Below are 57,671 nucleotides of genomic sequence, written 5' to 3' on the forward strand. Positions count from 1 at the left end.
TGCCGGCGTGCCAACCCACGATCTTTCATTGCCAGAACAGTTCACAATAAATATTCCTTTGCTGAATGCCATGTTAGCTCCGCGTGATGCGAAGGCAGTTTTTCCATTCATCTGTTCAAAAGTATAACGGGCATCTACCAATGCATATCCGGTAGTATAGGAAAGCGAAGAGTTCACTATGTCTACACCTGCACTGTCTGCAAATTCGATAGCGCTTACCCAGTAATCTTCCTCCACCGGATATTCAGTGTCGTCTTCTTCTGTTCTCAGCAACCAGTAACTGGCTTCCGGCGCTGTTCCTACGTAGATGCCTGGTTTATTTACCGCCATGCAGGATGTTACCCATACGCCATGCTGGCCAATCGCATACGGATCGTCATTCTCATAGATAAATGACTTTGCTCCTTTGATATGTACATTTTTAAATAGGGGATTCGATTTCAGATTCAGAAATCCTGCATCGATCACAGCTATATCGATGCCTGCTCCTTTGAATCCTCTGGCGTGCAGTTGCTGCCCTTTATGTACACTGATGTTTTCGAGAGCAGCGCCATAATCAACCGGCAATGTTGTTGTATTTGAACCCATCTGCGGATGATCTGCATATCCGCGAACAGGCGCCACACCTCGTTTTCCTTCCCAAACCATTATTACATTTTCCACAAATGGCAGCTCTTTGAATTTGTCTGAAAGAAACTGATCGGAACAATGTACAGTAACGGTTTTCAGCCATTTGCTCTGCGCAACTACAATGCCTCCGAGTTGCTGAATGGCTTTGATGTATTCAGTGGATATGGGAAGATCACTTTCATCTACAGGGATATTTCTTTTCCTTCTTCTTTCAATTGCTTTCGCAGAGAGAAAGGACTGAGGGGAGCCAATAGAAAAAACAGTTGGGCCTTTATCTTTCAATACAATCCTGAATTTGAAATCGGAATTGTCTGTAACGATCACTTTGCATCTGGCTGCAGCTTTACCACTTACAAGCGATGCAGTAACATACGTTTCGCCGGCACCTTTCGGATATACCAGCCCTGCATCTGTTACAGTAGCAATGCGCGGATCATCCGAACTCCAGACGATATCAACAGATTCTCCTGCAGGCAGATTTTTCACGGTAGCCACTACTCTTCCCAGATAAGGCTGATCTCTTGCCAGCGTGATGGCCGATGGATCAACAGTGAGTGTAATTTCTCCGGGCTTGGGTGGTGGAGCAGGTGTTGTTTCCGTTTTTGGTTTGGAGCAGGAAAAAAATGAAACGCAAACAACTAAAAGAAAATAAGAAAAGCTATACTGAACAAACTTCATGGGTATTGATGTAACTAATCCTCCAAGATATTCAATGCAGGTACTGCAAGAATTCAGTATTTGATAAACGGCATTAATGGAAGTGTGCACACATCAGCCGCAATCAACAGTTGACGAAAATTACATGCACCTGGTTGTAAAAAATGATTGTTTCGTAGACACATAACAGTTTTTTCTATAGAAAGAAAACTGCCTTGCATGTTGCTGAAATAGTATGAGAGGAAGTAATAATAAAAAAAAGGCCAGCGATGGAAATCGCCGGCATGTGCTTACCTCTGAAACCACAAAAAGAAAGAAGTTAGCAATAGGTTCTATCTACTAATAATAGGTTGGGCATTTCCCATAAGTTGTATTGGATCCTTCCCAGCGGGGTGGCAACACCATCTGTTGCCATATAAAAACTTACACTTGCTGCGGCATACTGCCGCACATATATCGGTTTCCTTTGCAGGAATAAATTTTATTCAATAGCTGAATGCAGTTAGCCCGGAGATAGATGAATACATGCATCATCACCTTTCAACTGTAAAGGGCTTACAACAACGAGGTACTTGTTTATTTACAAGGGTTGGGATACAACTTAATCAACACGGGATATTCAACACGGAAAAAGATTCGGCCGCACATTAGATTTTAATGTAACCGGAGATTGGATGGTTGGAAATGAGGAGATTGGATTGTAGAAGGGTGCTTTGTCGGTGAGAGTATTGTTTCAGCGCATAAGCAGGGTAAAAATAAAGACTGTTTTCTTAAAAATCAATATTTTTAAGAAGTATTTTTAACAGTTATGCAATAAATCAATTTACTGACAAAAATCAGTAACTCAGCCGTTAATGCACACCGTTAGTGCTCATTTCCTTTCCTGCTGCTTTGAACACCTGTTCCTTTTTATAATCATACCACCATTTCGGAGCGGTCTTTTTCATCAGCGTGTCGATGCCGCGCATGCCGAACAGATTCCAGAGGCCTTTCAGTTTGCCGGTTAATGGTTTTTGCAGCGCTCTGAGACTCATGGCAAAGCCACTGTCCAGATACTCCATATGATGCCAGTATCCCGCAGGCATGAACAGCGTATCGCCATGTTCGAGAATCACTTCATAACCATTGGCCAGCTTCAGTGCCGGGAACTGATCGTAATCCGGCTTGCCCTTATTCTCGGCATAATTGGAGAAATCGGCCAGGCTCAATACCTCAAATGGTTTACGATACAATTTGTGCTGTTCTTCAAAAGGAAAAAGCAGCACACGCTTTCTGCCGGAAAACTGTGTATGAAGAATATGAGAGAGATCGATATCGAAATGCATATGTGTGATGCTGGTTGCACCTCCGGTGAACAGCATCGGATATTTTTTCACAAAACCTGTCATCAGGTGTTCGGGCCAGGTAAACTCATTAGTGAGCTGGGGTGCGTGATCGAATATATTGAAAAGAAAGATGCGCCATCCGGCCGGGCCCTGGCTGATCATATCGATATATTCTCCAAAGGTCTTATAATCGTCTGCTGTATTGATGGGAGTATAGGCGTCGCTCTTAACATTATTGTACAGCCCTACTTTCTTATCTCCAACGATGCTTTTGAAATAGCTCCAGGTCCATTTATCATATGCTGGCCAGGCTTTCGCTAAGTCGCGGATCACCAGAGGCTTCATGGGTTTATAGTAGTGCTGCTGAAAATCGTCTCCGCTTATATTGTCTACTCTGTCAACAGTCTGTAAACGCATAGCAACAATTTTGCGCAAATCTAACATTAAATTCATTTTCTGAGTATAGCCATTCATCCCAATATGGCTGTATCGTGACAATTTCGCAACTTTACATCTTAATTCTTAATATGTTACTACACCTGCATCCTGAAGATCCGCAACCCAGGAACATCCGAACGGTTGCTGCAACTTTATCGAAAGGCGGCGTAATCATCTACCCAACCGATACCATCTATGGGCTTGGGTGCGACATATTTCAACACAAGGCCGTGGAGCGAATTGCCCGGCTCAAGGGCATCGACCCCGAAAAAGCGCAGCTCTCCTTTATTTGTTACGACCTCAGCGATCTCAGCAAATACACCAAGAGCATTTCCACTCCGCTCTACCGGATGCTGAAAAGCTACCTTCCGGGACCGTACACATTTATTCTGCCCGCCAGCAAAGAAGTACCCAAAATTCTGAAGAGCCGGAAAGACACAATCGGACTGCGTATCCCGCACAACAATATTGCGCGTGCAATTGTAAAGGAGCTTGGCCGTCCGATTCTCAGCGCCTCCCTTCCCGGAGACATGGTAGAAGAGTATACAGATCCCGAACTCATGTTCCGCAACTTCGGCAAACAGGTTGAACTGGTAATAGATGGAGGAATCGGCGGAATGACGCCCTCCACCATTGTAGACTGTACCGGCGACACCCCCGTAGTAGTGCGCGAAGGAGCCGGCCCCTTTGAACTTATCGAAGAATAAACCTTACAACTATTGCAGCATGCAACAACAGCTTTACGAACAATTTTTCCCTCAATCCATTGTTCTCGAAACCCCACGTGTAGCCCTGCGCCTGCTTCAACCCGAAGATTATGATCAGCTGCTTCCGCTGACATATTCCAAAGACACCTGGAAGTATTTCACCAAAGACCTCAGCGATGCCGAAGAATTGCGCAGCTGGATCTATGTAGCCCTCGAAGAAAGAGCTGTGCACAAGCGCATGCCCTTTACCGTTATAGACAAAGACAGTAACGAAATTTGCGGAAGCACCAGCTTCGGCAATATCTCCTTTTACGATTCCCGCATCGAAATCGGATGGAGCTGGCTCGGCCCTCAACACCTGGGCACCGGCGTTAACTACAACGCCAAATTCGCACTGCTCAGTTATGCATTTGAAGTGATGAAACTCGAACGTGTGGAGATCAAAACCGACAACCTCAACGAACGCGCCAAAGCAGCCTTGCTCAAAGTAGGCATGATACCCGAAGGCGTACTTCGCAGCCACATGCAGATGCACAGCAACAGAAGAAGGGACAGCATTTATTTCAGCATGCTCAAACACGAATGGGCAGAAAGAAAATTCCAGTTCTTCCCCGAAATGTTCTAAAAAAAACTCCCCGCCGAATGGCAGGGAGTAAAGTACAACCACCTGAAAAACCTTCCTTAGTTATTTGCAGCGAACACGGCTATTGTGTTTCGCATGATAGATCCTTTTGCTTGCTTTCTGACGCTCGTGCATCAAATGTTTTCTTTCGCGTGGGCTGATATGTCCGTCGTTTCTTTTGTATCGCACATAATCTCTGTGAATATCCCGCTGATCGGCTCTCAGTCTGTATGCTTCTCCACGTGTAAGTTCGCCCGATCTAACGCCGTTGTTTATGCGACGATGTTCGTTCTTTGCGATATATGGCTGAGCTTGTGCAGCGCTAACTCCAACTACCAGCATCAGTGCGAGGGAGAGTATCATTGTAGTTTTCATGATCTGTAATTTTTGTGTTCAACAATCTTTACATATCAGACTACAGTCGATACAGCAGGTTTAGGCAGTAAATGTTATGGAAACTATAAACCCAATTCGAGCTGTTCTTCGGAGGAGAAACACTGGAAACTGCGGCGATGGTACGGGCTTAATCCATGCGTCATGATGGCTTTGCGATGTGCGGCGGTGCCGTATCCTTTATTGTCGCTCCATTTATAGTGAGGGAAAGAAAGATGGAGTTCTTTCATCAGATCGTCGCGATGTGTTTTTGCAAGAATGCTCGCGGCAGCGATGCTTGCATAAATGGAATCGCCTTTGATGATGCAGGCATGCGGAATACCCGGATAAGGAATAAACCGGTTGCCATCGATCAGCAGCATGCCCGGTTTGCGGTTCAGCTGCTCCACGGCAATATGCATGGCTTTGAAAGACGCTTTGAGAATATTGATCTCATCGATCTCTTCGTGGCCTACCACCCCAACAGCATACGATAATGCGTGTTCCATGATAAACCCGCGGAGTTCATAGCGGTCTTCTTCATTCACCTGCTTCGAATCGTTCAGCAAAGGGTGATGGAATTCGCGCGGCAATATCACAGCTGCCGCAACTACAGGGCCTGCGAGACAGCCGCGGCCGGCTTCATCACATCCTGCTTCGATCCATTCTTCCTGGTGAAAATTCTTCAGCACGTAGTAAACTTTGCTCAAAAGTAAGGCTTGCCGTGTAGAATGGCCGCGTTGGTACTTAATTTTTACGCACAGGTGTATTCACAGCAGGGTGTTAATGTATCGAAACATCTTATTAACCAAAGATTCCGTTCTTTTGCTAAATTTTTGGATGGAGATTGTTGCCTATATCATTGCTGTGCTGATCGGCGTTTCGCTTGGATTGATTGGTGGAGGTGGTTCCATCATCACAGTTCCGGTATTGGTATATCTCCTGAAAGTGCAACCCGAACTGGCTACCGCCTATTCCTTATTTGTAGTCGGAAGCTGCAGCCTCGTAGGATCGGTTCGCTCTTACCGCAAAGGACTGATAGATTTTCCCGTGGTATTTGTTTTTGGCGGCGCTTCGATGTTATCCGTTTTCACTACGCGCCATTTTCTGGTGCCCAAGATACCCGCACATCTTTTTTCCATCGGCAGCTGGGAAGTGAATAAAGGCACTTTCCTGATGCTGCTCTTCGCCTGTCTGATGCTGGCCACTTCTGTTTCCATGATCCGTTCGTCGAGACAAAAACTCACGGCAGTTCCTCCCGCCGATCAGCCCAGAAATATGGGTCCGTTGTTTTTTCAGGGCATTGCTGTAGGCGCCATCACCGGACTGCTGGGTGCAGGTGGCGGATTCCTCATCATTCCTGCATTGGTATTGTTTGGCAAACTGCCGATGAAAACAGCCGTTGGTTCCTCCCTCACCATCATGGCTTTCAGTTCGCTGTTCGGATTTTTCAGTACCATGAATCAGTACGTGATCGACTGGAAGCAGTTGCTGCTGTTCACCGCCATTGCTGTTTCAGGCATTTTCGCCGGCACCAGCCTCAGCGATAAAATTTCCGGAGCCAGCCTCAAGAAAGGTTTCGGATGGTTTGTACTGGCCATGGGCCTCTACGTACTCAGTAAAGAACTGCTTCACTGGTAATAGTTTCCTGTTTTTGAGAGGGCCGTCAACTGTTTGTTACTACCTTTGTGCCCGCTATGAATACACAATCCTCCCCTGCGGACCTCAGCGGCAAAGGGCAAAAAGCGGTTGCCAACTGGATCATGATCGGTGTAATAATGCTGTTGGTCCAGGTTGTATTAGGCGGTATCACCAGATTAACCGGTTCCGGATTGTCCATCACAGAATGGAATGTGGTTACCGGCGCCCTGCCTCCTCTCAGTGAAGCAGCCTGGCTGAAAGAATTTCAGAAATACCAGCAGACCCCTCAATATTACTATCTCAATTCAGAGTTCACTATCAGCGATTTCAAATTCATTTTCTTCTGGGAATGGTTTCACCGCCTTTGGGCAAGATTGATCGGTGTGGTATTCCTCGTTGGTTTTGTGTATCTCTTAGCAAAGAAATACCTCAAGAAAGAAATGCTCGGATCGCTGCTGTTTCTTTTCTTCTTCGGCGCATTTCAGGGGGCCATCGGCTGGATAATGGTAGCCAGCGGACTAACCGGCGATGCCGTATACGTAAAGCCCACCAAACTGGCCATGCACTTTGTATTTGCCATGGGACTGATCTCCTGCGCTTACTGGTATGCCCTCGACCTGCGCGTTACCAAAAGCCGCAGCATCGGATTGCCTGCGCTTCGGAAGTTTACATTATGGCTGATTGTACTGGTGTATATTCAACTGGTTTTCGGCGCACTCATGGCCGGTCATAAAGCCGCTATTGCTGCACCTACATGGCCAACCATCAATGGGGATATGATTCCCGGAGGATTGCTTCACGAAACGCCGGCCATTCTCAATTTTGTAGAGAATAAAGTAACCATTCACTTCATTCACCGCGGTTTGGCGTACCTGTTACTGGTACTGATAGTGGTTTATTCCGTAAAACTGTTCAAAGTAAAAACTCATAACACCCAATTCAATAAAGCCCGCAAATATCCGTTGATATTTGTGCTGGTACAGGTATTGCTGGGTATTCTGAGTTTGCTCACTGCTCCATCTATCATTCCCAATCACTGGGGCGCTTTCGAATGGATGGCCCAATTGCATCAGATCACCGGAATGCTGTTAACACTGAGTCTGGTGGCTATGTTATACCTGATCAGGAAAAATGATCCTGAACAACCTGCTTAATTGTTCTTAAACCTTTTTGTTTTGATGTAAATTGAGCACAGATACCGGTGCTTCCGGATATCTGATTGTCCGTTATGAAAGCCATCCTGAGAGGAATATATTGTTCATTTCCGATGCAGCTTTTTCTGCTGCACTTCAAGAAGTTTCAGATATTGCTGGCCTTCTGGTTTGTGCTGTTCAGTACAGTGAACGGAACCTTCATGAAGAGCTTCGGTGCAGACTCGCTGTACCTCGCTCCGGAATACCTCGGTAATGTAAATGCACTGAGCGCGGGTTTTGTTGGTGTGTCCATCGGCATCTTTATCATGAGCTGGAATATCACCACATTTATTTTGTTCAGCCGGCATTTCCGGTTCCTCGCCACTACTTCCAATCCGTTTCTGAAATATTGCATCAACAATTTTGTGATACCACTGGCCTTCCTGATCTTTTATTTCATCAAAGCCGTGGCATTTGCACGCGATAAAGAACTGATGGGAAGCTGGGACATCTTTCTGCTGGTATTGGGCTTTCTGGCCGGACTGGTGTTGATCATCATCATTTCGCTGTTCTATTTTTTCCGGGCAGATAAGACCATCATCCGAAGACTGGCGCCAGTGATCAGTAATCCGCAATTGTTCAAAGCGCAGTTCAGAAAGGGAGAGACAAGAGCCACTGAAAGCCGATTGGTGAAAGTGGAGTTCTACATCAATTCATTCTTCAAAATAAAGAAGGTGCGCGATGTAAGCCACTACTCGCGCGAGTTTCTGGAGAAGATCTTCAACAGGCATCACTTTGCTGCCGTGATCTCCATTTTTGTGGCGTTCATATTTCTCATAGTTGTGGGCTTCTGGCTCGACAACCCATTGTTTCAGCTGCCTGCTGCGGCTGGCATCACTTTGTTCTTCTCCATCCTCATTGCGGTATCAGGAGCATTCACTTATTTTTTACAGAGCTGGAGCATTCCGGCGCTTGTGCTGATATTTCTGTTGCTGAATGTGCTTTACCGGTATGGAATTATCGACCCTACCAACAAAGCATACGGACTCGATTACTCCAACAAAAAAGAGAGGCCGGCTTACACAAAAGAAGCCATGCTCGCACTCTGCAGTCCGCAAAGAACTGCCGCCGACGAAGCCAATATGATTGCTATCCTCAATCGCTGGAAGGCGAAGCAGGATAGTCCCAAACCCATCCTGTACATCATCAACACCAGTGGTGGGGGCAATCGCAGCGCCACATTCACCATGAACGTGATGCAGCGGCTCGACAGTCTCAGCAACGGTCAGCTGATGAGAAAAACTTTCCTCATCACAGGCGCATCCGGTGGCATGCTGGGCGCAGCTTATTTCCGCGAGCTGGCGCGACTAAAAACCAATGGCGAAAAAATCGATCTGCAAAACAGGCAGTATGCCGATGATATTTCAGCCGATCTGCTCAACTCACTTTTCACGTCGTTCGTAGCCCGCGATCTCGCGGCGCCAGCGCAGAAGTTCTCAGTAGGCAAATACCAGTATGTGAAAGACCGCGGATATGCATTTGAAGAAAAACTCAACAGCAATACAAAAGGGCTGCTCAATAAGCAACTCAAAGAACAGGCTAACGATGAAGCACAAGCGAATATTCCCTTAATGCTCTTCAACTCCGTTATCACGCGCGATGGCCGCAAAATGATCATCAGCACACAACCTGTGAGTTTTCTCATGCGTCCATTGTACGACACCATCCGCGATGCAGACGTAGACATCGATGCCGTTGATTATTCGGCACTTTTCGCCAAACAGGACCCGCTCAATCTGCGCATGCTCACCGCCCTGCGCATGAATGCCACATTCCCTTACGTACTCCCCAACGTATGGCTTCCCAGCACACCGGTTATTGATGTGATGGATGCAGGTCTCCGCGATAATTTCGGACAGGAAACCGCTACCCGCTTTGTGCAGGTGTTTCATGAGTGGATCAAAGAAAACACCGGAGGCGTTGTACTGATTCAGATCCGCGACCGCAAAACCGGCGGATGGGATCATCCATATGAATCTGGCGCCATCACCGATATCGTTACCAAACCTATGCTGCTATTGCAATACAACTGGTTCAAAATGCAGGAATATGGCCAGAACGAAATGATGAGCCTCTCGCAGGAACTCATGGGTGGTCATTTTCATCGTCTCACTTTCCAGTATGTTCCCAAGAAAGAAGATGCAGCGGCAGCGCTCAACTTCCGTCTCTCCAAACGCGAAAAGCAAGACATCCGCGAAGCCATGGAAAGCAATGTAAACGCCAAAAGCTTCGAGAGCTTCAGCAGTTTCACCAATCAGCCAACAAGGTCTCTTACGAAGAAGGATGAATAAGTTTGAAGAAATGCGGCAACACACGGATAGATAAGTTTCTTATCGACTCACGCGGTTCGCCATCAATATGCAGCGGCGCTTCAGCCAGATTAACGATACTCAGATGATCTGTCTGAAAGTAGATCACCGGTGAGCGAAGCGAGTTCTCCACGTTTTTCAGTTTACCCGCCAGTACCTGTTTCATTACAGTGAGCAGCAGCAATGGCTTGGCAACTTTTTTCACAATCACCACATCGAGCAGTCCATCTGAAAGAACCGCCTGCGGCGCGATAGTGAAATTGTTTCCGAACTGGTTGCTATTGGCAACACTGATGAAGAATGCATCGGTATGGAAAGCAATGCCATTGGCCTTTACCTCGAATGGATAGGCTTTGGCAGTAAAGAAGTTGCGGGTAGTGAGTTTGGTGTAGGTAGCCAATCCACGTTTGGGTTGCTCTGCAAATTCGTGGGCAACCTTGGCATCGAAGCCCAGGCCGCAGAGCATGCAGGCAAACTGATCATTTACGAGAAAGGCATCGGTGGCACGGGGAACGCCATCGAACACAATGTCGAGCGCTTTTGCACTGGCTTTGGGAATGCCGGCGGCCAGCGCCAGTCCATTTCCCGATCCCATGGGAACGATGCCGAAGTTCAGATCCATATCTGCCAGCGAATGCACGGCTGCATTTACGGAGCCATCACCACCACAAACCACCAGATCAGTGATCTTTTCTTCTCTGATCTTCGATTTGAGAAAACGATAGTCCCCGTCTATCATGGTGGGCAACACCTCAAAGGCAATCTTGCGTTCTTTGGTCTTTGCGACCACCAGTTCCTTTAAGGATGTTTTGCCCCGTGTACCGGAGATAGGATTGATTAAGTAGATGATCTTTCTTGCCATGGAGACGCAAAAGTCGGTAAAATAAATATTCCATCATAGTTTTCAATATTGCGTATTAGTTTTGAAATATGAGTGAAGTTTTATTTTTCGATCGGGATCTGAGCTGGCTGTCGTTCAACGAGCGGGTTTTGCAGGAAGCAGCGAATGGCCGCGTGCCGCTGCTGGAGCGGATCCGGTTCCTTTCCATCTACTCTTCCAACTCCGATGAATTCTATCGGGTGAGGATGCCGGCATTGATGGCACTCGAAAAGTTAAATCAGAAGACTGTTCGTCCGGATTTGCCCGCTTTCACTACCGTGCAGGAAGCCAACCGCCGCATTCACCAGGCACAGGAGCAATTCGGAAGCATTCTGCGGAACATTGTCCCCGAGTTGAAAGAAAAGGGAGGATACGACCTGCTTTTAAATCGTCCTGTTCCGGAATCGATTCAACCCATCGTCTCTGAATATTTCTTCACACAGGTACTGGCATTTCTGCAACCGCTGTACCTGAGCGCCCTGGAGAGCAGCTTCTTTCCCGAAAACAATAAGATCTACCTCGCAGTAGTCGCCAATAACAATGCACGGAAAGAATACATCATTGTGAATGTTCCTTCCGATGCACTGCCCCGCTTCTTTACTGTCAGTGACGGACAAACGAAATACATTATTTTCCTCGAAGATATCATCCGCCATCACCTGCAGCAGGTATTGCCGCTGGTGGAGGTAGAAGCCAGCTACAGCTTCAAAGTCACCCGCGATGCAGCGCTCGATATCGAAGATGAGTACGAGGGAGATCTTGCAGAGAAGATAGAGAAGCAGATTGCGAAGCGTGATTTCGGCTTCGCAACCCGCCTGCTGTACGGAGCCAATATGCCGCCTGAATGTCTGGCAGCATTGATCAATCTGTTCAATCTCGAAAAGGCCAGCATCATGCAGGGTGGCGTGTACCACAACCTGAAAGACCTTGCCAGCCTGCCTGTTAATGATGCCGTACTTCAATACCCCAAATGGCCGGTGCATACACATCGTCCGGATCCGAAATATTTTTCACTGCTGAACGAAATTTCGGAGAAGGATATCATTTTGCATGCACCGTTTCAGTCGTTCAATACAGTACTGCGTTTTTTCAACGAAGCAGCGATCGATCCCTGCGTAGAAGAGATCTATGTAACGCTGTATCGCATCGCCAGTGATTCGCGGATCGCTACGAGCCTTATCAGCGCGGCGAAGAACGGCAAGAAAGTGGTAGTATTCGTAGAGCTCAAAGCCCGCTTCGATGAAGCCAACAATATTCGCTGGTCGAAGAAACTGAAAGATGCCGGAGTAAAGATCATCTATAGCATCCCTACGCTGAAAGTGCATGCGAAAGTGGCGCTGGTGAAGCGAATGATCAATAACCGCCCACACCATGTAGGATTATTCGGCACGGGCAATCTCAATGAAAGCACCGCCCGTTTCTATACCGATCATTTTCTGCTCACTGCGCATCCCGGCATGATGGCGGAACTCGAACAGCTCTTTGTTTTCCTCGCTGAACGAAAGAAACCTCTCACACCCGGACTGCTTCAGTTCTCACACCTGCTGGTAGCACAGTTCAATTTGCAGGAACGGTTCCTGCAACTCATACAGCAGGAGATCGATAATGCAAAGCAGGGATTGCCTGCCGGCATCATCATCAAAATGAACAACCTCGAAGAGAAAGTGCTGATCGGGAAATTATATGAAGCCTCCAATGCCGGAGTTCGCATACGGCTCATCGTTAGAAGCATTTGCTGCCTTATTCCCGGCGTGCCGGGCATGAGTGAGAATATCACCATCCGCCGGATAGTGGATCGTTATCTGGAGCATCCGCGTGTATTCATCTTCCATAACAACAACGATCCGCATGTATGGCTGGGTTCCGCCGACTGGATGAACCGGAACATCTACAGAAGAATTGAGGTCTGCTTCCCTGTTTACGATCAGGCGATCAGAGAAGAGTTACTGCATATCATCGATCTTCAGCTAAAAGACAACATGCAGGCCGTTCAGCTGAACAATGAATTGCAGAATACACCTGTACCGATGGATGGATTACCCATACGCTCGCAGGAAGCGGTGAGTGAGTTTCTTAACCAGCAGTTCAGATCAACGTTATGAGCAATCTGATTAAACCTTAAACACAATTAGATGAATGCAATCAAACCACTGTTCATTTTTGCAGTTGCACAGGCCATGAACCTAAGTCTGCACGCACAGGAGCAGCCCACCGATTATCTGGTGACGAATCAGGGGGATACGCTCTGGGGAGAATTCAAGACTGGCCTCTCTGGACGCGGCACATTCCGTTCCGGAAAAAAGAAGATCACTGTAAAATCAGCTGACCACAAATCTTATTATGATGACAAGAAAAAGAACTTGTACAGAACCATGGAGCTTCCTGGATTCTCAGGAAAAAAATGGTGCCGGTTAGTGGATAATGGAGTTATCCGTTTGTATGAATTTGAGCAGAGCAAAATCTATGCAGGGGCAATGGGTAACGGCATGAACACCACTTCTACTTTCACAACCTGGTATGCCACTAAAGACGATCAAAACATGCAGGAAATTAAGACCAATGCCATTACATTAGGTCGCAATGAAAGAAAAGAGGCTTTAAGAGAATTATTCACAGATGATCCTGTCACCTTGAATGAGTTCGACCAGGCGAAGGATTTCGGATTTCATACTATCAGAGACCTGATCATAAGATATAACAGGCGAAAAGCCGATTCCGGCAACTAAAAGAAAAAGCATATGAAAGTAAATCCAGCCCACTTCCATATGCTCAATCAGGTTAATTTATTACCACTTCAGCAATGCACTCGCCCAGGTAAATCCGCTGCCGAATGCAGCCAGACAAACGAGATCTCCCTTTTTTATCTTTCCATCTTCCCACGCTTCGCACAATGCAATCGGAACTGAAGCTGCCGTAGTATTTCCGTATTTCTGAATATTGTTGTGCACCTGATCGTCCCGCAGCCCCAGCTTCTGCTGCACAAACTGTGCAATGCGCAGATTCGCCTGATGCGGAATCAGCATCGTGAGATCCGAAGGTTTGTAATTGTTTTGATTGAGCGCTTCCATGATCACCTCAGGAAACTTCACTACCGCTTTTTTGAAAACAGATGGGCCATCCATGAAAGGATAGTTCTGAGCTTTGTCGATCATTTGGTGACTCATGAACATTTCACCGATCTCAGCCTCATCGAAGTCTGCGAGTTTTTGTTCCATCCAGTGATTGGCATGTGTACCAGGATTGTACATGGCCAGTATCTCTGCACTTTCTCCATCGCTATGCAAATGCGTACTGAGTATGCCGCGGTTCTCATCAGTGGATGGTTGCAGCACAACAGCGCCTGCACCATCGCCGAAGATCACGCTGATAGCGCGCCCGCGGGTACTGAAGTCAAGCCCGAAGGAATGTTTCTCTGCTCCTATCACCAACACATTTTTGTACATGCCGCCGCGGATGAACTGATCGGCCACAGAGAGCGCATATACAAATCCGCTGCACTGATTGCGAACATCGAGTGCACCGATCTCTTTCATCTTCATGGCACGTTGTACCAATACGCCGCAACCGGGGAAGTAGTAATCCGGACTGAGTGTAGCAAACACTATAAAGTCGATATCCTGTGGAGTGATGCCTGCGCGCTCGATAGCGATCTCTGCAGCTTTCACTCCCATGGTGGTAGTTGTTTCTTCTGTGCGATGTGCATACCGGCGTTCCTTTATTCCGGTTCTTTCCTGAATCCATTCGTCACTGGTTTCCATGTAACGGGTGAGGTCCTGATTGGTAACAACATTCTCTGGAACATACTTGCCGATGCCGGCAATTACTGATCGGATCATATAGCAAACACATTTTGTTCCGGTAAATTACGGAAAGAAAAATTGCAGGGAAAATGAAACTATTTCAAACGGAACTATTGTTTCGGAAGATGCAGTATGTCTGTGAAGAATTTTTCGGTTTCGGCTTCAACGCCGGGTACATCTTTCGATTTGATCCAGCTGCCGATTACGTGATTGCCGGTATTGGGCATGGCAACGGCACGCTTGAGTGCGGGCGGAGTGCCCAGATCTTCATACATCTGTTTGATGGCGCTTACGCGTACAACGCTATCGCGTAACACATCATTCTTATAATAATACATTACCAGCGTTGGTTGATTCACCCGTTGAAAAGTGGCTTTGTTCATGGATGTTTCGAGCAGCTCCTGAAGCGCTACTGCGGCTTCTATGCGATAGTAGGGAGTCCAGTACTGAAGATATTCGGGACGCAGATCGGATTTCGAATCGATGTATTTGCTGCCTTTCACCATTCTGGCTATCTGCAGTCCCCATGGGTTGTTGATAAGCCATGCATTGTTATCATCGATCTCGATATTGGGCGACATCAGCACCAGCGCATATACATCGGGGTATTCCGCAGCGAGTTTGAGTGCAAGGGTACCTCCGGTGGAAGTGCCCATGATGATTACTTTCTGTCCGATCTGGCGGCCGATGGCGAGCGCGCGTTTGGCGGACTCCCAGTAACTGTCGGCAGTGAGTCGCTGAAGTGTTTCAACGGTATCGATGCCATGCTCTGAAAGGCGGCTCAGATAAAGGTTACAGCCGAATTTTTTAGCGATATCGCGATGAACGGGATTGCCTTCTTCCTGCGAAGCAGTAAATCCGTGCAGGTATACGATAGAAACGGGGGTTACATTTTTGAGGGAATCGTTGAACCATACGATGCGGGCCTCATTGTTCTCTTTCACTTTATGCCTGGCTTCTTCTGCTGCCACGTAGCCTGTAAGTGCTTTAGGATCAGAAGGTAATACCGGCATGGTAATGTCGTATACCGGAGTTTTGGGCTTGGGGCCCAGCAGGTAAACTATCAGCAGGAGCAATGGAATAATCAAAAGCCAATTCCTTTTCCGCATTCAGTAAATTTGCAGTGAAAATAAACTAATTCCGGCAACTGAAATAGCCGAAAAGGGGCAGATTCGGAATTGCTTTTTTACTTCGGACAATCAAAACACCGCCAATTTTCCGAAGCCAACACACTGGTTTTCAGGAGGCTGCAAATCATTGACTTATCCAGCTTCAACCTCATCCTTTACCAAAATAATAAGTTTGGCAACTGCCCTTGCCCTCCCATTGATTTGACGTACCTTTGCGCACTCAAAAATAAGTGCAGGTCTAAGACCGAAAGGGATTATAAAACAGACAGGCACAAAAACTCATTTATGAATATTCGCAACATAGCGATCATCGCGCACGTAGACCACGGAAAAACTACGCTTGTAGACAAGATCCTGCACGCAACAAAAGTATTCCGTGACAATCAGGAAACTGGAGAACTGATTATGGATAGCAACGACCTCGAAAGAGAACGTGGTATCACCATCTTCAGTAAGAATGCCGCCGTAACCTACAAGGATGTTAAGATCAATGTGATCGATACTCCGGGCCACGCCGACTTTGGTGGAGAAGTAGAACGTGTTCTGAAAATGGCCGATGGTGTATGCCTGCTGGTAGACGCTTTCGAAGGACCGATGCCTCAGACAAGGTTCGTACTTCAAAAGGCGCTTCAGCTGAACCTGAAACCAATTGTGATCATCAATAAAGTTGATAAACCCAACTGCCGCCCAGACGAAGTGCATGATGCGGTTTTCGAACTTTTCTTCAACCTCGATGCTACTGAAGAGCAGCTCGACTTCCCTACCTACTACGGTTCAGGAAAGAACGGTTGGTTCAACGATTCACTCACTCCTTGTGACGATATTACTCCGTTGCTCGATGGTATCATCAAGCACGTGCCACCTCCCAAAGTAGCAGAAGGTCCGCTGCAGATGCAGATCACCTCTCTCGACTATTCTTCATTCCTCGGCCGTATCGCCATCGGTAAAGTATCCAGAGGTTCTATCAAAGAGAACCAACCGATCGCACTGATGCAGGCTGATGGCACCATCAAAAAATCAAGAGCGAAAGAACTCTATGTTTTTGAAGGAATGGGCAAGAAGAAAGTACAGGAAGTAGTTGCCGGTGACCTCTGCGCAGTTGTAGGTCTCGAAGATTTCAACATCGGCGACACCGTTGCTGATGCAGAAAATCCGGAAGCACTCCCTATCATCAGTGTTGATGAACCAACCATGAATATGTTGTTCTCTGTAAACAACTCACCTTTCTTCGGAAAGGATGGTAAGTTCGTTACCAGCCGTCACCTCCGCGACCGTCTGATGAAAGAAACAGAAAAGAACCTCGCACTGAAAGTAACCGATAGCGAAGAAGGCGATAGCCTGGTAGTGTATGGCCGTGGTATTCTTCACCTCGGCGTACTGATCGAAACCATGCGTCGTGAAGGATATGAGTTAACTGTAGGTCAGCCACAGGTAATCGTGAAAGAGATCGACGGTAAGAAATGTGAGCCATACGAAACACTGGTGGTAGATGTACCTCAGGAGTTCGCCTCTAAAGTGATCGACCTGGTTACCCGTCGCAAAGGCGAAATGCTGGTGATGGAAACCAAAGGCGAAATGCAGCACCTTGAATTCGACATTCCTTCAAGAGGTCTGATCGGTCTGCGTACACAAATGCTCACTGCCACAACAGGCGAAGCTGTAATGGCTCACCGTTTCAGCGAGTACAAACCATGGAAAGGCGCAATCCCCGGAAGAAACAACGGTGTATTGCTTTCCAAGAACACAGAAAAAACAACCGGTTACTCAATCGATAAACTGCAGGATCGCGGAACATTCTTCGTTGATCCGGGTGAAGATGTATACGCAGGTATGATCATTGCCGAGCATATCAAACCAGGCGATCTGGTAGTGAATGCAACTGAAGGCAAGAAACTCACCAACCACCGTGCAAGCGGAAGCGACGATGCAACACGTATCGCTCCTAAAACGCTGATGACACTCGAAGAGTGCATGGAATACATCCAGTTCGATGAGTGTATCGAAGTAACTCCAAACTATATCCGTATGCGTAAGACCATTCTGGATGAGGAGGAGAGAAAGAAACAAGCAAAGAGCATGGCTCAGTAATGGTGAAAACCACGCTGGCTCAGCAATATTGAATTTGATGATGAAAGGCTGTCTGAATAAGGCAGCCTTTTGATTTTCGAAATGTGGAGGGGAAGGATGTAAAACGATTATCTTAGTTGAGTATTTAACCTCTTCTATGAAAGTATTGAAACCTCTTGCGTTAGCTGTGATCATGTTTGAAATCATAGTCACTCACTATGAAATGTTCTTCACGGGGGACTCTTCATCATCTGGCCTGCCCAACCCGAACCACATATTCTGGAAACTCTCCATTATTTCTCAGCTGGCATTTTACACTAGAGAATTTTTCCCTTTGGCGTATTTGATAACAACCATCATTTACTTCGTTTCCACGAACTCCAGGTTACAAAATAAAGCCTACTCAATATTTCGGTATTTATTCATTATTCAGTTTATATTCAATCTACCTACATTTCTATCACACGGTCTATCAGGCCTTAAATTTGAAACGCTAAAACAGAGGATAGAAATCATTCAGATCCCGGTCAGGTTTGCAGTCTTCTTTATTCTTCTTTTCAATAAGCCAATTAACCAACCTAAAGCAATTAACCTACAGGATTATACTACTCATATACCGGCATCACGCTGGAGCAGACTTCTTACCCATTTGCTGGATATGTTGTTTTGCTTTACGGTAACCAAGCTATGGTATCTTACTTTAAATAACGTGTATTCCGTTTCCTTAGAAACGGCTCTCTTATTGCTGAGCTTCACGCTCCTCTATTTTGCTTATTTCTTTCTATCTGAAGCCTTGTTTAGTCAAACCTTCGGCAAGCTCCTGACAGGAAGCATTGTGGCAGGAGTAAGCAGTAAAATGGGACCAGGCAAAGCCGCGCTCAGATCTCTTTTCAGACTTATCCCATTTGAGAGATACTCATTTCTTATAGGGAAAGACTGGCATGATAAACTATCCGGCACAACCGTTGTTTACATCAACTCACTTAAAGAAGATTTCTTTCCGGATGAAAGTAAATAGCACCCTACAATCCTTTCAGCATGCAACGCCTTAAAACTATCACGCTTGTTCTTATCTCTCTTACCCTGATTACGCAGGCTTTTCTTTACCAATACGACAGTTATATTTCATTGGCAGAGACTGTTTCTTCTGGTTTAGCTGAGGCAGGAGAAATTGGTCTGTTTGCTTATACAAGCATTGACTTCGTCTTGATGGGTATCGTTATCATTCTTCCCCTTCTTTGTTTCTGTTTTAGAAATCCTGCGAAAAAGGAGATGGCCTATACTGTGACCAGATACATTGTTATCATCCAGTTTATTATAAGACTACCAATGTCAACGTTGATCCATTTGGTGCAAGGAAAAGACATGCATATTTATGCACAATTTGTTTTTATTTCTGTACAGCTGCTTTTTCTTATTTATTGCATCATTCTTTTGAAAATAAAACCTCAGGTCCAGAGGCCACGTATCAGCACAACTGTTGACTACCTTTCAGTTTCGCTTGCAACCAGGGCAAACCGTCTTTCTCATTTAGTGATAGATACGAGTTTGTTTCTTCTCAGTTTTCCGCTATGGTCCTTGAATATTGTATTTAATGATTATGAAGATTACAGTATTCCTATAGCCACGATGATAGTGACCGTTTTCTTTTACATGCTTTATTACTGGCTTTCTGAAGCCATGTTCAGGGCAACACTCGGAAAGATTCTTACAGGAACTATGGTTGTCGGCACAAAAAAACGCATGGGTGCAGGGCGTGCGTTCAACAGATCAATCTGCCGGCTCATTCCGCTCGAAGCCATTAGCTTTCTGTCCGGACATAACTGGCATGACAAACTCACCAGCACTGCAGTGGTTTACATTAACTCACTCGAAGAAGATTTTTTTCCTGATGAGCAACCCGCCAATAAACCAATTCACTAACCATGAATCGAACCAAAACAATTACCCTTGCCCTTATCACAATCTTACCGATTGCACAATATTCAGTATCCGACAATACCCTTATCACAGAGCTGATTAAGCTGGCTTTTTCGCCAGGCAGCAACCTGTTTTATTTTACAAGCCTGCTGTCTTTTTTCCTCGACCTCATCACTGTTTCAATCACCTCATTACTACCCATTATCTATTTCGCAACAAAGAAGAATGATAAAAAAGACAGACTCTATGCATTGATCAGATACATGGTTATCATCAGGTATATCTTCATTGCACCCATGTTTTTGCTGTTTCAATTCGGCCAGGAAGATCAGAACCTATCTTTATCCGATTACGCATCCTGGGTTGGGATATTTGGATTTCTCATTTTCTGTATGATTCTTTGGAACATAAAACCTGCATCAGAAAAACACAAGGTAAACTTGTCTGATTATCTCTCTGTATCGTATGCATCCAAATCAAGCAGATTCATGCATTTACTGATTGACAGCATATTTTTCCTCTGTATCTGTCCTATCTGGAATATCTTTTTTAACCCGGACGAAGGGATAAGTCATACTAAATGGTACATTACTTTCATTATCCTGTTTGTAACTTATTATTGGCTTTCCGAGGCTATGTTCAGATCTACATTAGGCAAATACATAACCGGTACTATGGTCGCTGGCACCAATCAACCAATGCAACCTAAGTTAGCATTCAGCAGATCCATCTGCCGGCTCATTCCACTCGAAGCCATCAGCTTTCTTACAGGTCGCGACTGGCACGATAAATTCACCAGTACAGCTGTAGTTCACGTCAATTCCCTGCAAACAAATATCTTCGAATCTGAAACAGCGCCAACAACCGGCGAGTTCAATCAAACATCCGGTACCAATCAATAAACATTATCAAACCTACCCATGAAAAAGTCCGCACTCATTATTGTAATACTCATAGCCGTATTTCAGATTCTCGCTACTGCGCTATTTAATTTCAGGCAGGAAAAATTCATACTCGAAGTACTTACGGGTAATCTTTACGACTACAAAGACATTCTCAGAAGCTCCAAGTTATTTTGCTATGAGCTGCTGAAGATCTTTTATATTGTTGCAACCATCATGCTGCTGACATCCAACGGAGAACGCAGAGACAAAATATACGCGCTTATCAGGTATGTATTCATGATGCATATGCTCATAAACATTCCCGCAACCATCAGATTCTATCTTGAAGTTGGAATAATGTCGAAAGACACAAGATGGTATTATCTGATCATTCACCAGGCCTTTACCATTACAGCGCTGGTGGTTCTTTGGAAGAACAAACCCCAAAATGCTGTACCCTCGATCAACTTGTCTGAATACAGTTTGGTATCCTATACAAACAGGGGGCATCGGTTACTGAATCATGTTGCCGATTACGCCCTTTTCTTAATTATCGGTTATACCTATGTAGATACATCCCGGAGTTACTACAATCCCGGACCGATTCTGGTAGACTACCTGATGAACTTCATCGCCTGGTTCCTATATTATTTCCTGTCGGAAGCCATTTTCCGCCAGACCTTCGGCAAAATGCTCACCCGCTCCTGCGTGGTAGCCATCGACGCCCCCATGACCACAGGCCGGGCGCTCACCAGAACCCTTGGAAGGCTGATCCCCTTCGAGGCTTTCTCCTTTTTATTCAATGCAAACTGGCACGATAAGGTCTCCGGAACCACCGTAGTTTATCAAAACACCTGGGAAGATCCCCTCTTCGAGGACGAGCGGCAATAACACCGCATGAAAGGTTTTAATTGTTAAAATGGAAAATAGATGCAACCAATTTGTAACATCGGAGAAAAAGCTGCGTCTTATTAACTGTAGAAAGCAAACGCGCAAATGCTTCAGGAAACCAACAAAACAATTAAACATCTTTCTAAAAATATTTCACATGAAAAAGTTCACACTCATTGTTGCAATGTTTATCGTAACAGCCTTCACCGCAACATTTGCTAACGTAAAAGGAAACGTAAACGAAAAGATCACCAACGCATTCAATAAAGAATTTTCAGGCGCTCTGGAAATTAAATGGGATAACAGTAAAACCTTTGCCAAAGCCACTTTCAAGCTCAACGGACAAGTGATGTTCGCATACTATTCACTCGATGGCGATCTGCTTGGCGTAACCAGAAACATCGTATCTACACAGCTTCCGCTCAACCTGCAGACCGAGCTGAAAAAAGATTACAGTGATTGCTGGATCTCTGATCTCTTTGAAATGAGCAACAACGGCAGCAACGCTTACTATATCACACTCGAAACAAGCACGTACACCATTGTGTTGAAATCTGTAGAGAATGAAGGATGGGAAGTGTACAGCCGCACAAAGAAAGCCGCATAACAAATAGGACGTAACAATAAAGTATAGCCGAAAAACAAAAAAGATCATGCAGTTTGATCTTCCATGAGTCAGCAACCAATTTTCTCATGAGTTTGCAGTCTCTGAAAAGAAAACTGGTGTACCGGAAGCGGTACACCAGTTTTTGTTTTTACCCTTTCCGGCGTCCATTTCTACCGCCTGTAATTACTGCCGCAAAAGTGCCGATTGAGTTGTATTTTTGCATACCCATCAAATCCATGATAATGAAAACGTGGCGTAAGACATTACTCATATTGGCAATGGTTGTAATTACTGCAACTACAGCTTCTGCACAATGTTCTATCTGCACCAGAACTGCATCGCAGTTGGGCGAACGGCCTGCAAAGGCACTGAATGGCGGCATCGTATACCTGGCATTCACTCCTTTAGCCATTATCGGATTCGTAGCTTATCGCTGGTACAAGAACAACAAACCAGCCTAGTTTCTCCACTGATCACTGATTTTCCGGCAGTTGTCCAATGAGCCTTTGCAGGCTTGCTGATTTTCTTATCTTGTTGCAAACCCAAAATGCACATGAGATACTGCTGGTTACTGCTGCTGTTTATAGCCAATGCTGCTATGGCGCAGAAACTCCCCTCCATCGAAGAAAAAACCAACGGCTTAAAAAAACTGGAAGGCTTCTTCCCGCTCTACTGGGATGAAAACTCCGGAAAACTCTGGCTCGAAATTACCCAACCCGATTCTGAAATCTTATACGTGAAGTCGCTCCCCGCAGGGCTCGGCTCCAACGATATCGGCCTCGACCGTGGAAGCCTCGGCGGCAACAACATTGTAAAATTCTCCCGGTCAGGAAGAAAGGTCTTGCTCATTGCCCCCAACTACGATTATCGTGCAGTCTCCAATGATGCAGCTGAAAGAAGAGCAGTTGAGCAATCATTTGCCCAGAGCGTTATCTGGGGTTTTCAGGCAGAAGCAGAAAGCAATGGCCATCTCTTGGTGGACGCCACTGATTTCGTTTTGCGGGATGCTCTCTTTGTTGGAGCTAAACTTCGCAGCATGAAGCAGGGCAGTTACAACTTCGACAAAAGCCGGTCTGCCATTTATCTTCCACGTACAAAAAACTTTCCGCAGAATACCGAGATCGAAGCTACCATCACTTTCAGCAGTGGTGACGGCGAAGCGGGCAATTACCTGCGATCTGTAATTCCTGTTAACGATGCATTCACATTGCGCATGCACCACAGTTTTGTGCAGCTTCCCGATAACGATTACCAGCCACGCATCTTCGATCCGCGTGCAGGTTACTTTGCCACTTCATTTTTCGACTATAGCACACCGGTAGCAGAACCAATTGAGAAATTCTACATTGCCCGGCACAGACTGAAGAAGAAAGACCCTTCCGCTGCGCTCAGCGAAGCTGTTAAACCTATCGTTTATTATCTCGATAACGGCACTCCCGAACCTATCCGCAGCGCACTGCTCAAAGGCGCTCAATGGTGGAACCAGGCATTCGAAGCAGCCGGATACAAAGATGCCTTTCAGGTGAAGATATTGCCGGATTCCGCCGATCCGATGGACATTCGTTACAATATGATCAACTGGGTGCATCGCAGCACACGCGGATGGAGCTACGGCGCTTCTGTATCTGATCCGCGTACCGGTGAGATCATCAAAGGAAATGTAACGCTCGGTTCGCTTCGCGTAAGACAGGATTATCTCATTGCACAAGGCCTGCTCGCTCCTTTTGAAAATGGCACTCCCGCAAACGACAAAATGCTGAAGATGGCGCTCGAACGCCTCAATCAGCTCGCTGCTCACGAGATAGGACATACGCTTGGTCTTATGCACAACTACTATTCCAGCGTTAACAACCGCGCCAGCGTAATGGATTATCCGCATCCCGTTGTTAAACTCGATAACGGCTCCATCGATCTCAGCAACGCATACGACAATAAAATTGGCGATTGGGATAAAGTGGCCATCACATGGGGTTATCAGGATTTCCCCAAAGGCACCGATGAAAAATCTGCCCTCAACAATATTCTGCTCGATGCCGCCAACAAAGGATTGCTCTTCATCGCAGACCGCGATGCACGCGCACCCGGCGGACTGCATCCGCAGGCGCATCTCTGGGATAACGGCACCGATGCCGTTACAGAACTCAAAAACATGGTGAAGATCAGAGCTAAAGCGCTGTCACAATTCGGCATCAACAATATCAAACCAGGTGTGCCCATGGCGCAGCTCGAAGATGTGCTGGTGCCCGTTTATCTTTTCCATCGCTACCAGGTGGAAGCCGTAACCAAAGAAGTAGGTGGCATGTTCTACACCTACGCTACTCGTGGCGACAACCAAACTGTTACCCGCGCTATTTCAAAAGACGAACAACTCAAAGCGCTGAATGCAGCTGCAGACTGCCTCGAACCTGATTTTCTGAAACTGCCGGATGAACTGGTAAAACTGATTCCTCCGAGACCCGCCGGCGTGGAAGTAACCAGAGAACTTTTCAAAAAACGTACTGGCCTTTCATTCGACGTGCTCTCACCTGCTGAAACTGCAGCAGATCTTCCATTATCGTTTTTGTTCCATCCCGAAAGACTTAGCAGAATGGTGCAATACGAAGCACAGCAGCAAGGCCTGGGCGTTCGCGAAATGATCACCACACTCGTTAACAGAACATGGAAAGCTCCCCGCAAATCGGGCATGGAAAAACTGATTCAGCAACAGACCGAACAAATACTGCTCACCTATATGCTCAGATCTTCCGTCGACGAAAGTCTTTCTTTCCAGGCAAGAGCAGAAGCACAACAAGCCGTGAACAATTTAGGCACGTTCATTGCAACTCAGCAGAAGATCAGTAAAGACAATTCATATCTCGCGCATCTGTCACTGGCAGCAGCGAGAATCAAAGCGCCGGAAAAGGCGCAGGGTACACAACACAAAGAGATACCTCCGGGTGCACCGATCGGTTGTGAACAATAAGCTTCATATTCCAACCAAACAGAAAGCCTGCTTCGGCAGGCTTCTTTATTTTATCGGGTAGAATGTTCTACAATATGTTTGGGAAGATCAGATCCAGCGTTGAACAAATCGGTAGAGATTGAATTGCTCCTCTTTCAAAGCCGCTTCCACAGCCTGTTTCAGCTGTTCTTTGCTGAGATCTTTCATGCGGTACTGCTGAATTAAGAACCAGGCGCGTTCCGTCAGCAGCCAGGATTTCTTCGATTGATGTACAGGATGACTGAAAAACTCCAGGATCTTCTCATACAGTTTATCCACTCCTTCTTTCTGTGAAGCCACCGTTTTCACTATCGGAATTTCGTACTGATGCGTGGAGAAAACAGGCGCCAGCATCAATCGGAGGTTCTTGACGAAAAGATCTGCACCGGGGCGGTCGGCTTTGTTCACTACAAAGATGTCTGCAATCTCCATCAGTCCGGCTTTCATGGTCTGCACTTCATCGCCAGCTTCAGGAACTACCACCACCACCGTGATATCGGCCAGCCCTACGATTTCCACTTCGCTTTGTCCTACGCCAACTGTCTCTACTATCACATAATCGAAGTCGGCTGCTTTCATCAGCTCGGTGATCTCTATGATGCGTGGATGCAATCCACCCAAGGAACCGCGTGTAGCCAGCGAACGGATGTATACATTCGGATGATCGTACCACTCGCTCATGCGAATGCGATCTCCCAGCAACGCACCGAAATTGAATGGGGAAGATGGATCAACGCAAAGCACTCCTACTTTCTTTCCTTCTTTCACTATCACGTGGATCAGCGAATCTACCAGTGTAGATTTGCCTGCACCCGGAGGGCCCGTGATGCCGATCACTTTTACCTTGTCGTTGGTCTGCAATCCGGACAATAATTCTTCAAACCCCGGCACTTCGTTCTCTACATAAGAAATGCTGCGGGCCAGTGCACGGGTAGTATTTGAAGGGAGTGTGAGCAATATTTTGTGTATTGAATCTTTTGCAATGGTGGCTATTGCTGGTTTCGTTGCAGCAGCCTGAGTTTGGCATATTTGGCAAAGGTCTGATAGGCTACTGTAACGGCAATGATCAGCCCCGGTGTTCCATCCCGGAATCCTCCTTTGAAGATATAGCCGTTCACAAATGCAACAATCGGATTGATCCAGAGTTTTGCGAATGTGCCTTTTTTTCCTTCTTTGTTCAGCGCTGCTGCCTGAATGGTAGTGAACCTGTTCAGCTGTGCAATATGCGCAGTAAAGCTTTCGAAAGACGAGTGAAGGATATCTCCTTTCAAGTGTTTTTTTCTGTAGCCCTCCGATTCGATGATCCGGTCGTGCGGATTGGTTCCACCAAAATGGCTTTTTCTTCTGTCGAACAATCGCAGCTTTACATCGGGGTACCAGCTTCCGTGCCTGATCCATTTGCCTGCATAGCTGGTAGTGCGGTTCATGGTATATCCGTCGAAAGGAAAATCTTTTTGCTTCTCTGCGAGCATGGATGCCTGCAGCTTTTCGTCCAGTACTTCATCTGCATCGAGCGAGAGCACCATTTCGTGAGTAGCCTGTTGCAATGCAAAATTCTTTTGCTCGATGTATCCGAGAAAGGGCTGACTCACAAACCTTACACCGAATTCTTTTGCAATTTTCTCGGTGTTATCGGTACTGAGCGAATCTACCACTACAATTTCATCTGCAAGGGTCCGTACACTTTCAAGGCAAGCCCTGAGTTTGTCTTCTTCATTGAAGGTTATGATTACAACTGAAAGTACTGCCATTGCTCGATTGTTGGTTACGGTATTTACGCGGCTAAGGTAATCAATTACACCAAACAGGAAAGCGGGGTTTTGAATGATATGATTTCGTTACTTTGTAACGATGACCAATTTTATTCCAATATTTCCCCTTGCCGTAGTGGTATATCCCGGAGAAACGATGCACCTGCATATTTTTGAACCGAGGTACAAACAACTGATCAAAGAATGTCAGGAAAGCAAAAAACCCTTCGGTATTCCGGCTGTTGTCAATGAAAAACTGCAGGATATGGGTACTCTGGTGGAGGTGGTAGAGATTGTGCAGGAATACCAGAATGGCGAAATGGATATCCGCACAAAAGGAATGAAGGTTTTCCGCATTCTCGAGGTAATCAAAAAGATCCCGGACAAATTATACAGCGGCGCCATTGTGAGTTATCCTGAAAACGACGACGATGCCGGCAACCGGCTGCTGATGCAAAAAGTAGTGAACGGCGTGAAAGAACTGCACCGCATGCTCAATATCAGCAAAGACTTCCGCAAAGCAGAAAACGATCTTACCAGCTACGATGTGGCGCATCATGCAGGACTATCGCTCGAAGAAGAATATGAAGTGCTTCAACTGATGAGAGAACTGCAGCGGCAGGAATACATCCGGCGGCATCTCGAAAAAGTATTGCCCATGCTGATGGAGATGGAGCAACTGAAAGATAAAGTAAAACTGAATGGTCATTTCAGAAACCTGTCTGCCTTTGACCTCGACATTGATGTTTAGCATCATCACAAATCCCATACAGCTTTGACGCCAACAACAACGCTTTGTCTCGACTTCGGAAATACCCGCCTCAAATGCGCCGTGTTCAAAAACAGGGAAATGCAGGAGATCGTTGTATTGCCCGATGATTCGGAAGCTACCATCAGAGAGCTGGTAGCCCGGTTTCAGCCAGATCGCTCCATTTTATCTTCGGTGATAGAACACAAACCCGAAGTGGAGACCATCCTCGCTTCAGCCGGCCGCTTTCATAAACTGAGTCATGCATCGAAACTGCCTTTCACTACACCGGTAGGCAAGCCCCAGACCATCGGGGCCGACAGGCTGGCTATGATCTCCGCAACCATCGACCTCTTTCCTACCTATAATAATCTTATCATCGGACTGGGTACCGCCATCACTTTCAACTTCGTGAACAAGTATCATGAATTTGTGGGAGGAAGTATTTCGCCGGGGATGGAAATGCGTTTCAAATCACTCCATGCATTTACCGCCAAACTGCCGCTGATAGAGAAAGACTGGAACTTCCCGCTCATGGGATACGACACCAGAACCAACATTCTGAGTGGCGTTATCCTTGGAATGGCCACTGAGATCGATGGAATCATAGATATTTATCGACAAAAGTACCATAACTTTAACGCCGTCTTAACCGGGGGCGACGCACCGTATTTTGTCTATCATCTCAAAAACAAGATATTTGCAGACCCTAATTTAATATTTAAAGGGCTTTATGCTATCTGCGAATACAACAATGTATAAGAAAATCAGGCTGTTAGGAATCGTTTGCTGCTGTTTCACATCTCTGGTACAGGCGCAATCAGACAACTCGCCCTACTCCCGTTACGGACTAGGTGACCGTTTACCCGGACAATCCATCGTTCAGCGTGGAATGGGAGGATTAGCTGCGGCTTACTTCGACTACTCGTCCATCAACTACGTGAACCCGGCTTCTTACGGAAGAATTTCGCTTACCACACTCGACCTAGGTTTTGAGTTGACTAACCGAACGCTTCGCGCAGGCGAACCATCCCGCAAATTCAGCTCATACAGCCCGAACATATCTTACCTGCAGGTTGCATTTCCGCTCAAAAAGAATGGCGGATGGGGAATGAATCTCGGCCTGAACCCGATTACCCGCGTAGGTTACAAGATCAACTCCAGTGATAGTCTCAGAAGACCCAACTTCTCACAACCCATGGCACTGAACACCCTTTACGAAGGAAATGGCGGTGCTTATGAAGCCCATATCGGAACCGGATTTCTCGTAGCCAGAGGCCTCACTGCAGGTTTCAACTTCGGTTATGTATTCGGATCCAAAGATCACAGCACAAGAACACTGATCTCAGATACGACCTCCTATTATTATAAGAGCAACTACGAAAAGAATACCAGCTATAATGGTGTGAAATTCACCGGTGGTCTTCAATACGTAGCCAAACTCGATAAAACTTCTTATCTGCGTCTCGGCGCTTACGGTAGCCTTCAGCAAAACCTGAACGCTTCTGAAGATCTCGTGATCAACACATTCGAATATTCGCAGAGCGGCGCTATCGACACTGTCGATATCATAGACCGCAAAAAAGATGTTTCTGGAAATATCAAGTACCCCGCCAGCTACGGCGCAGGTCTGATCTACGATAAAGTTGGTAAATGGATGATCGGTATCGATTACGCTGCCGAAAAATGGAGCTCATTCCGCACCTACGAAAGCAAAGACATGGTGCAGGATAGCTGGGAAGTTCGCCTCGGCGGACAGGTTGCTCCAAGGCAAGGCAAAACTTACTGGAGCAATGTTGCTTACCGCGCCGGTTTCGCATACGGACAGGATATTGTGTACATCAACAATCAGAAACTTCCTAAATGGACAGTATCTGCAGGCGCTTCACTCCCAATGCGCAAACCAGCATATACCAACCAGTTCTCCATGATCAACATAATGGTGGAGTATGGCAACCGTGGCAACAACAACAATCCGCTGCGCGAAAACTTTTTCCGCATCGGTGTAGGTCTCGCACTCACCGATATCTGGTTCCTCAAACGCAAGTACGATTAATGCATGACGAAGCTCATGTCACGATATATTTTCATTCTGGCAGTCCTTTTACAGGGCTGCTTTTTTATGATCAGCTGTGAGAACAGTCAGAAAGAAGTGGATGCCTTATTCACCAAAAAAGTGGCAGTGGAAGAAGCCAATCAGGTGGTAAGCTTTCTCAGTCAGGATGGAAAAATCAAAGCGAAGCTCACATCGCCTTTCATGATCCGTCAGGTAACAGATTCCAACTACCTGGAATTTCCCCGCACATTGCATGTTGATTTTTATGACGACAGTGCAAAGATCGAAACCATACTCGACGCCAAATACGCCAAGTACCGCGAATACGAAAGCAAGGTACTGCTGCGCGACAGTGTAAGAGTGATCAACATCAAAAACGGTGATACACTTCGTACACCCGAACTCTGGTGGGATCAGAATAAACAGGAATTCTACACAGACAAACCGTCGCATATCAGCAAACGCGATGGTACCGTGATATTCTCCAAACAGGGGATGAAGGCCAAGCAGGACCTCTCCTGGTATGAGCTCTATCAGAACTCAGGCCAGTTGCCGGTTCCGGACGAAGCCAATCCCAATACCGGCACAGACAGTCTGCAGGCGCCGCCCGCAGGTACGCTGCAAACACCGGTAACCACTCCGGCCGTGAAACCCGGAACACCTCCGCCGCCACCACCTGCGGGCAATCAACCAGCGCAGCAACCAGTAAAATCAGGAGGCTTACAGTTTAAGCAGGCTCCCGGTACAACACCTCCGCCTTCGCTCAGAAGAACCGACAGCATGAGACTGGAGCGCGAGAAGCTGATCAAAAAACCACAGCAATAAGTTTGCATTCACCCGGCATATTGTAGCCTGTAACAGCAGGCCCTGTCAGCTATTTTACTGAGTACAATTCAATCCGATCTTTCTCCGTAAATTCATTGCCTTAAAACCGCAATCATTATGGAATATCGCAGACTTGGAAGATCAGGACTGGAATTAAGTGTATTGTCGTTTGGAAGCTGGGTAACTTTTCATAAGCAGGTAGATGACAGTCTCGCAGATGAACTGATGGGAATAGCTTACGACAAAGGGATCAACTTCTTTGATAACGCAGAGGTATATGCGAATGGAGAAAGTGAGAAGATGATGGGCCGCGTGCTCAAAAAGAAAAACTGGGATCGCACATCTTACACCGTTTCATCAAAAGCTTATTTCGGCTGGAGAGGAAAACAAAACAAACCCAATCAGACGGGGCTTAGCCGCAAACACCTCTTTGAAGCCTGCAACGAAGCGCTTCAAAGATTGCAGCTCGATTACCTCGATCTCTATTTCTGTCACCGTCCCGATGTGAATGTGCCTATCCAGGAAGTTGTATGGACCATGCACAATCTCATTCAGCAAGGCAAGATCCTCTATTGGGGTACCAGCCAGTGGAGCGGAGCAGAGATCATGGAAGCGCATCGTGTAGCGCAGGAATATAAACTCATCGGCCCAGTGATGGAACAGCCACAATACAATATGTTCGAGCGATTCAAAATGGAACTCGACTATCTGCCGGTTTTCCAGAACGTTGGCCTCGGAACTACCATCTGGAGCCCGCTCGCAGCAGGCTTCCTCACCGGAAAATACAATGATGGCATCCCTTCGGATTCTCGTCTCGGCCTCGAAGGATACGACTGGCTGAAAGAACGCTGGTTGCAGGATGCAAAGATTGCGAAAGCAAAACAGCTCACCGAATACGCAAAGAAACTCGGCGTATCGCTGGCTACGCTCGCTATTGCATGGACCATCAAAAATCCGAATGTAACAACCACCATTCTCGGTGCAACAAAAGTTTCGCAGCTCGAAGAAAATCTGAAATCGCTGGAAGTAGTGCCACTGCTCACTCCCGAAGTGATGAAAGATATCGATGATATTTTGCAGAACAAGCCTTCGCTCGACATTGGCTAGTAACAGCAAATACATTACTGCGCAGATCATTCAGCTGATCTGCGCAGTAATTTTTATATAAGACCCCAATGTTATCCTTTTACCAACTCTTCCCAATATTCTGCAGCCCTTCTCGTATGCGGAATTACAATGGTTCCACCCACAATATTCGCTACAGCGAACACCTCATATACCTGCTCCGTAGTGATTCCAAGTTCATGACACTTGCCTAAGTGATACTTGATGCAATCGTCACACCTCAGTACCATACTGGCTACCAGCCCCAGCATTTCCTTTGTCGGAACATCGAGCGCCCCTGCAGCATATGTATTGGTATCGAGGTTCCAGAGTCGTTTCATTACGAGGTTGTCTTTGCTGAGGATCACCTCATTCATCTTTTCACGATAGTCGTTGAATTCTTGTACCAGATTGCTCATGAATCAATTTTTATTAAAGTTAAATTAAGAAACGCTGCCGGTCATCAATAACTCTTTCATCAAAAGTTTTGAATTTGTACATTCATTCACTAAATAACTGTTTATGAAACACGTCACATGGGTACTCCTGCTGTTAGGGCAGGTACCGGCACTCTATGCGCAGCAACAGGCAACATCGCCGCGTAAAGAACCGGTGAAAGTTACAGACATGCTGAAAATAAAGACCATCGGCAATGTTATACTTTCCAACGACGGCAGCAAAGCCGCTTACAGCATCACTTCCATCGAACCGGATGGAGACAGCAAACAAGATTACAAATACAATAGTCAGCTATGGCTGGTGAATACAGATGGCACGCCATCTTCCAAACAACTCACCAGCACCAGTGCATCGCAGGTGGCCTGGAGTCCCGATGGAAAAACATTGGCCTTCGTGCGCACAGCCGACGGCAAGCCACAGATTTTTCTGCTGAGCATGGATGGCGGCGAAGCCATTCAGCTCACCAAACAAAAGAATGGCGCTACCTCTCCCAAGTGGAGTCCCGACGGAAAAAAGATTGTCTTCGCATCTTCCATTTCACTGAAAGATCTGCTGAAAGATTCCGTACTCAATCCCGGCAAGTCCGTTCCCGAGTGGACTATGGAACGTCCCGGATTCAGCAACAACAACTGGCTGAAACCTACTACCACCAAGGCTGATCCCGATGGCAGCATCGATGAAGTGAGAGCATGGCTCGACAATAACGTGAACGATCGCAAAGCAACGCTCATCAACAAACTCAACTTTCAGGATGAGATGAATATCAGCGGCGCTCAGGGCTTCACGCACTATTTCATTACAGAAGCAAAACCCGGAGCTGCTGCAACCGCCATCACCAAAGGTTTTGCGCGTTTCAATGGTGTAGACTTCACGCCCGATGGCACTCAGCTGCTGCTCAGCGGCAACACCGATGTGAGCCAGCATCCCGACCGCGCACTGGAACAGGAGATCTATCTCATGAATGTGGATGGCAGCAATTTCCGCAAACTGCTGGGATCAAAAGGCAAGAGTTATTTTGCGCCTGGCATCTCCCCTTCCGGCAAACAGTTAGCCTTTCAGCAAGGCACCACTTCGTTTGTGAATGTTCAGTCGCTGGCCATCATGCCACTGAACGGAACTGAAAAAGATATTGTGGAGATTCCGATGGATCGCTCCAAAGGCGGTCTCACCTGGAGCCGCGATGAAAAGTATGTTTACTTCACAGCACAGAGCAATGGCGGTGCTCCACTCTATCGCGCAGATGTGAAAACAAAGAAGGTTGAACAACTCACCGACTACGATGGAGGTATCGGCGCTTTCGATCTGGTGAACAACAAACTCGTGTACACAAGAACAGATATCACCAGCCCATCTGAACTGTACTTCGCAGATGCATCTGCAAAGAATGCCAAACGCATCACCAGCCTCAATACAGACTGGATTCAGAACAAACAGTTATCCCTACCCGAAAAGAAAACATTCGTTAACAGCAAGGGGCTCACCGTTGAATACTGGATGATGAAACCAGCCAACTACGAGCCCGGCAAAAAATATCCACTGGTACTGGAAATTCATGGTGGTCCTTCAGCGATGTGGGGGCCTGGTGAAGCCAGCATGTGGCACGAATATCAGTTCTTCGCCAGCAAAGGCTATGGTGTGGTGTATTGCAATCCCAGAGGCAGTGGCGGATATGGACAGGAGTTTCTCCGCGCCAATGTGGAAGACTGGGGCACAGGCCCAACCAGCGATGTACTCACCGCGGTAGATAAAACTGTAGCCGAAGGATGGGCCGACACATCTAAACTGGTTGTAACCGGAGGATCTTATGCAGGCTATCTCGTTGCATGGATCATCAGTCACGATCAGCGTTTCAAAGCAGCCTGTTCACAACGCGGCGTGTACGAACTGAATACATTCTTCGGAGAAGGCAACGCATGGAGACTGGTGCCGAACTATTTCGGAGGATATCCATGGGAGCAAAAAGCAAGAGAGATCCTCGACAGAGAATCTCCCTTCAATTATGTGCAGAATATTAAAACTCCTTATATCATTTTCCACGGAGACAACGACCGCAGAACCGGATTTGTGCAGAGCGAGATGATGTATCGCGCACTTAAAGTATTGGGTCGTCCGGTGGAGTATGTTCGTCATCCCGGAGGAACACACGAACTCACACGCAGTGGTGATAACCGTCAACGCATGGATCAGATGCTGCGTACCTGGGAGTTCTTCGAGAGATACATCAGGTAGTTTGTTGCGGTACCGATGGATGTTTCTCTTTGTACAGTGTTCTGTACGCGATCCAGGTAGCGATCAAAATCATTACTGCACCCAGGAAGAAAGGCGCGCCGGGCATATAAACCGGTGCGCTTTTATGTGTAAAGTAGCTGAACAATCCGGTCATCAATGGTGGTCCGATTACAGCGGTAACGCTCATCAGACTGGTCAATGCACCCTGCAGTTCTCCCTGCTCATTCGGTGGAACGTGATTGGAGATAACGCCCATCAATGCGGGGTTACCAATTCCTCCAAGGCAATAGATTACACAGAACGCATACATCATCCAACCTTCGGTAGCAATTCCGAAAAGGAACATGCCGATGGCATAAAGCAGAAAGCCGAAGTAAATGCTTTTCTCCTGTCCGAACATCGGAATGGTTTTGCGGATCAGCACACCCTGCACCAATCCTACCATTGCGCCTACAATACCGAGCGAGATGCCGATATGAGTTGAGTCCCATTTGAACACTTCTTTTCCGTAGTAAGCCCAGTTGCTCTGTACCGCATGTGAGGCGATGTAGATGAACACGAGAGAGATCACCAATCCCGAAATGGAAGGGTACTTTCTCAGGTGCATCAATGAGCCGATGGGATTTGCACGTTTCCATTCAAACTCTCTGCGGTTCTCTTTTTTGAGCGATTCCGGAAGAATGAAATATCCGTAAAGGAAGTTGAGCATGGTAAGTGCAGCACAAACGAGGAATGGAACGCGAACACCAAAACCTCCGAGCAGTCCGCCAATGAATGGGCCGATAATGAAACCCATTCCAAATGCAGCGCCGATGATGCCGAAGTTCTGTGCACGTTTTTCGGGTTCGCTGATATCAGCGATATAAGCACTTGCAGTAGTGAAGCTCGCACCGGTGATGCCGGCAATGATGCGGCCCACGAACAGCCATGCAAGCGTAGGAGCAAATGCCATGAAGAGATAATCGACGGCGAAGCCCAGCAAACTCAGCAGCAGTACGGGTCTTCTGCCATATTTGTCGCTGAGGTTTCCTAAGATCGGAGCGCAGATGAACTGCATGATAGCATAGGCAGTGAGCATCCAGCCACCGATATTCGAAGCGGTGCTGTTATCTACATGCCCTAGCGACATAATCAGATCCGGCATTACAGGAATAATGATACCGAAACCAATCACATCGATAAGTATAGTTACAAAAATGAACCCTAATGCCGCTTTCCCTGTTGATTTCATGAGAATAAGAATTATTGGTTAAAGAGCCCTGCAAAGAAAGAACATTACCGCCTTGCGTCCGTCAGAATTCCAATGTTATCCGGTGAAATTTCGGTAAACGGCCGTCCCTGCTGGCGAAACTGAAAATTGCTGATTATATTCAGCATATGAAAAACACATTTGGACGACTGGTCTTATTGGTACACGACTACGATGCGGCAACATCATTCTACATCAAACATTTCGGCTGCAAAGTAGTGTACGACCAAATTGCCCCCAATGGGCAACGATACGTTCATATCGGGTTTGATAACACAGACAATACGGGCATCTGGCTGCTGAAAGCAGATACTGATATTCAGCAAAAACAGGTCGGCAATCAAATCACAGGCCAGCCGCTGATGGTGATCTACACAGACGACATCCATTCTTTATACAACCAACTCAGCGAAGCCGGTGTACAAACGAAAGGCGTTCCGGTAATTACAGCTGCCTACAGTTTCTTTCACTGCTACGATCTGTACGAAAATGAAATTGTTGTAGTACAGGTATAAAAAAAGCCCCGCTGAAGCGAGGCTTTCAGTATCGGTAATCGCACTAATTAATAACGGTTGTTATAGTTATTATTGCGGGGAGCGAAAGAGCGTTTGCCGCCGCCACCACCACCGGTGTTGCTGCGCTCTTCACGCGGACGAGCTTCGGTAACCTTGATAGCTCTTCCTTCTACAATGCCTCCGTCGAGTTCTGCGATAGCCTTCTGACCAGCTTCGTTATCCGGCATTTCCACAAAACCGAAACCACGGCTCTTGTTGGTGAATTTGTCAGTAATAACCTTAGCAGAAGTTACTTCGCCATACTCTGCGAAGAAATCGTTCAGATCCTCATCCGTAACGTTGTAGCTCAAATTAGAAACATAAATGTTCATACAAAAAACTGATTAAATTAAATAAATCATCTGAGAAGTAAGCAGGGAGTAAAGAAGACCTAACTAAACTAATAGCAGAAAATGCGTAGCAGAATTATTTATCGTTCACTTACTGAATGCTCAATCACTCAAATCTCGCCGCAAATATACAGCTTTCTAAAAATACTACCTCAATTTACCTAATTTTGCTGATCATATAACATACAGCATGGCAGTAAAGCAATTCGACTTCGGTATGATCGGTCTCGGAGTGATGGGCAGAAACCTCCTCCTGAATATGGCAGATCATGGATTCAAAGTGATCGGATTTGATTTAGATGAACAAAAAACCAGCGCATTTGAGCAGGCCGCTACTCCCGGTACTACCGTAAAGGGTGTGGGTAACCTCAAAAACATGACGGAAGAGCTTTCGCTCCCCCGCAGAATAATGATGCTGGTACCCGCAGGAAAACCTGTGGACGATGTAATCGAAAGCCTCCTTCCCCTCGTTGAACCCGGCGATATCATCATCGACGGCGGTAACTCCCACTACACAGACACCCTTCGAAGGGTTCAGTATCTCGCTGCAAAAGGCATCCACTTTATGGGTGTTGGTGTTTCCGGTGGAGAACAGGGAGCAAGAACCGGCCCCAGCATTATGCCCGGTGGCGATGAAGTTGCTTACCCTCATGTTCAGCCCATGCTCGAAGCCATCTCCGCAAAATTCAAAGGAGAGCCCTGTGTGGCACATCTCGGAAAAGGCGCTGCTGGTCACTACGTGAAAATGGTGCACAACGGTATCGAATATGCCATTATGCAAATGCTCAGCGAAAGTTACGATCTGCTCCATCGCGGCGCAGGCCTCAGCAACGACGAACTGCATCAGGTATTCGATCAGTGGAATAAAGGAGACCTGCAATCTTTTCTTGTGGAGATCACTGCAGCCATCTTCACACAGCCCGACGAAAAAACAGGCAACCGCCTCATCGATATGATCCTCGACAAAGCAGGCGCCAAAGGCACCGGCAAATGGACCTCACAGGATGCACTGGACATCGGCGTTCCCATCCCTGTTATCGATATGGCCGTTACTATGCGCAATATCTCTGCGCTTAAAGCCGAACGTACCAATGCAGCTGCATTGTATGCCAATAAAGTAAGCCCCGTTACTACAGATAAAGCCACCTTTGTACAGCAGGTGCACGATGCCCTCTATTTTGGAATCCTCATCAGCTATGCACAGGGGCTGTCGATGCTGCATCGCGCTTCCACAGAGCTCGATATGCAGATACCACTTCCCAAAGTGGTGCGCGTATGGCGTGGCGGATGCATCATCCGTTCTACCATGCTCGATGTATTCAGCGGCATTTATGATCAGAACCCTCAGCTGGAAAATTTGTTATTGGATAAGCAGATCGCTTCCATGCTGCAAAACACTGAAGCAGGAATGCGCGCAGTGGCAGCCGCCGCGGTTCAAAACCGCTTCGCTGCAGGATGTCTGCTCAATGCACTCACCTATTTTGATGCCTACAGCAGCCAGCAACTGCCCACCAACCTTATCCAGGCTCAGAGAGATTTCTTCGGCGCTCACACATACCAACGTATCGACGAGCCCGGATCTTTCCATACCGAATGGAAGAATTCATAATTGACCACTGATTTTTATCTACATACTATGCAACAACACAAAAGACCACCGGCCTCATTATTGTTCATTTTCGGTGGCAGCGGCGACCTCAATCACAGAAAGCTTTCCCCGGCTCTCTTCAATCTTTTTATCGATAACTGGATGCCGGAAAAATTCGGTATCGTAGGTATCAGCAGAAGACCATACGCAGATGATGGCTATCGCAATCACCTGCTCGATGGCATCCGCCAGTTCTCACGCAGAAAAGAAGAGCACAACGATAAATGGGCCGATTTCTCCCAGCATGTAAGCTACCTGCAGATGAATGCAGAAGTAGAAGAAGAATATCAGAAAATTGCTGAGATCGTAAAGCAGAAAGAAGCAGAGTTCGGAGAACATCCTACTGTGATCTTCTATATGGCAGTTGCTCCGCAACTGGTGCCCGATATTGCGCGCAAGCTCGGCAATCTCAACCTCTGCTCAGACAGAAAGTACACCCGCATTGTGGTGGAGAAACCTTTCGGTCATGATCTCCAGAGCGCACACGAACTGAACGAACTGCTCTCTTCCATGTTCAACGAAGAGCAGATCTACCGCATCGATCACTATCTCGGAAAAGAAACCGTTCAGAACATCCTGGCATTGCGTTTCGCCAATGCGCTGTTCGAACCAATCTGGAACCGCAACTATATCGATCACGTACAGATCACCGCTGCAGAAACAGTAGGTGTTGAAGGCCGTGGTGATTATTACGAACGCTCCGGCGCGCTGCGCGATATGGTGCAGAACCATATTCTGCAACTGATGTGCATGATTGGCATGGAAGCGCCCGTATCTTTCGAAGCCAATGAGATCCGCAATAAAAAAGTGGATGTACTCAACGCTATCAGAAAGTACTCTAACGATGAAGTACATGCGCACGCAGTACGCGGCCAGTACGGTCCGGGCTGGATGAAAGGAACCGAAGTTCCCGGATACCGCCAGGAGAAAAGCGTAGTTCCCGATTCACCGGTAGACACTTTCGCTGCCGTGAAATTCTATATCGATAACTGGAGATGGCAGGATGTGCCTTTCTATGTGCGTACCGGAAAACGCATGCACGAGAAAACCACTACCATCAATATCCAGTTCAAGCCAGCTCCTTCATTTGCATTCCCTTCCGAAGCTGCTGATACATGGAGACCCAACAGGCTCACCATCAGCATTCAGCCGGAAATGGATATCCGTCTGCGCTTCCAGGCAAAACGCCCGGGACAAGCCATGACACTCAATCCCGTTGATATGATCTTCAATTACAAAGACGCATACGACGGAGATGAACCCGAAGCATACGAAACACTGCTGCTCGATGTAATGGAAGGAAACCCTACTCTCTTCATGCGTTCAGATCAGGTGGAAGCTGCATGGAAGATCATCATGCCGATTCTCGAAGTATGGGAAAGCCGCCCTCCTGTTGATTTCCCCAACTACTCACCAGACAGCTGGGGACCAGAGGATGCAGAAGCGCTGATCGCAAGAGATGGAAATAACTGGGTTACACTCCCGCAACCACACAAGGATTAACATGCTGCATATTTTCAAAGACGCCAACGAAGTAAGCCATCAGCTGGCTGAATTCATCACCTCTCAAATCGAAGCAACCCTGCAAACACAGGATCGTTTCACCTGGGTGCTCACCGGTGGCAACTCGCCCAAACAGCTGTATGAGCTGCTGGCGCAAAGTCCTTACCGCGAACGCATCCAATGGAATAAACTCCATTTCTTTTGGGGTGATGAACGCGCAGTGCCGTTTGACGACAGTCGCAACAATGCACGCATGACCTTCGAAGCATTGCTGAATCATGTACCTGTGAACAAAGAGCAGATACATATCATGCAAACAGATATCAGCGCCGAAGCATCTGCAGAAGCCTACGCAAAACTGCTGCATGATTATTTTCCTTCAGGCAATACCACGTTCGATCTCGTACTGAACGGAATGGGAGATGATGCGCATACGCTCAGCCTCTTCCCTGGATCACCCGCCATTGCTGTGAATGATAAATGGACTACATCGTTCTGGCTCGAAGCACAGCAGATGTATCGCATCACATTGACCGCACCGGTGGTTAATCTCGCGAAGCATGTGGTATTCCTCACATTTGGAGCTAATAAAGCCAATGCATTGAAACAGGTGCTGGAAGGAGACCGCAATGTGGAGTTGTATCCATCACAACTTATTCAGCCTTTATCAGGCGAATTGCATTGGTTTGTGGATGAAGCCGCAGCAGCGCAGCTCACAAAAAAGCAATAATTTTTGTAAGATATTTTCCCTCTGCAAAGCCGTTCGCGTAAGCGGGCGGCTTTTGTGTTTCGCGTTAGTCCATCGCTTTCAGCCAATCGGAAATTCCTTTGGCGATCTTGGCGGCAACATCTTCATCGAATCCTTTTGCTGTCATTTTCTTTTCATCGTCTTCATTGCTGAGGAAACCTACTTCCACCAGACAGTTAGGATAATCTGTAGGGCCGCTCAGCGCAAAATTGAAGCTGCCTACATTCCCGAAATTATCGAAGCCGAGTTCGAGCATGCGACCCAGAATAACTTTGGTAAGCGATTGAAATCCTACATAGCGATAGAATGTGCTGGTGCCCTTTGCCGCAGGATTTCCGGCAGAGTTGAAATGTATGCTCACCAGCAGATCAGGCGATGCATTGCGCAGCAGAGCCGTTCTCTGCGGCTGATCGAGGTCCGCATCTGTAGTTCTGGTCATTACCACAGTAGCGCCTTTCTTTTCCAGCAAGGCCTGCAGTGCTTTAGCGTATTGAAGCGTGAGGTTCTTTTCGAGTACTTTGGTGTTCTTTCCCGATGCGCCGGTATTGGAGCCACCATGCCCGGCATCGATGGCTATAACCATATCGCGTAACCGAAGTTTTTCAGGTGGTCGTTTAATTTTGATCAGCAATCTTTTTCCTGTGCTGTCGTATGCGATGGAATGCCCCCAGTGCTGCGGTTTATCCAGCTCGATGAATACACGCAGTACATCATCTTCGGGTTGCTCATACCAAACCTGTTTGATATAGGTACTGGTACCGCGTTGCGTGATCCAGTTAGTGTTGGAGGTAACACCATAGAGGTCTACCACAATGCGCGATGGGCTCACCTGCTGCACACTTTTGTAAGGAAGCCTGTTTTCCATAGCAATGGCAACCTGATCGAAACGGCCATCACCGGTTACCATCCAGCTGCCGCTAAGGTTCTCTTGTTTCAGGCGAAGTGCAGCATCTGCCACCACATTGCTTTTGCTCACATAGGCTGTATGATATTTCGAGAGCTGAACTTTGTAGTCTGTACCCACAGAATCGACCACTTTCAACACAACATTCGTATCGAGGTAGGTCATTTTTGCGCCACCGAGTCGATCGTCGCCTGTGCCATATTCGAGATAGGGTAACGGCCCGATAGTTTTTACAAGAAAGGTACTGCGTGTTGTATCCTGTGCATTCGCCTGATGAAGGGCAATAGTGGCCAGCAATACAGTTATGATGCTTTTCATATCTGAAAGATACAGCTTTGAAAAAGATTTTATTATTTTCGCGCCAGACCCTTAATCCTTATGAGCAATATTTTCCGAACTCTAAGCCTGATCCTGCTTTTGACCGTACTCCACCTCAATGGGATGACTCAGCAATCGTTCGTTTTTACTCCACTGAAAGATGATGCTGAAAAACTGAAAGCATGGAACGATTCCACCGACCAGCAGTATCGAAAATTGTTGAGCAGTCTTTCAAAAACCTACCGTAAAGATTACCAGAGTCTGTACGAAGACAGATACAAACAACTCAAAGAACTCGCAGAAAAAAATAAGATCATTACCGATGCTGCTGCAGACAACTATCTGCAACAACTGGTGAATGCCATCGTGAGCAGCAACCCGGTACTGAAACAATCCGGTTACCGTGTGCGATTCTCCCGCGACTATTGGCCCAATGCCTATTGCTTAGGAGAAGGAACCATCATTTTCAATATTGGTCTCTTCACTAAATTGCAGAACGAAAGCCAGGTTGCATCTGTATTGTGTCACGAACTCGCTCACCAGCATCTCAACCATGTACAGCGCAGCATCGACGAGCTTGTAACTACCATCAATTCCGACGACTTCAGAGATGAATTGAAACGAATCAAAAGATCGGATTATCTGCAGGGGCAGCAGCTGAAAACGCTGATGAAAGGCCTCACGTTCACCAGTAGAAAGCACGGCAGAAATCACGAAACATCTGCCGATTCATTAGCCCTTGAATGGCTGAAGAACACGCCGTTCAATGCAGGAGGAGCGATCAGCAGTCTGGCGTTGTTAGACAACATCGATGAAGACAAGTACAACGTGATGCCCGATCTCGCCAATGTTTTCAATTTTCCACAGTACCCTTTTCGTAAGGAATGGCTGCACCAGGAAAAAACATTGTTCGCCACCATGGCAACCAGTGCACAAAAAGAAAACACCAAAGAAAGGGATTCGCTCAAAACCCATCCTGATTGCACAAAGCGCATACAGCTGCTTTGGGCAAAAGCGCAGCAATACAGCAAAGACAACAAACCACTATCGCCTGTCAGCGAAGAAACATTTAAGCGATTACAGCAGCAATTCGATTATGAGATCATAGAGTACTGTTACCAGCAGAATGAAGTATCGAGAAGCATGTATCATACACTTCAGATGCTCTCCAAATACCCACAGGACGTTTATCTGACAGCCAATACAGCCCGATGCCTCAATGCATTCTACAAAGCGCAGAAAGAACATGCGCTCAGTAAAATAGTTGATCTTCCTTCACCATTCATGGATGAGAAATACGAAAAAACATTGCAGTTTATTCAGAATGTAAGACTCAACGATTTTGCGGCTTTCAGCTATTACTTGCTGATTGCTGTTGAATCGAAAACGCCGCACTCGGAATTGATGCTGCAGGCGCTGATATTAAGCAAACAACATTTCAACAAAACATCCGAGCAGCAGCACTGGATGGAACAGTACAAAAAACAATACCCTAACGGTAAGTTCACATTTCAATAATCCCAACACGCATGAAAAAGTTTCTCTCCTTACTTACGCTTCTGAGCTGCATTGCCCAATATGGCATAGCGCAGAGCAGACAAAGCATTGAAAACGTACACACAGTCTATCTCCGAAGCACGGGACCCATCAAATCACAGGAAGAAGTAAAAGGATATTACACCTTTTATCAATCAGATAAGGTTGACAAAAAAACCAACGAGTACACGCTTCAGATAATGGACGAAAACCTCAACAAGGTGAAGGATGTAAAATTCCTCGATTCAAAAAAAGTTACTCTGGAAGAATCTGCATATGGCGGCAATAGCCTGGCATTCAAATTTCTTAATGAGAACGAAAGCATGTATCAGGTAAAGGTTCTGGGCGTTGACGGAAAGGAAAAGTTTGTGTACACGCATATGGTAGACGATAACACGCTTGGCATGATAGGAGCTATAAAAAAATATACGCCAATGGAATTCACCAGGTTATTTGCGGTGGAAGACAAAGGCTTCGTTTCTATTTATCCGGTGTACAAAGGCACCAAAGCCAATACTGAAATAAAATTTTACAGCAGCAGGAACAAATCAGAGTGGATGCATCTCCCTTCTGATGTAAGAACTGGTGGAGCATCCTATCTGGGATGCACTGATAAACTGGCCCTGTTTGTTGTAGCCAAATTAGCTGGCCGGGGCATGGAGAGCTGGCTGCTTGGGCTTAATATCGAGAATGGTGAGAAGGCATTTGAAATCAGATCTGATCTGGACCAATATATGTTAGCACCCATGAATGTTGTGAAAGTAAAGGGCACTGATAACTTTCTGATAATGGGTGCATATTTCAATAAGAAAGATACAGATGCCGGAGCCAGAAATCTTGGCGTTGGCATGTGGCTCGTAGACGAAAAAGGAAAAATTATCAACACAAAATACAACTCATGGGAGACAGAGATCAGCAAAGTTCTGAATGTTGACGCCAAAGGAAAAGTGAATGATCTCGGCCATGTGTTTTTCCATGATATCGTTGAAACGGCTAACGGTGAATACTTTGCCATAGGAGAAGGATTTAAGCGAAAATCGATTGCATTTGGCAGTACAATGTCCAATATGGTTGTCACCAATATGCTGCTGTTGCGATTTGATCAGAAATTCGATGTGAAAGCTGCCACCATTTACGAGAAGAACAGCAATACACTTGAAATGCCTTCAATTATTCTGATGCCTGCTTTGCAGGGAGGAATGGGAGGATCGATGTCTGCATTCTACGGTTTTGATTATGCTTTCACTCAAATGGATAAATCGCGCAATTCGTTCTCCATCGGCTATACAGATTATGTAAAAGTTGAGGGCTACAAAGGACTTACCTTCAACTCCATTTCTTACAACAATGGAAACATCACCACCGATAAGATCAATCTGAAAACAGAATCCGGCAATATGCGCATCTTCCCTGCCAAACCCGGTTCACTGATGATCATGGAATACTTTAAAAAAGATAAGAAGATCGATATGAGACTGGAGAAACTTAACTGATTTCTTCCTTCAGCAATAAAGAAACGGGGTCCGCGCATAAAGCCGGACCCCGTTCTTGTTCTGTTGTGTATGATAAAATTATAAAGCAAACCTGTTGTCTGCGATCAGTTTCGCAGCAATGCGTCTGCGTGCTTCTTTGCTGTCGAAAGGATCTGCTTTGGTGAAGCGTTTCAAACCGAGCAGCATCATGCGTTGCTCATCTCCGTCAGCGAATGCGTTGATGGCATCTTTACCGAATTTGTTGATGCGGTCAGCTGCGTCGTAGAGGTAAGTGTGAACGATATCGCTTTCGTATTGCAATGCGTTGCCGCCCTTGAGATCGGTGAGCTTCATCAGACGAAGCAATGCGCTTTCTGCATTGAATGTCTGGATGGCCATGTCTGCGATGTTCATCAGAATTTCCTGCTCGCTTTCGATCTTCATCATCAGTTTCTGAACGGCAGCGCCTGCTGTCATCAGAATAGCTTTTTTGAAGTTCGCAATCAGCTTGCGCTCTTTTGCGAAAGGCGTTTCGTCGTCGTTGCCGAAATCGGGAATGCTCATCAGTTCTTTCTGTACGTTCATGGCAGGTCCCATCAGATCGAGCTTGCCTTTCATAGCGCGTTTCAGTACCATGTCTACAGTAAGGAGACGATTGATTTCGTTGGTTCCTTCGTAGATGCGGTTGATGCGGCTGTCGCGGTATGCTTTGGAAATTACGTATTCGTCGCTGAATCCGTTGCCACCGTGGATTTGCACACCTTCGTCCACAACAAAGTCCAGCATCTCACTCCCACTTACTTTCAGAATGGCGCATTCGATAGCATATTCTTCAGCTGCACCCAGCAATGCTTCGTTGAAAGGTTTGCCGGATTGCAGCAGTTCGTTTTCTTTATCATCGATCCATTTGGATGTGCGGTAGAGCGAGCTTTCGTTCACCCACATATCGATGGCCATATCGGCCAGCTTGTGTTTGATGGCGCCGAAATTGGCGATGGCGGTTTTAAACTGCTCGCGTGTATTGGCATACTGAATGCTGGTAGTTGCTGCGCGTTTTGCGCCACCCAGCGCTGCTGCACAGAGTTTAAGACGACCGATATTCAGGATGTTGAACGCAATGATATGTCCTCTTCCAACTTCACCGAGCACATTCTCCACAGGCACTTTACAGTCCTGGAAGTAGAGCTGTACAGTGGAAGAACCTTTAATACCCATCTTGTGTTCTTCGGGGCCTTGTGTGAATCCTTCAAATCCGCGTTCTACAATAAAGCCGGTGAATTTGTCTCCATCGATCTTCGCAAACACGGTGTACACATCTGCGAAGCCACCATTGGTGATCCAGCATTTCTGTCCGTTGAGGAGATAATGTTTTCCGTCTTCGCTGAGTTTGGCAGTGGTTTTTGCACCGAGTGCATCGGATCCGCTGTTGGGTTCAGTGAGTCCGTAAGCGCCTTTCCACTCGCCTGTGGCGAGTTTGGTGATGTATTTCTGTTTCTGTTCTTCAGTACCGAAATAGAGGATCGGCAATGTACCGATACCCGTGTGTGCAGCTACAGCAACGGAGAAAGAGAAGCCGCCACCGAGCCCTTCGTTCACCAGTGTGCTGGTGATGAAATCTTTTCCGAGGCCACCATATTGTTCGGGGATGGAAGTTCCCAGCAGTCCCTGTTCACCGGCTTTTGCCACCAGTGATGGCATCAGCCCCTGTTCCAGTTTATCTATTCTGTCGAGAATGGGAATCACTTCAGCATCCAGGAAAGAGATACACATATCCTTTACCATTTGCTGCTCTTCGTTAAAATCTTCCGGGATGAAGGTATCTGAAGGAGCGCTTTCTTTGATCAGCCATTCGCCGCCCTTGAGAACGGATTGCTGATTTGTTGCTGTTGCACTGCTCATATGGACAATTTTATAAGTGAATGTTATGATGAAAGTCTATTTCAAATTATCGTACACGATCTGCAATACTTCTTTACACACTTCGATGCGATCTGCCGGAACACCTTCGAGTGCTTCGTTGAGGGTGAGCTCTGCAAGGTTCATGGTTTCTTCCTGTAATTTCTGTGCCTGTCTGGTGAGGTATACCATGTTCATGCGACGGTCGGATGAGGAGGGTACGCGTTTTACCAGCTGCAGTTTTTCGAGATTGTCCACCAGGCGCGTGATGCTTGGTTTGTCGCGGAAGGTAGCATTGCATAATTCCTGCTGACTGATTCCATCCTGCTTCCACAAATGATACAATACGCTCCATTGTTCGATGGTAATGTTCAATCCTGCGGCATTGAATCGCTTCTGCAAACTTCTTGCGATTGCAGTGCTGGCTTTACCTGTGATAAAGCTGTACAGTTCTCCTCTCTTAAAATGGTTGTTTGGCATATAGTTGTTTATACAACTATCCAAACTTAGCCTATTTCGTTGGGATTGTCAAGTTTTTGATGATAATTTTTTGCAAGCAAATACATGGTTACCCTAATACGCTGAAACTATGTACAGTACTGGATTTTTCGTAATTTCAGTGCAGTTTCCTTCCTTTGATTTACCGCAGTTTTGAAGTGCCCGACCATTACCCCCTAAACTCCATTCAACATGAAGCGGTTGCATCTTATTTGCCTCCTGCTGGCAGTCTGCTGTCAGGAAATCACTGCCCAATACCGGGTTGCTGTAATTGGTTCTTCCACAGCCGGAGGTACAGGAGCCTGGCCACTGGATAGTGCCTGGGTTCGCAGGTTCAATTATCATTACAAACATCAGTTGGGAATTGTAGACAGCACCTACACGCTGGCAGTGGGAGGATATCCCGTGTACAAGGGAATGCCCGGCAGTTATGTTCCTCCGCCGGACCGGGATGGTCCTGACCACAATAACAATGTTACCAAAGCCAATGCAGTGCTGGCCAGTTTGCCGGTTCCGGCGAATGCCATTGTGTTTGTGAATTATCCTTCCAATAAATATGAGCAGTACAGCATTGCAGAAATCATGTTCTGTCTGCAGACTATTTATGATTCGGTGCTGAAAGCGGGGCATCGCTGTTATATCATCACCACACAACCCAGAACGGGTGGACCATTCGACGATCCGGCAGTAAAGCGAAAGCTTGCTGTGATCAAGGATAGCACCATTCAGCGATTCGGCGTTGCCAACACCATCAACTTTTATGATGGATTGTACAATCCGGCCGACAGTTCCATACTTGCTAAGTACAACTCAGGAGATGGCATCCATTACAACAATGCAGGGCATCGGGAATTGTTTGAACGTGTGCTGGCCAAAAATGTTTTTGCCACTCCCCTGCCGGTGAAACTTACGAAGTTCATCGGCAATTATTCAAATGCGTCGATTGCTTTGCAATGGACGGCAGAATGCACAGACCCCAATACCAGCTTCACTTTGCAGCGAAGCACAGATGGACGCAATTTTGAAAACATCACAGTGTTGAAAGCAAAAGGGCTTCGCAGCAGCCTCTATGAATTTACAGACAGGCAGCCTTCGCCGGGAAAGAATTTCTACCGCCTGCGAATCAGTGAAACAGCATCGCTTGTGATGAGCAATGTGATACTGGTAAAAAATCCGCAGGAAGGATTGCAGGTGAAAGGGCTTTATCCCAACCCTGTCAATCAGCCTGATCTGGAAGCAGAGCTGCTATCGGCACAAACCTACAGCGGCATTGTAACCGTATTGAATACAGCAGGCATGAGCTTTTACCGAAAGGAAACCAATTTTGAAAAAGGGCTTAACAAACTGATCGTCCCGGTGCAATTTCTGCCGCATGGTCAGTTTATACTGTGCATCCGGTATGGCGACGGCAATTCCATTCTGCGAACCTTCAGCAAGTAGTTGGAAAAGGTTGTAGATTTGGCACCATTGATGCAGTCGGCAATTCTGCAATATAAACAATCGTCTGTACATTACCGGTATGGAGGTAAGGGCAGCAAACTGCTCTGCTGCCTGCATGGCTATGGGGAGAACGCTGCCAGCTTCGATTTCCTGAACAGTTATCTCGGAGAGGAGTATTCTATCATCGCTATCGATCTGCCCTATCATGGAGCTACCCAATGGAAAGAAGGGATGCAGTTTGGGGTGGAAGATCTCACCGCTATTGTTCGGGCAGTGTTTGCAGACAAGGGCCATGCTCCCGATCAACGATTCGCACTGATGGGATTCAGCATGGGAGGAAGAGCAGCGCTCTGCCTTATACAGTCCATCCCCCAACAAATAGAACGCTTGCTGCTGCTGGCTCCGGACGGACTGAAAGTAAACGGCTGGTACTGGCTGGCAACGCAGACTTTTATCGGCAACCGGTTGTTTCGTTTTACGATGTACTATCCCGGCTGGTTTTTCTCGCTGCTCAATATTGGTCACAAATTAGGACTGATCAATCTCAGCGTGTACAAATTCACCCGCCACTATATTCACGATGCACGCATTCGCCATGAATTGTATAATCGCTGGACCTGCATGCGCCGCATATCGCCCAAACTCCATCGCATCAAACAAAACGTTCAGCAGTTTCAAATACCGGTAAGGTTGCTGTACGGACAGTACGACCGCATTATTCTGCCGCAACCCGGCGAGCGGTTCCGGAAAGGAATAGAACAGTGGTGCACCATCACGATGTTGCCTGCAGGGCATCAGGTGTTGCAGGAAAAATACATGCCCGATATTGCATACTCACTCCGGCATTAGTTGCCATTGCATTGATACAATCGTATATTTATCGCATCAAGATCATTCTGCCGATGCCATTTTTCTTGCTGATATTCTTTTTGTTGTTAGTGGGCTATGCCGTACTGATCGGGTATTATCACAATGCCTGGAACAAACTGCCGCTGTATACGGCTCCGGAAACTACACCGGCAACTGCAATAACAGTGATCGTTCCTGCACGCAATGAAGAACAGCACCTGCCTGCATTGCTGCAGTCTTTGCGGCAGCAGCAATACCCCGCGCATTTGCTGGAGGTGATTGTGATCGACGATCATTCTACAGACAGCACACTCCGCATTTTGCAGGAGGCAGCTATAACCTGGCCGCAACTGAAAGTGATTGAGCTGGCAAAAGTTCCGTTGCCCGAAAATGCCTCATCGGCATTCAAGAAAAGAGCCATTCAGGCAGGCATCGACCAGGCGGGTGGAAAGCTGATTGTGACCACAGATGCAGATTGCATCTTCTATCCGCGCTGGCTGCATACGCTGGCATCCTTTTACGAAAGCAACGGCGCGAAATTCATAGCAGCTCCTGTGCTGATAAAAGCAAAACACCGGTTGCTGGATATTTTTCAGACCATCGATTTCCTCACTTTGCAGGGCATTACGGGAGCAGCAGTTTTCAAAAGAATTCATTCCATGTGCAATGGCGCCAATCTTGCTTATGAGAAAGCTGCATTTGAAGAGGTACGCGGGTTCGAGCAGATCGATCATCTTCCTTCGGGCGATGATATGTTTCTGATGCATAAGATCTATCAGAAATATCCTGATAAAGTTTTCTATTGCAAAAGCCCCGAAGCAATTGTGGAAACTGCACCGGCTCCCAGCTGGAAGGCATTCTTTCATCAGCGCATTCGCTGGGCAAGCAAGGCAGACAGTTACAACGATAAACGGATCTTCTGGGCATTGCTGCTGGTGTACTGTTCCAATGTGGGTTTTCTGATACTGTTTATACTGGGCTTCTGGAAGCCATTGTCGTTCTTCTTCCTCCTTATTTTATTGCTTGCAAAAGTGTTGATAGAATTTCCGTTTGTAAATGCAGTGGCCATCTTCTTCCGGCAGCAACGCTGGATGCGATATTTTCTTGTACTGCAGCCGCTGCATATAGTGTACACCATCATTGCAGGATGGCTGGGCAAGTTCGGACGATACGAATGGAAAGGCAGAACAGTGAGCAAATAATCATTTCGCATAAAATTGTAATTTCCACCAATGGCCGACGCAGCTTCCCGAAATATCTGGCGCAGATTAAGAAAGAACAAAGGCGCATTGTTCGGCATTGTTGTGATTCTACTGAGCCTGCTCACCGCGTTGTTTGCCTATTTCATTGCACCCGACGGATCGCCCAATGCCAACCGCATGATAGTGGAAATCGGCGGACAAAAGCCCGGATTCACACAGCAGTTTCTGCAAATACCCAAAGATCCTTTGCCACCGAAAGCATCGTTCTTTCAACGATTGATGTACGGGCAGGAAGATCAATATCATTACATCCCTATCAGTTCCTATACAACTACCAGCGACAGTTTGATCATACAGCAATACATCGATGAAGGTGTTACCGAACGCGTGGCTTACTCTCTGAAAGCAACTGACTGGAAAATAAGCACCATAAAATTCAGGCTGGGAACAGACAAATACGGAAGGGATATTCTCAGTCGCTTGATCGTTGGAGTTCGGGTATCCCTTAGCGTTGGATTGATAACAGTACTGATCTCTCTGAGCATTGGTGTACTGCTGGGATCACTCGCAGGGTATTTCAGAGCAAAAACGGATGATGCCATCATGTGGTTCATCAATGTGATCTGGAGCATCCCAACGCTGCTGCTTGTATTTGCCATTACATTGATGCTGGGCAAAGGTTTCTGGCAGGTATTCATTGCAATCGGACTTACGATGTGGGTGAATGTGGCGCGCATCATTCGTGGACAGGTAATGAGCGTAAGAGAGATGGAGTATGTAGAAGCCGCGCGTGCGTTGGGTTATACGCATACGCGGATACTGTTCAGGCATGTATTGCCCAATGTGATGGGGCCGGTAACCGTGGTGGCTGCGTCGAATTTCGCATCGGCAATTGTAATTGAAGCCGGACTCAGTTTTCTCGGCGTGGGTGTTCAACCTCCGCAGCCGAGCTGGGGGCTGATGATCAAAGAGAACTACAATTTCATTATCACCAATAATCCGATGCTGGCACTGGCGCCCGGCTTTGCTATCATGTTGCTGGTACTGGCTTTCAATCTGCTTGGGAATGGATTGCGGGATGCAATGGAAGTGCGCGGATAATATCAACCCATTTTCAATCAAGTGCAAAAAAGAACGCCAGCGCTGAGGCTGGCGTAAATATGTATGCAGTATCGGAATGAGCCTCGCAAACGCTTGTCTGATGGCCACTCCGGAGAACTTATCTTTCTATTTTCTTGAATACCTCAACGTGCCCGTCCAAGTATTCTCAGCACAGCTATTGGAAACAACAGATACCTGCACCACCACCGATGTTGCAACCGGGGTTCCGGTAATGGTGATATTGTTTATACCCGCTGTGGCAGCAAAAGCTTTGTCCAACACTACCTGATTATTTACTTCGTTTTTAGCAAGCACATTTATTTTGGCGCCGGTTGCCGGAAATCCGTTGGTGATATTCACATTGATCAGAAAATCTCCGCCCACCTGTGGTGGAGTTACAGAGCCATTGGCAGGTGTGGTAGTTACCTGCAATTGTGTTTCAGAGCAAGGTCCATCATCGCCTTTGTCTTTGCTGCTGCATTGCGCAAATGCGGTAATGGTGAGTAATCCAACAATGGCAATAAACAGTTTTTTCATATCAGAAGATTAGGTTTTTCAATAACGGTCAGGCAACTAAAATAATATTTATTACAACGCCTTAAAACAAATATTTATGATCTTATGGCGTATATACCTGAACATTACGGCTGAACGACTCTTCGAGTGAGATGAAGGTCTCGGTTCTTTCAATACCCTTGATCTTCTGCAATTCATCGTGCAACACTGATCTCAGCTGATTGATGTCTTTACAGATGATCTCTGCAAACATGCTGTAGTTACCGGTTGTATAATTGAGCCGGATGATCTCCGGGATCTTCTGCAATTCTTTGGCAACGAAATCGTAGAGGGAGCTTTTTTCGAGATAGATGCCGATGAAGGCGATCACATCGTAGCCAAGCGCCTTCATGTCCACATTTAATTTTGTACCTTTAACTATACCTGCTTCCTGCAATTTCTTAATGCGGACGTGAATCGTACCTCCGGATACAAATAGTTTCTTACCCAGATCAGCATACGAAATTTCAGCATTATCGATCATTTCATGAATGATCTGAAGATCCAGTTTGTCAAGATTCAATTTAGCTCCCATTTTGCAATCAGATTTTTCGATTTATCAAACCAACAGTGCAAATATTTGTATAATATCTAAATATTCCAAATTTGTATTGAATTATTTTCAAGTAATTGCCCATTTTCTTTAAATTTGCATTGTAATCGTTCTTAACAAGTCAGCAAATACTGTGGAGTGATGGAATTTTGGCAGACATGCCCTCTTGTCTCGAGGGTGGGGGTCACAGGATAAACTAAGTGTAATGCCGGACTGGTTCACGCCGGCCCGACTGGGGTTGACCACCGCAGGTTGCGCTTATGCTAACTGCCCCGTGGAGGTTCGAGTCCTCCCTCTACAGCAACAGCCCGAAAGTAATCGCTTTCGGGCTTTTTTATGTCTGCATTTTCAGGTGACTTTACTCAATTTCAATTCCGCAAGAGTCCTATCGCACAGCAACAAAGATGCCGGGAGCCTCATTTTTTACAACAATAATAGCTGGATTGCATTTACCTGCAGACCCCGCACCTGCTGGTTCCGCAAGGGTTTTTCACCGGGGAAAATGTTTGCTTTACATTTGCGGGCAATGGGACAGAAAAAATTAAAGCGATTTGCAGAGCTGCTCACTTTTCCGAATGTGTTGCAGAACCCTGAAGGGATGGCCGGAAACTGGCATCAGTTCTTCAAGAATCAACATCCTGTAACACTGGAACTGGCCTGTGGTAAAGGTGAATACGCATTGGGGCTGGGACGAATTCATCCTCAAAGAAATTTTATCGGTGTGGACCTCAAAGGCAATCGTCTCTGGGTAGGCGCAAAGAAAGCACTGAACGAAGGACTCACCAATGTGGGATTCCTGCGCACACAGATCGACCGGATTGCAGAACATTTCGGAACTGCTGAAATCAGCGAGATCTGGATCACATTCCCCGATCCGCAGCTCCGTACCTCCAGAGCAAAAAAACGCCTCACCCATCCCAAGTTTCTTAGACTGTATCAAAACATTCTAAGTCCCGGAGGTGTAATTCACCTGAAAACAGATTCGCCTTCTCTATACAGATTCACCAAGTGGGTTATCGATCTTCATAAACTGGAAGTGCTCGAAGACAAAGACGATGTGTATGCCGAGGAAGAAGTAGACCAGGAACTTCAGATCAAAACCCATTATGAAAGCCTGGATATTGCAGGCAGCAACCGGGTGCATTATCTGAGCTTCCGCTTGCCTGCCACTCCGCTGGAGGACAAGGATGATGTACTAAAAGAAATGCTCTGTGAAGAAGAGTCTGATAGAAGGCGTTGATTTTTATTACAACGAACAGGGTTATGTTGTACTGACAGAGAAGTTCCATCTGGAGCGCGGTCGTTGTTGCGGCAATGGATGTAAACACTGCCCTTACAACTACATCAACGTTCCGGAACCCCGCCGAACCGAGTTACTGCAAAAACGTAACGATAATGGCCAAACGAATTAATTCAGTTAGTTCCGGTAAATCCGGTAAAGAAGCAAAGCCTGCTCTACAGAAAAAAACTGCTGCAGCAAAGAGCCCATCAGCTGCTGACAGAAAAGCTGCTGCCATTTCAAAAGGCAGCACACAGGATAGCAAAAAGGGTAGCGCCAAAGGCATTGGTATTGCCGGCAAAGCAGAGCAATCTGCAGGGAAATCCAAAGGCGGAACAGCTACAGCCAGCAAGTCTGCAAAATCAGCCGCATCAACCAAACAAGCCACCCGCGCGGATAAGGGAGGCATCGGTACTTCAGCTGCAACTTCAGATAAAGCAGGGGCTTCTGCGAAAAAAAATCAGGCCACCAGCAGGAAGACTGTTGCAAAGCCTGCAGTGAAAAGTATTCGTTCAGAGAGAACCGGAGTTGAAAACAACGCTGCATCCCGCAAAAAGAAATCACCTGCACCTACAGAGAAACTTCGCTCTGTTACTCCTTCCGGGAAAAACGACCAGACATTTTTTGAACTGGTGTTTGAGGTAGCCAGACAAATACCCAAAGGGCGAGTTACTTCCTACGGAGCCATTGCCGCAAGCCTGGGTGCCAGATCTTCCTCAAGACTGGTCGGTTGGGCAATGAACTTAGCCGGTGGTGCTAAGCCAAAGGTTCCTGCACACCGCGTAGTGAACCGCAATGGCATGCTCAGTGGAAAGCATCATTTTGCTACATCTACACAAATGCAGGAGCTGCTCGAAAAAGAAGGCGTGAAAGTAAAAAATGATAAAGTCACCGACTTCAACAAACTCTTCTGGGACCCCATGGATATGGGAGAATAAACCGCTAAAGCAATTATCCGTTCTACCAGTTGATATCGTAACCGATGGTTCCGATGAGCTCGAAGTAGCCAAATGAATGGCTGGCTTTGCCACCATCAACAGTAAGCGCATTGGTATAATTTGCCCAACCTGTTTTGGCAGTAGCCTCTACGAAGAACTTTCTGAAGATATAGTATTTCGCACCACCTTCAACGCTGGCCATATAGCCGGCGAGGTGGAATTTGTTATCCAGTCTCTTGCCGGAAATCATTACATCCGTTTTAGGGATCATGAAACCAGCTCCGAGTTTGATCATCGGTACAAAGTAGCCGGCCTTTCTGTTGGTTCTGTTCATTGGCCAGAACTGCACGTAGTTGATATGATAGAAGTTTGCGCCGTTGGTATGTTCAAAACGGAAGAGACCGTCGTGGCCAACTGTGGTATCCTGATCGAAGGCTTTATCGCCAATGGTTCCTTTTATGCGCAGACGCTGGTTGTCTTTAACGATATACTTGGTGTGATCGAAATTCAGTTCAATGGCTTTGGTCTTTTCTTTATTCAGATAAAAACCAACCCGGTAGTTGTATTGCGGAATGCTGATCTGAAGCGGTTTCTTGAGAATCGCATCCAGGTCGTTCTGATCTACTCCCTTTGCATTATAGGCTTTGAAATCGTGAGGAACGCCGTTAACAGCGCCTTTAAAGTGAAGTGTGCTATTGGTATACCATTCAGTATTGTATCCCCACTGAAGATACATGCCATGCAGGCGGAACTGTGCCATTGCTCCTGAACCGAACATGAATAAAACGATCAGCAATACAGATAATCTCTTCACTGTTTTAACTCCAATTCTATTGTTCATTGTACTGAACTGTGATTTGTTTTGCATGGGCAATGGTTTAGCGGTTGTATCGGGGTACACAAAGCCGCCGCAAATTACGACGATAATTTTTCTTATCCGCCCTATTAACGATTCACTAACCATTTTTTTGCTACAAATCAGGGCCTAACCTACTTGAACAATGGCTGATCATGAAAAGATCGCTCTTGATTTCGCATATAGTCCCCGGATATATGCGTACATATGTTATTAATTGTGATTCATGCAAGCCTCTCTGAATGTCCATTTCAGCTCCTCATCGCCATTTTCCAGATAGTTCAGCACCATCGCGTATTGCACATCGTAGGGAATGTTCAGGGCAATCAGCTTGTTTGAGCTGCTGGCTTCCCAGGCGCAACCCATCTGCTCCAGCTCCTTCATGGACGGGATGATATCTTCTTCTTCACGAAATACCATTTGTACCGTGCTGTGGCCCGATGGTTCTATCAGTTGTTCAAAATGAAGAACTCCATTTATCTCCTTCACCGACACAATATCTCCATAAGCGATACCCGGAGTGAAAAAGGGAATGTTTTCTATTCTGAAACAAGTGCCGTTTTGCGATGCCCAGAGGTTTTCGATGTGACGATCTCCATTGATATCGCTAAATGTAAAAACGATTTTGCTATTGCTCATGGCAACTATTTTAGGGTGATAAATGCTAAGGCAATACGGCTCCATTCCGAAACCAATCAGGTTTCCGGAGTATAGGCATGGGGGTAACATCAGCAGGCATGGCTACCGCTGTGATCAGCACTGTACATTCATCCTGCGACTGATCAGAAATTGTATCCTACTCTGAATTTGACAGGCTGGGCTTGAGGAACCTGTTGATAGCTCAGGAAGTCCCAGAATAACTGAAGCCTGGTTTTCTTGAAGAGTTTGCTTTTGAGTGACACTACTTTACTGATACCAATCAGTCCACTCTTCTGCCATGTATCGAGGTCTTTGATTTGTGATACAGAACTGAAAGGTTGCTGATAATTGTATTCGAATCCGCCGGAGGCGAAGAAGCTTCCTTTGATTTTATAATCTGCGAATGAACGGAAGCCGATACCCTGACTGGATACATTGATGTTCCGGATATCTTTTCCCCATCCAACTTTGTAGCTGGCTCCAACTCCCACTATGCTTTTATCGTTCAGGCGGTACCCTACAGATAAGCCCAGATCGGTGGTTGTAGGAAAGTAGTTATTGGATCGCTGGCTCTGCAGATTAGTGCCATATTCGAGCCTTTGGAGAAATGATTTCGTTTTCTGTCCGTTTGGTTTGAAGTCGGGCATTTCTCCATCACTACCCGACATGCCTCCGAGATTATTGAGTTTGTCTTTCAGCTTGCCCAGTTCAGCTTGTGCTGCCTGAACATTCTGCTGCAATGCAGCGGCGGCATTGGGGCCACCGGAAGAGATCCTGTCCTGTATCAGTGATTGTACGCTGGAACGTGTTTGCAGACCTGCAAGGCTTTCTGCAGAACCATAGTTATCGGGCAAGCGGAATAAACTGGCGAGCTCAGAATTGTTTTTGAAGAACTCCTGAAATGCGGGCAGCTTTTTGATCATCTCCACTGCTTTCTGCTGCAGCTTGTCAGGATCTTCGAGCATGGCTTTATATTCATTGATCTGTTCGCCGTAGTAGTAAGCCTGCTGATTGTATTTCTTAAATTCTTTCATCAGCCCCAGTTTGTCCAGCTGCTCTTTCAGTTGCTGCCTGCGTTCTTTCAGGTAATTTCTTACCTCGGCGGCGTTGTTGAGTTTTCCTTCCAGCCCGTTAACACTGCCCAGGGCATCTTTCACTTTAGTTGTGACGCCTGCTGCATTCGGCAGTATGTTTTTGCCGGCATCGAGAAACTTCAGGGAGGTCTTCAGGGTGTCGAGGTTGGGAAGATATTGGGCGGATCTGCCTGCTAGTTTTGTGGGATTATTCAGTTTATCCTGCAACTGCTGGTATCGCTGTTCAACATTCCCGAACAGCTGTTCAGCTTTCAGCGAATCTTT

54 protein-coding genes (2 of these 54 only partly in view) are annotated in these 57,671 nt (G+C 46.6%); 34 read left to right on the top strand and 20 right to left on the bottom strand.

Annotated features, from left to right (window positions below; all coding sequences use genetic code 11):
- Nucleotides 1-1,308: the 5' portion of a S8 family serine peptidase gene (locus HHL16_RS02885; protein ID WP_169423638.1), read on the bottom strand. 357 nt of this gene lie to the left of the window's left edge; the window shows 1,308 of its 1,665 coding nt (coding positions 1-1,308); the start codon lies at nt 1,306-1,308; its stop codon lies off the left edge, out of view.
- A gap of 830 nt (nt 1,309-2,138) precedes the next feature.
- Nucleotides 2,139-3,029, bottom strand: a complete 891-nt coding sequence (locus HHL16_RS02890; RefSeq protein ID WP_169423639.1) for a cupin-like domain-containing protein — start codon at nt 3,027-3,029, stop codon at nt 2,139-2,141.
- A gap of 110 nt (nt 3,030-3,139) precedes the next feature.
- Between HHL16_RS02890 and HHL16_RS02895 the strand changes: the two genes are divergently transcribed.
- Together HHL16_RS02895 and HHL16_RS02900 are read left to right on the top strand one after the other, a co-directional pair.
- A complete protein-coding gene (locus HHL16_RS02895; protein WP_169423640.1) occupies nt 3,140-3,757 on the top strand; it encodes an L-threonylcarbamoyladenylate synthase in 618 nt (205 codons plus the stop codon).
- Between the two features lie 19 nt (nt 3,758-3,776).
- Nucleotides 3,777-4,382, top strand: a complete 606-nt coding sequence (locus HHL16_RS02900) for a GNAT family protein (RefSeq protein ID WP_169423641.1) — start codon at nt 3,777-3,779, stop codon at nt 4,380-4,382.
- A 60-nt stretch (nt 4,383-4,442) separates the two neighbouring features.
- On the opposite strand, the gene HHL16_RS02905 is transcribed toward HHL16_RS02900, so the two are convergent.
- Both HHL16_RS02905 and HHL16_RS02910 read right to left on the bottom strand, forming a co-directional pair.
- On the bottom strand, nt 4,443-4,754 hold the full coding sequence (locus tag HHL16_RS02905) for a hypothetical protein (protein ID WP_169423642.1): 312 nt from the start codon (nt 4,752-4,754) through the stop codon (nt 4,443-4,445).
- Nucleotides 4,755-4,837: 83 nt separating this feature from the next.
- Nucleotides 4,838-5,461, bottom strand: a complete 624-nt coding sequence (locus HHL16_RS02910) for a ribonuclease HII (protein WP_206022230.1) — start codon at nt 5,459-5,461, stop codon at nt 4,838-4,840.
- A 130-nt stretch (nt 5,462-5,591) separates the two neighbouring features.
- Between HHL16_RS02910 and HHL16_RS02915 the strand changes: the two genes are divergently transcribed.
- The 3 genes from HHL16_RS02915 (at nt 5,592) to HHL16_RS02925 (ending at nt 9,876) form a co-directional block, all read left to right on the top strand.
- The gene (locus HHL16_RS02915; RefSeq protein ID WP_169423643.1) at nt 5,592-6,392 is read left to right on the top strand and encodes a sulfite exporter TauE/SafE family protein; all 801 of its coding nucleotides are present in this window, start codon (nt 5,592-5,594) and stop codon (nt 6,390-6,392) included.
- Between the two features lie 56 nt (nt 6,393-6,448).
- Nucleotides 6,449-7,546 carry a COX15/CtaA family protein gene (locus tag HHL16_RS02920; protein WP_169423644.1) on the top strand — a complete coding sequence of 366 codons (1,098 nt, stop codon included), beginning with the start codon at nt 6,449-6,451 and terminating at the stop codon, nt 7,544-7,546.
- A 74-nt stretch (nt 7,547-7,620) separates the two neighbouring features.
- The gene (locus HHL16_RS02925) at nt 7,621-9,876 is read left to right on the top strand and encodes a hypothetical protein (protein WP_169423645.1); all 2,256 of its coding nucleotides are present in this window, start codon (nt 7,621-7,623) and stop codon (nt 9,874-9,876) included.
- On the opposite strand, the gene HHL16_RS02930 is transcribed toward HHL16_RS02925, so the two are convergent.
- Nucleotides 9,857-10,756 (bottom strand): YegS/Rv2252/BmrU family lipid kinase, encoded by a 900-nt coding sequence (locus tag HHL16_RS02930; protein ID WP_169423646.1) that lies wholly within the window; start codon nt 10,754-10,756, stop codon nt 9,857-9,859. The genes HHL16_RS02925 and HHL16_RS02930 overlap by 20 nt on opposite strands.
- A 68-nt stretch (nt 10,757-10,824) precedes the next feature.
- Here HHL16_RS02930 and ppk1 point away from each other — a divergent pair, with 68 nt between their 5' ends.
- Together ppk1 and HHL16_RS02940 are read left to right on the top strand one after the other, a co-directional pair.
- Nucleotides 10,825-12,876, top strand: coding sequence for a polyphosphate kinase 1 (ppk1, locus tag HHL16_RS02935; RefSeq protein WP_169423647.1), 2,052 nt, complete (start codon nt 10,825-10,827; stop codon nt 12,874-12,876).
- 30 nt (nt 12,877-12,906) lie between these two features.
- Nucleotides 12,907-13,500 carry a hypothetical protein gene (locus HHL16_RS02940; RefSeq protein ID WP_169423648.1) on the top strand — a complete coding sequence of 198 codons (594 nt, stop codon included), beginning with the start codon at nt 12,907-12,909 and terminating at the stop codon, nt 13,498-13,500.
- A gap of 60 nt (nt 13,501-13,560) precedes the next feature.
- On the opposite strand, the gene HHL16_RS02945 is transcribed toward HHL16_RS02940, so the two are convergent.
- Both HHL16_RS02945 and HHL16_RS02950 read right to left on the bottom strand, forming a co-directional pair.
- Nucleotides 13,561-14,610, bottom strand: a complete 1,050-nt coding sequence (locus tag HHL16_RS02945) for a beta-ketoacyl-ACP synthase III (protein ID WP_169423649.1) — start codon at nt 14,608-14,610, stop codon at nt 13,561-13,563.
- 74 nt (nt 14,611-14,684) lie between these two features.
- Nucleotides 14,685-15,683, bottom strand: a complete 999-nt coding sequence (locus HHL16_RS02950; protein WP_169423650.1) for an alpha/beta hydrolase — start codon at nt 15,681-15,683, stop codon at nt 14,685-14,687.
- 306 nt (nt 15,684-15,989) lie between these two features.
- Between HHL16_RS02950 and typA the strand changes: the two genes are divergently transcribed.
- From typA to HHL16_RS02990, 8 genes are all read left to right on the top strand, one after another.
- Nucleotides 15,990-17,792, top strand: a complete 1,803-nt coding sequence (typA, locus tag HHL16_RS02955; RefSeq protein WP_169423651.1) for a translational GTPase TypA — start codon at nt 15,990-15,992, stop codon at nt 17,790-17,792.
- Between the two features lie 136 nt (nt 17,793-17,928).
- Entirely contained in the window at nt 17,929-18,789 is an 861-nt protein-coding gene (locus tag HHL16_RS02960) for an RDD family protein (protein WP_169423652.1), read from the top strand.
- A 20-nt stretch (nt 18,790-18,809) separates the two neighbouring features.
- Nucleotides 18,810-19,694: an RDD family protein gene (locus HHL16_RS02965; RefSeq protein WP_169423653.1), complete on the top strand. Its 885-nt coding sequence runs from the start codon at nt 18,810-18,812 to the stop codon at nt 19,692-19,694.
- 2 nt (nt 19,695-19,696) lie between these two features.
- The gene (locus tag HHL16_RS02970; RefSeq protein WP_169423654.1) at nt 19,697-20,593 is read left to right on the top strand and encodes an RDD family protein; all 897 of its coding nucleotides are present in this window, start codon (nt 19,697-19,699) and stop codon (nt 20,591-20,593) included.
- Nucleotides 20,594-20,611: 18 nt separating this feature from the next.
- Nucleotides 20,612-21,466: an RDD family protein gene (locus HHL16_RS02975; protein WP_169423655.1), complete on the top strand. Its 855-nt coding sequence runs from the start codon at nt 20,612-20,614 to the stop codon at nt 21,464-21,466.
- Between the two features lie 157 nt (nt 21,467-21,623).
- Entirely contained in the window at nt 21,624-22,073 is a 450-nt protein-coding gene (locus tag HHL16_RS02980) for a hypothetical protein (protein ID WP_169423656.1), read from the top strand.
- Nucleotides 22,074-22,315: 242 nt separating this feature from the next.
- The gene (locus tag HHL16_RS02985; RefSeq protein ID WP_169423657.1) at nt 22,316-22,534 is read left to right on the top strand and encodes a hypothetical protein; all 219 of its coding nucleotides are present in this window, start codon (nt 22,316-22,318) and stop codon (nt 22,532-22,534) included.
- 92 nt (nt 22,535-22,626) lie between these two features.
- Entirely contained in the window at nt 22,627-25,035 is a 2,409-nt protein-coding gene (locus tag HHL16_RS02990) for a zinc-dependent metalloprotease (protein ID WP_206022231.1), read from the top strand.
- Between the two features lie 87 nt (nt 25,036-25,122).
- Here the strand turns inward: HHL16_RS02990 and meaB are convergent, their stop codons facing one another.
- Both meaB and HHL16_RS03000 read right to left on the bottom strand, forming a co-directional pair.
- Nucleotides 25,123-26,010 carry a methylmalonyl Co-A mutase-associated GTPase MeaB gene (meaB, locus tag HHL16_RS02995; RefSeq protein ID WP_206022232.1) on the bottom strand — a complete coding sequence of 296 codons (888 nt, stop codon included), beginning with the start codon at nt 26,008-26,010 and terminating at the stop codon, nt 25,123-25,125.
- Nucleotides 26,011-26,042: 32 nt separating this feature from the next.
- Nucleotides 26,043-26,804 (bottom strand): glycosyltransferase family 2 protein, encoded by a 762-nt coding sequence (locus HHL16_RS03000; protein WP_169423659.1) that lies wholly within the window; start codon nt 26,802-26,804, stop codon nt 26,043-26,045.
- Between the two features lie 100 nt (nt 26,805-26,904).
- Here HHL16_RS03000 and HHL16_RS03005 point away from each other — a divergent pair, with 100 nt between their 5' ends.
- From HHL16_RS03005 to HHL16_RS03025, 5 genes are all read left to right on the top strand, one after another.
- Nucleotides 26,905-27,555, top strand: coding sequence for an LON peptidase substrate-binding domain-containing protein (locus HHL16_RS03005; RefSeq protein WP_169423660.1), 651 nt, complete (start codon nt 26,905-26,907; stop codon nt 27,553-27,555).
- Nucleotides 27,556-27,579: 24 nt separating this feature from the next.
- Complete coding sequence (locus tag HHL16_RS03010) at nt 27,580-28,314, top strand: type III pantothenate kinase (protein ID WP_169423661.1); 735 nt, start codon at nt 27,580-27,582, stop codon at nt 28,312-28,314.
- Nucleotides 28,307-29,608: a hypothetical protein gene (locus HHL16_RS03015; protein WP_169423662.1), complete on the top strand. Its 1,302-nt coding sequence runs from the start codon at nt 28,307-28,309 to the stop codon at nt 29,606-29,608. The genes HHL16_RS03010 and HHL16_RS03015 overlap by 8 nt, the downstream gene beginning before the upstream one ends.
- A 15-nt stretch (nt 29,609-29,623) precedes the next feature.
- Nucleotides 29,624-30,433 (top strand): LPS export ABC transporter periplasmic protein LptC, encoded by an 810-nt coding sequence (lptC, locus tag HHL16_RS03020; RefSeq protein WP_169423663.1) that lies wholly within the window; start codon nt 29,624-29,626, stop codon nt 30,431-30,433.
- Nucleotides 30,434-30,550: 117 nt separating this feature from the next.
- A complete protein-coding gene (locus tag HHL16_RS03025; RefSeq protein WP_169423664.1) occupies nt 30,551-31,540 on the top strand; it encodes an aldo/keto reductase in 990 nt (329 codons plus the stop codon).
- Between the two features lie 71 nt (nt 31,541-31,611).
- On the opposite strand, the gene HHL16_RS03030 is transcribed toward HHL16_RS03025, so the two are convergent.
- Nucleotides 31,612-31,956 carry a carboxymuconolactone decarboxylase family protein gene (locus HHL16_RS03030; RefSeq protein WP_169423665.1) on the bottom strand — a complete coding sequence of 115 codons (345 nt, stop codon included), beginning with the start codon at nt 31,954-31,956 and terminating at the stop codon, nt 31,612-31,614.
- A 103-nt stretch (nt 31,957-32,059) separates the two neighbouring features.
- Here HHL16_RS03030 and HHL16_RS03035 point away from each other — a divergent pair, with 103 nt between their 5' ends.
- Entirely contained in the window at nt 32,060-34,225 is a 2,166-nt protein-coding gene (locus HHL16_RS03035) for a S9 family peptidase (RefSeq protein WP_169423666.1), read from the top strand.
- Here HHL16_RS03035 and HHL16_RS03040 read toward each other — a convergent pair.
- Nucleotides 34,218-35,456 carry a TCR/Tet family MFS transporter gene (locus HHL16_RS03040; RefSeq protein WP_169423667.1) on the bottom strand — a complete coding sequence of 413 codons (1,239 nt, stop codon included), beginning with the start codon at nt 35,454-35,456 and terminating at the stop codon, nt 34,218-34,220. The genes HHL16_RS03035 and HHL16_RS03040 overlap by 8 nt on opposite strands.
- A gap of 146 nt (nt 35,457-35,602) precedes the next feature.
- On the opposite strand from HHL16_RS03040, the gene HHL16_RS03045 reads away from it, so the two are divergent.
- Complete coding sequence (locus HHL16_RS03045; RefSeq protein ID WP_169423668.1) at nt 35,603-35,989, top strand: VOC family protein; 387 nt, start codon at nt 35,603-35,605, stop codon at nt 35,987-35,989.
- A 47-nt stretch (nt 35,990-36,036) separates the two neighbouring features.
- Here HHL16_RS03045 and HHL16_RS03050 read toward each other — a convergent pair whose 3' ends face one another.
- Nucleotides 36,037-36,360: an RNA-binding protein gene (locus HHL16_RS03050; RefSeq protein WP_169423669.1), complete on the bottom strand. Its 324-nt coding sequence runs from the start codon at nt 36,358-36,360 to the stop codon at nt 36,037-36,039.
- 208 nt (nt 36,361-36,568) lie between these two features.
- On the opposite strand from HHL16_RS03050, the gene gndA reads away from it, so the two are divergent.
- The 3 genes from gndA to pgl are packed head-to-tail and all read left to right on the top strand — an operon-like array spanning nt 36,569 to nt 40,259.
- Nucleotides 36,569-37,987, top strand: a complete 1,419-nt coding sequence (gene gndA / locus HHL16_RS03055) for an NADP-dependent phosphogluconate dehydrogenase (RefSeq protein WP_169423670.1) — start codon at nt 36,569-36,571, stop codon at nt 37,985-37,987.
- A gap of 27 nt (nt 37,988-38,014) precedes the next feature.
- Complete coding sequence (zwf, locus tag HHL16_RS03060) at nt 38,015-39,529, top strand: glucose-6-phosphate dehydrogenase (protein WP_169423671.1); 1,515 nt, start codon at nt 38,015-38,017, stop codon at nt 39,527-39,529.
- A gap of 1 nt (nt 39,530) precedes the next feature.
- Complete coding sequence (gene pgl, locus HHL16_RS03065; RefSeq protein WP_169423672.1) at nt 39,531-40,259, top strand: 6-phosphogluconolactonase; 729 nt, start codon at nt 39,531-39,533, stop codon at nt 40,257-40,259.
- 64 nt (nt 40,260-40,323) lie between these two features.
- Here pgl and HHL16_RS03070 read toward each other — a convergent pair whose 3' ends face one another.
- A complete protein-coding gene (locus HHL16_RS03070) occupies nt 40,324-41,499 on the bottom strand; it encodes an N-acetylmuramoyl-L-alanine amidase (RefSeq protein WP_169423673.1) in 1,176 nt (391 codons plus the stop codon).
- 60 nt (nt 41,500-41,559) lie between these two features.
- Here HHL16_RS03070 and HHL16_RS03075 point away from each other — a divergent pair, with 60 nt between their 5' ends.
- Nucleotides 41,560-43,017: a M48 family metallopeptidase gene (locus tag HHL16_RS03075; protein ID WP_206022233.1), complete on the top strand. Its 1,458-nt coding sequence runs from the start codon at nt 41,560-41,562 to the stop codon at nt 43,015-43,017.
- Between the two features lie 11 nt (nt 43,018-43,028).
- A complete protein-coding gene (locus HHL16_RS03080) occupies nt 43,029-44,528 on the top strand; it encodes a DUF6770 family protein (protein WP_169423675.1) in 1,500 nt (499 codons plus the stop codon).
- 78 nt (nt 44,529-44,606) lie between these two features.
- Here HHL16_RS03080 and HHL16_RS03085 read toward each other — a convergent pair whose 3' ends face one another.
- Nucleotides 44,607-46,406 carry an acyl-CoA dehydrogenase family protein gene (locus HHL16_RS03085; RefSeq protein WP_169423676.1) on the bottom strand — a complete coding sequence of 600 codons (1,800 nt, stop codon included), beginning with the start codon at nt 46,404-46,406 and terminating at the stop codon, nt 44,607-44,609.
- 36 nt (nt 46,407-46,442) lie between these two features.
- Nucleotides 46,443-46,883: a MarR family winged helix-turn-helix transcriptional regulator gene (locus HHL16_RS03090; protein ID WP_169423677.1), complete on the bottom strand. Its 441-nt coding sequence runs from the start codon at nt 46,881-46,883 to the stop codon at nt 46,443-46,445.
- Nucleotides 46,884-47,093: 210 nt separating this feature from the next.
- On the opposite strand from HHL16_RS03090, the gene HHL16_RS03095 reads away from it, so the two are divergent.
- The 4 genes from HHL16_RS03095 to HHL16_RS03110 are packed head-to-tail and all read left to right on the top strand — an operon-like array spanning nt 47,094 to nt 51,493.
- Nucleotides 47,094-48,341: an SGNH/GDSL hydrolase family protein gene (locus HHL16_RS03095; protein WP_169423678.1), complete on the top strand. Its 1,248-nt coding sequence runs from the start codon at nt 47,094-47,096 to the stop codon at nt 48,339-48,341.
- An 18-nt stretch (nt 48,342-48,359) separates the two neighbouring features.
- Nucleotides 48,360-49,190, top strand: coding sequence for an alpha/beta hydrolase (locus HHL16_RS03100; RefSeq protein WP_169423679.1), 831 nt, complete (start codon nt 48,360-48,362; stop codon nt 49,188-49,190).
- A 53-nt stretch (nt 49,191-49,243) separates the two neighbouring features.
- Nucleotides 49,244-50,392: a glycosyltransferase gene (locus HHL16_RS03105; RefSeq protein WP_206022234.1), complete on the top strand. Its 1,149-nt coding sequence runs from the start codon at nt 49,244-49,246 to the stop codon at nt 50,390-50,392.
- Between the two features lie 30 nt (nt 50,393-50,422).
- Nucleotides 50,423-51,493 carry an ABC transporter permease gene (locus HHL16_RS03110; protein WP_169423681.1) on the top strand — a complete coding sequence of 357 codons (1,071 nt, stop codon included), beginning with the start codon at nt 50,423-50,425 and terminating at the stop codon, nt 51,491-51,493.
- Between the two features lie 126 nt (nt 51,494-51,619).
- Here the strand turns inward: HHL16_RS03110 and HHL16_RS03115 are convergent, their stop codons facing one another.
- Both HHL16_RS03115 and HHL16_RS03120 read right to left on the bottom strand, forming a co-directional pair.
- Entirely contained in the window at nt 51,620-52,030 is a 411-nt protein-coding gene (locus tag HHL16_RS03115) for a hypothetical protein (RefSeq protein ID WP_169423682.1), read from the bottom strand.
- Nucleotides 52,031-52,112: 82 nt separating this feature from the next.
- Complete coding sequence (locus HHL16_RS03120) at nt 52,113-52,583, bottom strand: Lrp/AsnC ligand binding domain-containing protein (protein WP_169423683.1); 471 nt, start codon at nt 52,581-52,583, stop codon at nt 52,113-52,115.
- A 544-nt stretch (nt 52,584-53,127) separates the two neighbouring features.
- On the opposite strand from HHL16_RS03120, the gene trmB reads away from it, so the two are divergent.
- The 3 genes from trmB to HHL16_RS03135 are packed head-to-tail and all read left to right on the top strand — an operon-like array spanning nt 53,128 to nt 54,818.
- Nucleotides 53,128-53,841 (top strand): tRNA (guanosine(46)-N7)-methyltransferase TrmB, encoded by a 714-nt coding sequence (trmB, locus tag HHL16_RS03125; protein ID WP_169423684.1) that lies wholly within the window; start codon nt 53,128-53,130, stop codon nt 53,839-53,841.
- Complete coding sequence (locus HHL16_RS03130) at nt 53,813-54,013, top strand: DUF5522 domain-containing protein (RefSeq protein WP_169423685.1); 201 nt, start codon at nt 53,813-53,815, stop codon at nt 54,011-54,013. The genes trmB and HHL16_RS03130 overlap by 29 nt, the downstream gene beginning before the upstream one ends.
- Nucleotides 53,997-54,818 (top strand): MGMT family protein, encoded by an 822-nt coding sequence (locus tag HHL16_RS03135; protein ID WP_169423686.1) that lies wholly within the window; start codon nt 53,997-53,999, stop codon nt 54,816-54,818. The genes HHL16_RS03130 and HHL16_RS03135 overlap by 17 nt, the downstream gene beginning before the upstream one ends.
- Nucleotides 54,819-54,840: 22 nt before the next feature.
- Here the strand turns inward: HHL16_RS03135 and HHL16_RS03140 are convergent, their stop codons facing one another.
- The 3 genes from HHL16_RS03140 to HHL16_RS03150 form a co-directional block, all read right to left on the bottom strand.
- Nucleotides 54,841-55,686, bottom strand: a complete 846-nt coding sequence (locus tag HHL16_RS03140) for a hypothetical protein (RefSeq protein WP_169423687.1) — start codon at nt 55,684-55,686, stop codon at nt 54,841-54,843.
- 201 nt (nt 55,687-55,887) lie between these two features.
- Nucleotides 55,888-56,313: a DUF4265 domain-containing protein gene (locus HHL16_RS03145; RefSeq protein ID WP_169423688.1), complete on the bottom strand. Its 426-nt coding sequence runs from the start codon at nt 56,311-56,313 to the stop codon at nt 55,888-55,890.
- A gap of 143 nt (nt 56,314-56,456) precedes the next feature.
- A protein-coding gene (locus HHL16_RS03150; RefSeq protein WP_240965748.1) for a hypothetical protein crosses the window boundary here: on the bottom strand, nt 56,457-57,671 show its 3' portion. The gene runs 174 nt beyond the window's last position; only the last 1,215 of its 1,389 coding nucleotides appear in the window; its start codon lies beyond the right edge, outside the window — the gene reads right to left on this strand; the stop codon is at nt 56,457-56,459.

Source organism: Pseudoflavitalea sp. G-6-1-2, from assembly GCF_012927185.1.
Lineage (GTDB): Bacteria > Bacteroidota > Bacteroidia > Chitinophagales > Chitinophagaceae > Pseudobacter.

Bases quoted from the DNA above. Each gene is read 5' to 3' on its own strand.
- HHL16_RS02900 (WP_169423641.1), top strand. From the start codon at position 3,777: ATGCAACAACAGCTTTACGAACAATTTTTCCCTCAATCCATTGTTCTC.
- HHL16_RS03120 (WP_169423683.1), bottom strand. From the start codon at position 52,583: ATGGGAGCTAAATTGAATCTTGACAAACTGGATCTTCAGATCATTCAT.
- typA (WP_169423651.1), top strand. From the start codon at position 15,990: ATGAATATTCGCAACATAGCGATCATCGCGCACGTAGACCACGGAAAA.
- HHL16_RS02970 (WP_169423654.1), top strand. From the start codon at position 19,697: ATGAATCGAACCAAAACAATTACCCTTGCCCTTATCACAATCTTACCG.
- HHL16_RS02890 (WP_169423639.1), bottom strand. From the start codon at position 3,029: ATGCGTTTACAGACTGTTGACAGAGTAGACAATATAAGCGGAGACGAT.
- HHL16_RS02950 (WP_169423650.1), bottom strand. From the start codon at position 15,683: ATGCGGAAAAGGAATTGGCTTTTGATTATTCCATTGCTCCTGCTGATA.
- HHL16_RS02925 (WP_169423645.1), top strand. From the start codon at position 7,621: ATGAAAGCCATCCTGAGAGGAATATATTGTTCATTTCCGATGCAGCTT.
- HHL16_RS03090 (WP_169423677.1), bottom strand. From the start codon at position 46,883: ATGCCAAACAACCATTTTAAGAGAGGAGAACTGTACAGCTTTATCACA.
- HHL16_RS03080 (WP_169423675.1), top strand. From the start codon at position 43,029: ATGAAAAAGTTTCTCTCCTTACTTACGCTTCTGAGCTGCATTGCCCAA.
- HHL16_RS02895 (WP_169423640.1), top strand. From the start codon at position 3,140: ATGTTACTACACCTGCATCCTGAAGATCCGCAACCCAGGAACATCCGA.
- HHL16_RS02980 (WP_169423656.1), top strand. From the start codon at position 21,624: ATGAAAAAGTTCACACTCATTGTTGCAATGTTTATCGTAACAGCCTTC.
- trmB (WP_169423684.1), top strand. From the start codon at position 53,128: ATGGGACAGAAAAAATTAAAGCGATTTGCAGAGCTGCTCACTTTTCCG.
- HHL16_RS03075 (WP_206022233.1), top strand. From the start codon at position 41,560: ATGAGCAATATTTTCCGAACTCTAAGCCTGATCCTGCTTTTGACCGTA.
- HHL16_RS03095 (WP_169423678.1), top strand. From the start codon at position 47,094: ATGAAGCGGTTGCATCTTATTTGCCTCCTGCTGGCAGTCTGCTGTCAG.
- HHL16_RS03000 (WP_169423659.1), bottom strand. From the start codon at position 26,804: ATGGCAGTACTTTCAGTTGTAATCATAACCTTCAATGAAGAAGACAAA.
- HHL16_RS03105 (WP_206022234.1), top strand. From the start codon at position 49,244: ATGCCATTTTTCTTGCTGATATTCTTTTTGTTGTTAGTGGGCTATGCC.
- HHL16_RS03005 (WP_169423660.1), top strand. From the start codon at position 26,905: ATGACCAATTTTATTCCAATATTTCCCCTTGCCGTAGTGGTATATCCC.
- HHL16_RS02975 (WP_169423655.1), top strand. From the start codon at position 20,612: ATGAAAAAGTCCGCACTCATTATTGTAATACTCATAGCCGTATTTCAG.
- ppk1 (WP_169423647.1), top strand. From the start codon at position 10,825: ATGAGTGAAGTTTTATTTTTCGATCGGGATCTGAGCTGGCTGTCGTTC.
- HHL16_RS03015 (WP_169423662.1), top strand. From the start codon at position 28,307: ATGTATAAGAAAATCAGGCTGTTAGGAATCGTTTGCTGCTGTTTCACA.
- HHL16_RS02990 (WP_206022231.1), top strand. From the start codon at position 22,627: ATGAGATACTGCTGGTTACTGCTGCTGTTTATAGCCAATGCTGCTATG.
- HHL16_RS02945 (WP_169423649.1), bottom strand. From the start codon at position 14,610: ATGATCCGATCAGTAATTGCCGGCATCGGCAAGTATGTTCCAGAGAAT.
- lptC (WP_169423663.1), top strand. From the start codon at position 29,624: ATGTCACGATATATTTTCATTCTGGCAGTCCTTTTACAGGGCTGCTTT.
- HHL16_RS02960 (WP_169423652.1), top strand. From the start codon at position 17,929: ATGAAAGTATTGAAACCTCTTGCGTTAGCTGTGATCATGTTTGAAATC.
- zwf (WP_169423671.1), top strand. From the start codon at position 38,015: ATGCAACAACACAAAAGACCACCGGCCTCATTATTGTTCATTTTCGGT.
- HHL16_RS02930 (WP_169423646.1), bottom strand. From the start codon at position 10,756: ATGGCAAGAAAGATCATCTACTTAATCAATCCTATCTCCGGTACACGG.
- pgl (WP_169423672.1), top strand. From the start codon at position 39,531: ATGCTGCATATTTTCAAAGACGCCAACGAAGTAAGCCATCAGCTGGCT.
- HHL16_RS02915 (WP_169423643.1), top strand. From the start codon at position 5,592: ATGGAGATTGTTGCCTATATCATTGCTGTGCTGATCGGCGTTTCGCTT.
- HHL16_RS03085 (WP_169423676.1), bottom strand. From the start codon at position 46,406: ATGAGCAGTGCAACAGCAACAAATCAGCAATCCGTTCTCAAGGGCGGC.
- HHL16_RS02920 (WP_169423644.1), top strand. From the start codon at position 6,449: ATGAATACACAATCCTCCCCTGCGGACCTCAGCGGCAAAGGGCAAAAA.
- HHL16_RS03045 (WP_169423668.1), top strand. From the start codon at position 35,603: ATGAAAAACACATTTGGACGACTGGTCTTATTGGTACACGACTACGAT.
- HHL16_RS02965 (WP_169423653.1), top strand. From the start codon at position 18,810: ATGCAACGCCTTAAAACTATCACGCTTGTTCTTATCTCTCTTACCCTG.
- HHL16_RS03145 (WP_169423688.1), bottom strand. From the start codon at position 56,313: ATGAGCAATAGCAAAATCGTTTTTACATTTAGCGATATCAATGGAGAT.
- HHL16_RS02905 (WP_169423642.1), bottom strand. From the start codon at position 4,754: ATGAAAACTACAATGATACTCTCCCTCGCACTGATGCTGGTAGTTGGA.
- HHL16_RS03110 (WP_169423681.1), top strand. From the start codon at position 50,423: ATGGCCGACGCAGCTTCCCGAAATATCTGGCGCAGATTAAGAAAGAAC.
- HHL16_RS03135 (WP_169423686.1), top strand. From the start codon at position 53,997: ATGGCCAAACGAATTAATTCAGTTAGTTCCGGTAAATCCGGTAAAGAA.
- HHL16_RS03030 (WP_169423665.1), bottom strand. From the start codon at position 31,956: ATGAGCAATCTGGTACAAGAATTCAACGACTATCGTGAAAAGATGAAT.
- HHL16_RS02940 (WP_169423648.1), top strand. From the start codon at position 12,907: ATGAATGCAATCAAACCACTGTTCATTTTTGCAGTTGCACAGGCCATG.
- HHL16_RS03050 (WP_169423669.1), bottom strand. From the start codon at position 36,360: ATGAACATTTATGTTTCTAATTTGAGCTACAACGTTACGGATGAGGAT.
- HHL16_RS03035 (WP_169423666.1), top strand. From the start codon at position 32,060: ATGAAACACGTCACATGGGTACTCCTGCTGTTAGGGCAGGTACCGGCA.
- HHL16_RS03025 (WP_169423664.1), top strand. From the start codon at position 30,551: ATGGAATATCGCAGACTTGGAAGATCAGGACTGGAATTAAGTGTATTG.
- HHL16_RS03040 (WP_169423667.1), bottom strand. From the start codon at position 35,456: ATGAAATCAACAGGGAAAGCGGCATTAGGGTTCATTTTTGTAACTATA.
- HHL16_RS03140 (WP_169423687.1), bottom strand. From the start codon at position 55,686: ATGCAAAACAAATCACAGTTCAGTACAATGAACAATAGAATTGGAGTT.
- HHL16_RS03070 (WP_169423673.1), bottom strand. From the start codon at position 41,499: ATGAAAAGCATCATAACTGTATTGCTGGCCACTATTGCCCTTCATCAG.
- HHL16_RS03115 (WP_169423682.1), bottom strand. From the start codon at position 52,030: ATGAAAAAACTGTTTATTGCCATTGTTGGATTACTCACCATTACCGCA.
- HHL16_RS02985 (WP_169423657.1), top strand. From the start codon at position 22,316: ATGAAAACGTGGCGTAAGACATTACTCATATTGGCAATGGTTGTAATT.
- gndA (WP_169423670.1), top strand. From the start codon at position 36,569: ATGGCAGTAAAGCAATTCGACTTCGGTATGATCGGTCTCGGAGTGATG.